This is a genomic window from Limnohabitans sp. WS1 (assembly GCF_003063265.1).
GTDB lineage: Bacteria > Pseudomonadota > Gammaproteobacteria > Burkholderiales > Burkholderiaceae_C > Limnohabitans_A.
The window spans coordinates 675947-732630 of sequence record NZ_NERU01000001.1; the positions used below are offsets into that span (position 1 = coordinate 675947).

General features: G+C 59.7%; 54 protein-coding genes (2 of these 54 running past the window's edge). 38 read left to right on the forward strand and 16 right to left on the reverse strand.

Annotated elements, in window-relative coordinates:
• Nucleotides 1-582 carry the 3' portion of an electron transfer flavoprotein subunit alpha/FixB family protein gene (locus tag B9Z48_RS03235; RefSeq protein ID WP_089961402.1) on the forward strand. 351 nt of this gene lie to the left of the window's left edge, so 582 of the gene's 933 nt are visible here — the last part of the coding sequence; its start codon lies off the left edge, out of view; it ends in the stop codon at nt 580-582.
• A 255-nt stretch (nt 583-837) separates the two neighbouring features.
• Here B9Z48_RS03235 and B9Z48_RS03240 read toward each other — a convergent pair whose 3' ends face one another.
• The 3 genes from B9Z48_RS03240 to B9Z48_RS03250 all read right to left on the reverse strand — a co-directional run bounded on the left by B9Z48_RS03240 (nt 838) and on the right by B9Z48_RS03250 (nt 5176).
• Nucleotides 838-1740: a YihY/virulence factor BrkB family protein gene (locus tag B9Z48_RS03240; protein WP_108377113.1), complete on the reverse strand. Its 903-nt coding sequence runs from the start codon at nt 1738-1740 to the stop codon at nt 838-840.
• Between the two features lie 388 nt (nt 1741-2128).
• A complete protein-coding gene (tkt, locus tag B9Z48_RS03245; RefSeq protein ID WP_089963896.1) occupies nt 2129-4111 on the reverse strand; it encodes a transketolase in 1983 nt (660 codons plus the stop codon).
• 183 nt (nt 4112-4294) lie between these two features.
• Entirely contained in the window at nt 4295-5176 is an 882-nt protein-coding gene (locus B9Z48_RS03250) for a LysR substrate-binding domain-containing protein (protein ID WP_089963897.1), read from the reverse strand.
• A 166-nt stretch (nt 5177-5342) separates the two neighbouring features.
• On the opposite strand from B9Z48_RS03250, the gene B9Z48_RS03255 reads away from it, so the two are divergent.
• The 11 genes from B9Z48_RS03255 (at nt 5343) to B9Z48_RS03305 (ending at nt 15511) form a co-directional block, all read left to right on the forward strand.
• The gene (locus B9Z48_RS03255; RefSeq protein WP_089963899.1) at nt 5343-6233 is read left to right on the forward strand and encodes a LysR substrate-binding domain-containing protein; all 891 of its coding nucleotides are present in this window, start codon (nt 5343-5345) and stop codon (nt 6231-6233) included.
• 328 nt (nt 6234-6561) lie between these two features.
• Complete coding sequence (locus B9Z48_RS03260; RefSeq protein WP_089963900.1) at nt 6562-7902, forward strand: NAD(P)H-dependent oxidoreductase; 1341 nt, start codon at nt 6562-6564, stop codon at nt 7900-7902.
• Nucleotides 7903-7925: 23 nt separating this feature from the next.
• On the forward strand, nt 7926-8264 hold the full coding sequence (locus B9Z48_RS03265; protein ID WP_089963902.1) for a putative quinol monooxygenase: 339 nt from the start codon (nt 7926-7928) through the stop codon (nt 8262-8264).
• A 9-nt stretch (nt 8265-8273) separates the two neighbouring features.
• On the forward strand, nt 8274-9173 hold the full coding sequence (locus tag B9Z48_RS03270; protein WP_089963903.1) for an NAD(P)-dependent oxidoreductase: 900 nt from the start codon (nt 8274-8276) through the stop codon (nt 9171-9173).
• Nucleotides 9173-9760: a gluconokinase gene (locus B9Z48_RS03275; protein ID WP_108377114.1), complete on the forward strand. Its 588-nt coding sequence runs from the start codon at nt 9173-9175 to the stop codon at nt 9758-9760. The genes B9Z48_RS03270 and B9Z48_RS03275 overlap by 1 nt, the downstream gene beginning before the upstream one ends.
• Before the next feature lie 137 nt (nt 9761-9897).
• Nucleotides 9898-10647, forward strand: a complete 750-nt coding sequence (locus B9Z48_RS03280) for an SDR family NAD(P)-dependent oxidoreductase (RefSeq protein ID WP_089963906.1) — start codon at nt 9898-9900, stop codon at nt 10645-10647.
• Between the two features lie 58 nt (nt 10648-10705).
• Nucleotides 10706-11695: a TRAP transporter substrate-binding protein gene (locus tag B9Z48_RS03285; RefSeq protein WP_089963907.1), complete on the forward strand. Its 990-nt coding sequence runs from the start codon at nt 10706-10708 to the stop codon at nt 11693-11695.
• 138 nt (nt 11696-11833) lie between these two features.
• Nucleotides 11834-12367, forward strand: a complete 534-nt coding sequence (locus B9Z48_RS03290; protein WP_089963909.1) for a TRAP transporter small permease — start codon at nt 11834-11836, stop codon at nt 12365-12367.
• 5 nt (nt 12368-12372) lie between these two features.
• Entirely contained in the window at nt 12373-13632 is a 1260-nt protein-coding gene (locus tag B9Z48_RS03295; protein WP_089963910.1) for a TRAP transporter large permease, read from the forward strand.
• Nucleotides 13633-13656: 24 nt separating this feature from the next.
• Nucleotides 13657-14496 carry a transketolase gene (locus tag B9Z48_RS03300; protein ID WP_089963912.1) on the forward strand — a complete coding sequence of 280 codons (840 nt, stop codon included), beginning with the start codon at nt 13657-13659 and terminating at the stop codon, nt 14494-14496.
• 10 nt (nt 14497-14506) lie between these two features.
• Entirely contained in the window at nt 14507-15511 is a 1005-nt protein-coding gene (locus tag B9Z48_RS03305; RefSeq protein WP_089963914.1) for a transketolase family protein, read from the forward strand.
• 153 nt (nt 15512-15664) lie between these two features.
• Here the strand turns inward: B9Z48_RS03305 and B9Z48_RS03310 are convergent, their stop codons facing one another.
• Both B9Z48_RS03310 and B9Z48_RS03315 read right to left on the reverse strand, forming a co-directional pair.
• Nucleotides 15665-16567 (reverse strand): YihY/virulence factor BrkB family protein, encoded by a 903-nt coding sequence (locus B9Z48_RS03310; protein WP_108377115.1) that lies wholly within the window; start codon nt 16565-16567, stop codon nt 15665-15667.
• 298 nt (nt 16568-16865) lie between these two features.
• Nucleotides 16866-17900 (reverse strand): AraC family transcriptional regulator, encoded by a 1035-nt coding sequence (locus tag B9Z48_RS03315; protein ID WP_089961396.1) that lies wholly within the window; start codon nt 17898-17900, stop codon nt 16866-16868.
• Between the two features lie 111 nt (nt 17901-18011).
• Here B9Z48_RS03315 and B9Z48_RS03320 point away from each other — a divergent pair, with 111 nt between their 5' ends.
• From B9Z48_RS03320 to B9Z48_RS03385, 14 genes are all read left to right on the forward strand, one after another.
• The gene (locus B9Z48_RS03320) at nt 18012-19202 is read left to right on the forward strand and encodes a lipid-transfer protein (protein WP_089961515.1); all 1191 of its coding nucleotides are present in this window, start codon (nt 18012-18014) and stop codon (nt 19200-19202) included.
• Complete coding sequence (locus B9Z48_RS03325) at nt 19199-19639, forward strand: MaoC family dehydratase N-terminal domain-containing protein (protein WP_089961393.1); 441 nt, start codon at nt 19199-19201, stop codon at nt 19637-19639. The genes B9Z48_RS03320 and B9Z48_RS03325 overlap by 4 nt, the downstream gene beginning before the upstream one ends.
• Nucleotides 19640-19656: 17 nt before the next feature.
• Nucleotides 19657-20064: a MaoC family dehydratase gene (locus B9Z48_RS03330; RefSeq protein WP_089961510.1), complete on the forward strand. Its 408-nt coding sequence runs from the start codon at nt 19657-19659 to the stop codon at nt 20062-20064.
• A gap of 23 nt (nt 20065-20087) precedes the next feature.
• A complete protein-coding gene (locus tag B9Z48_RS03335; protein ID WP_089961390.1) occupies nt 20088-20918 on the forward strand; it encodes an SDR family NAD(P)-dependent oxidoreductase in 831 nt (276 codons plus the stop codon).
• A 10-nt stretch (nt 20919-20928) separates the two neighbouring features.
• Nucleotides 20929-22080: an acyl-CoA dehydrogenase family protein gene (locus B9Z48_RS03340; RefSeq protein WP_089961507.1), complete on the forward strand. Its 1152-nt coding sequence runs from the start codon at nt 20929-20931 to the stop codon at nt 22078-22080.
• Nucleotides 22077-23132 carry a CaiB/BaiF CoA-transferase family protein gene (locus B9Z48_RS03345; protein ID WP_089961386.1) on the forward strand — a complete coding sequence of 352 codons (1056 nt, stop codon included), beginning with the start codon at nt 22077-22079 and terminating at the stop codon, nt 23130-23132. The genes B9Z48_RS03340 and B9Z48_RS03345 overlap by 4 nt, the downstream gene beginning before the upstream one ends.
• Nucleotides 23129-23914 carry an ABC transporter ATP-binding protein gene (locus B9Z48_RS03350; protein ID WP_228769320.1) on the forward strand — a complete coding sequence of 262 codons (786 nt, stop codon included), beginning with the start codon at nt 23129-23131 and terminating at the stop codon, nt 23912-23914. Before B9Z48_RS03345 ends, B9Z48_RS03350 begins: the two co-directional genes overlap by 4 nt.
• Nucleotides 23911-25863: a long-chain fatty acid--CoA ligase gene (locus B9Z48_RS03355; protein WP_089961385.1), complete on the forward strand. Its 1953-nt coding sequence runs from the start codon at nt 23911-23913 to the stop codon at nt 25861-25863. The genes B9Z48_RS03350 and B9Z48_RS03355 overlap by 4 nt, the downstream gene beginning before the upstream one ends.
• 4 nt (nt 25864-25867) lie before the next feature.
• Entirely contained in the window at nt 25868-26752 is an 885-nt protein-coding gene (locus B9Z48_RS03360) for a branched-chain amino acid ABC transporter permease (protein WP_089961380.1), read from the forward strand.
• Nucleotides 26752-27801 carry a branched-chain amino acid ABC transporter permease gene (locus tag B9Z48_RS03365; RefSeq protein ID WP_089961377.1) on the forward strand — a complete coding sequence of 350 codons (1050 nt, stop codon included), beginning with the start codon at nt 26752-26754 and terminating at the stop codon, nt 27799-27801. Before B9Z48_RS03360 ends, B9Z48_RS03365 begins: the two co-directional genes overlap by 1 nt.
• A 74-nt stretch (nt 27802-27875) precedes the next feature.
• A complete protein-coding gene (locus tag B9Z48_RS03370) occupies nt 27876-29075 on the forward strand; it encodes an ABC transporter substrate-binding protein (protein WP_146186227.1) in 1200 nt (399 codons plus the stop codon).
• 15 nt (nt 29076-29090) lie between these two features.
• Entirely contained in the window at nt 29091-29894 is an 804-nt protein-coding gene (locus tag B9Z48_RS03375) for an ABC transporter ATP-binding protein (RefSeq protein ID WP_233261005.1), read from the forward strand.
• Between the two features lie 4 nt (nt 29895-29898).
• Nucleotides 29899-30687, forward strand: a complete 789-nt coding sequence (locus B9Z48_RS03380; protein WP_089961373.1) for an enoyl-CoA hydratase/isomerase family protein — start codon at nt 29899-29901, stop codon at nt 30685-30687.
• Nucleotides 30688-30722: 35 nt separating this feature from the next.
• Nucleotides 30723-32216: an AMP-binding protein gene (locus B9Z48_RS03385; protein WP_108377117.1), complete on the forward strand. Its 1494-nt coding sequence runs from the start codon at nt 30723-30725 to the stop codon at nt 32214-32216.
• 294 nt (nt 32217-32510) lie between these two features.
• Here B9Z48_RS03385 and B9Z48_RS03390 read toward each other — a convergent pair whose 3' ends face one another.
• The gene (locus tag B9Z48_RS03390) at nt 32511-33845 is read right to left on the reverse strand and encodes a serine hydrolase (protein WP_228769318.1); all 1335 of its coding nucleotides are present in this window, start codon (nt 33843-33845) and stop codon (nt 32511-32513) included.
• A gap of 283 nt (nt 33846-34128) precedes the next feature.
• Between B9Z48_RS03390 and B9Z48_RS03395 the strand changes: the two genes are divergently transcribed.
• The 5 genes from B9Z48_RS03395 to B9Z48_RS03415 all read left to right on the forward strand — a co-directional run bounded on the left by B9Z48_RS03395 (nt 34129) and on the right by B9Z48_RS03415 (nt 40681).
• Entirely contained in the window at nt 34129-34986 is an 858-nt protein-coding gene (locus B9Z48_RS03395; protein ID WP_089961365.1) for a class I SAM-dependent methyltransferase, read from the forward strand.
• Nucleotides 34987-35003: 17 nt separating this feature from the next.
• Complete coding sequence (locus B9Z48_RS03400) at nt 35004-36131, forward strand: FAD-binding oxidoreductase (protein WP_089961361.1); 1128 nt, start codon at nt 35004-35006, stop codon at nt 36129-36131.
• 17 nt (nt 36132-36148) lie between these two features.
• Nucleotides 36149-39367 carry a 4Fe-4S double cluster binding domain-containing protein gene (locus B9Z48_RS03405; protein WP_108377199.1) on the forward strand — a complete coding sequence of 1073 codons (3219 nt, stop codon included), beginning with the start codon at nt 36149-36151 and terminating at the stop codon, nt 39365-39367.
• 80 nt (nt 39368-39447) lie between these two features.
• Complete coding sequence (locus tag B9Z48_RS03410) at nt 39448-40167, forward strand: SDR family NAD(P)-dependent oxidoreductase (RefSeq protein WP_089961356.1); 720 nt, start codon at nt 39448-39450, stop codon at nt 40165-40167.
• Between the two features lie 148 nt (nt 40168-40315).
• Nucleotides 40316-40681: a hypothetical protein gene (locus B9Z48_RS03415; protein WP_089961353.1), complete on the forward strand. Its 366-nt coding sequence runs from the start codon at nt 40316-40318 to the stop codon at nt 40679-40681.
• A gap of 133 nt (nt 40682-40814) precedes the next feature.
• Here B9Z48_RS03415 and B9Z48_RS03420 read toward each other — a convergent pair whose 3' ends face one another.
• On the reverse strand, nt 40815-41132 hold the full coding sequence (locus B9Z48_RS03420) for an NIPSNAP family protein (RefSeq protein WP_089961350.1): 318 nt from the start codon (nt 41130-41132) through the stop codon (nt 40815-40817).
• A gap of 209 nt (nt 41133-41341) precedes the next feature.
• On the opposite strand from B9Z48_RS03420, the gene argE reads away from it, so the two are divergent.
• Nucleotides 41342-42562, forward strand: coding sequence for an acetylornithine deacetylase (gene argE, locus B9Z48_RS03425; protein ID WP_089961491.1), 1221 nt, complete (start codon nt 41342-41344; stop codon nt 42560-42562).
• A gap of 36 nt (nt 42563-42598) precedes the next feature.
• Nucleotides 42599-43567, forward strand: coding sequence for a tripartite tricarboxylate transporter substrate binding protein (locus tag B9Z48_RS03430; protein ID WP_089961346.1), 969 nt, complete (start codon nt 42599-42601; stop codon nt 43565-43567).
• Nucleotides 43568-43636: 69 nt separating this feature from the next.
• On the opposite strand, the gene B9Z48_RS03435 is transcribed toward B9Z48_RS03430, so the two are convergent.
• Nucleotides 43637-44203 carry a TMEM165/GDT1 family protein gene (locus tag B9Z48_RS03435; RefSeq protein ID WP_108377118.1) on the reverse strand — a complete coding sequence of 189 codons (567 nt, stop codon included), beginning with the start codon at nt 44201-44203 and terminating at the stop codon, nt 43637-43639.
• Nucleotides 44204-44368: 165 nt separating this feature from the next.
• Between B9Z48_RS03435 and B9Z48_RS03440 the strand changes: the two genes are divergently transcribed.
• Together B9Z48_RS03440 and B9Z48_RS03445 are read left to right on the forward strand one after the other, a co-directional pair.
• On the forward strand, nt 44369-45571 hold the full coding sequence (locus B9Z48_RS03440) for an ammonium transporter (protein ID WP_089961339.1): 1203 nt from the start codon (nt 44369-44371) through the stop codon (nt 45569-45571).
• 228 nt (nt 45572-45799) lie between these two features.
• Entirely contained in the window at nt 45800-46381 is a 582-nt protein-coding gene (locus tag B9Z48_RS03445) for an RNA-binding protein (RefSeq protein WP_108377119.1), read from the forward strand.
• 603 nt (nt 46382-46984) lie between these two features.
• Here the strand turns inward: B9Z48_RS03445 and lptC are convergent.
• The 3 genes from lptC to B9Z48_RS03460 are packed head-to-tail and all read right to left on the reverse strand — an operon-like array spanning nt 46985 to nt 49165.
• The gene (gene lptC, locus B9Z48_RS03450) at nt 46985-47611 is read right to left on the reverse strand and encodes an LPS export ABC transporter periplasmic protein LptC (protein ID WP_089961332.1); all 627 of its coding nucleotides are present in this window, start codon (nt 47609-47611) and stop codon (nt 46985-46987) included.
• A complete protein-coding gene (locus tag B9Z48_RS03455; RefSeq protein WP_108377120.1) occupies nt 47608-48186 on the reverse strand; it encodes an HAD family hydrolase in 579 nt (192 codons plus the stop codon). Before B9Z48_RS03455 ends, lptC begins: the two co-directional genes overlap by 4 nt.
• Before the next feature lies 1 nt (nt 48187).
• On the reverse strand, nt 48188-49165 hold the full coding sequence (locus B9Z48_RS03460) for an SIS domain-containing protein (RefSeq protein WP_108377200.1): 978 nt from the start codon (nt 49163-49165) through the stop codon (nt 48188-48190).
• A gap of 90 nt (nt 49166-49255) precedes the next feature.
• Here B9Z48_RS03460 and B9Z48_RS03465 point away from each other — a divergent pair, with 90 nt between their 5' ends.
• The 3 genes from B9Z48_RS03465 (at nt 49256) to B9Z48_RS03475 (ending at nt 52423) form a co-directional block, all read left to right on the forward strand.
• Nucleotides 49256-51241, forward strand: a complete 1986-nt coding sequence (locus B9Z48_RS03465) for a monovalent cation:proton antiporter family protein (protein WP_108377121.1) — start codon at nt 49256-49258, stop codon at nt 51239-51241.
• Between the two features lie 5 nt (nt 51242-51246).
• The gene (locus B9Z48_RS03470; protein WP_089961325.1) at nt 51247-51801 is read left to right on the forward strand and encodes an adenine phosphoribosyltransferase; all 555 of its coding nucleotides are present in this window, start codon (nt 51247-51249) and stop codon (nt 51799-51801) included.
• An 85-nt stretch (nt 51802-51886) separates the two neighbouring features.
• Nucleotides 51887-52423 carry a 2,4'-dihydroxyacetophenone dioxygenase family protein gene (locus B9Z48_RS03475; protein WP_089961322.1) on the forward strand — a complete coding sequence of 179 codons (537 nt, stop codon included), beginning with the start codon at nt 51887-51889 and terminating at the stop codon, nt 52421-52423.
• Between the two features lie 88 nt (nt 52424-52511).
• Here the strand turns inward: B9Z48_RS03475 and B9Z48_RS03480 are convergent, their stop codons facing one another.
• The 5 genes in view from B9Z48_RS03480 to B9Z48_RS03500 are tightly spaced (each overlapping or abutting the next) and all read right to left on the reverse strand, a layout consistent with a single transcriptional unit that may run on beyond the window.
• Complete coding sequence (locus tag B9Z48_RS03480; protein WP_108377122.1) at nt 52512-53585, reverse strand: ABC transporter substrate-binding protein; 1074 nt, start codon at nt 53583-53585, stop codon at nt 52512-52514.
• Nucleotides 53582-54733: an FAD-binding oxidoreductase gene (locus B9Z48_RS03485; protein ID WP_089961316.1), complete on the reverse strand. Its 1152-nt coding sequence runs from the start codon at nt 54731-54733 to the stop codon at nt 53582-53584. The genes B9Z48_RS03480 and B9Z48_RS03485 overlap by 4 nt, the downstream gene beginning before the upstream one ends.
• Nucleotides 54730-56127, reverse strand: coding sequence for an FAD/NAD(P)-binding oxidoreductase (locus B9Z48_RS03490; RefSeq protein ID WP_108377123.1), 1398 nt, complete (start codon nt 56125-56127; stop codon nt 54730-54732). The genes B9Z48_RS03485 and B9Z48_RS03490 overlap by 4 nt, the downstream gene beginning before the upstream one ends.
• Nucleotides 56124-56426: a (2Fe-2S)-binding protein gene (locus B9Z48_RS03495; protein ID WP_089961310.1), complete on the reverse strand. Its 303-nt coding sequence runs from the start codon at nt 56424-56426 to the stop codon at nt 56124-56126. The genes B9Z48_RS03490 and B9Z48_RS03495 overlap by 4 nt, the downstream gene beginning before the upstream one ends.
• On the reverse strand, nt 56423-56684 hold the end of the coding sequence (locus B9Z48_RS03500) for an ABC transporter permease (protein WP_089961307.1). The gene runs 533 nt beyond the window's last position; the window shows 262 of its 795 coding nt (coding positions 534-795); its start codon lies beyond the right edge, outside the window; its stop codon occupies nt 56423-56425. The genes B9Z48_RS03495 and B9Z48_RS03500 overlap by 4 nt, the downstream gene beginning before the upstream one ends.

Sequence of the window (56684 nt, forward strand, 5' to 3'; positions counted from 1 at the left end):
ATCTCGGCCGACACCTTCGAGCGCCCCATCTACGCGGGCAACGCCATGGCCACCGTGCAAAGCACCGACGGCACCAAAGTCATCACCGTGCGCACCACCGGCTTTGACGCCGCAGTCGCCACGGGGGGCAGTGCCGCGGTGGAAAGCGCCGCAGCCCAAGCCGACAGCGGCAAGAGCAGCTTCACGCGCAGCGAGATTGCCAAGAATGACCGCCCAGAACTGACCGCAGCCAAGATCATTGTGTCCGGTGGCCGCGCTTTGGGCAGCTCGGAAAAGTTCAACGAAGTGATGACGCCCTTGGCCGACAAACTGGGCGCCGCCATCGGTGCCAGCCGCGCAGCGGTGGACGCTGGTTACGCTGCCAACGACCTGCAAGTGGGTCAGACCGGCAAGATCGTGGCGCCTCAGTTGTATGTTGCTTGCGGCATTTCGGGTGCGATCCAGCACTTGGCGGGCATGAAGGATTCCAAGGTGATCGTGGCGATCAACAAAGACCCCGAAGCGCCGATCTTCAGCGTGGCCGACTTTGGCCTCGAAGCCGATTTGTTTGCGGCTGTGCCTGAACTCGTACAGCAGGTCTAAATCACTGCGAAAGCGGTCATTGGTTATCTAACGACAAACTTCTACTGTGTGTCGGCAGTAGGCGTTCGCACCAACAAGAGCGGCCCTTCATCGCTTTGCTGCGATCATGAACTTTGACCATGTCAGTTTTTCCTGAAACCGGTCAGCGGTGATGCAGGGTGTCGTGTGTTCGACTGACTGCAATCGCTGCAAGTGGGTCATTCAACCCAAAGCCAAAGTAGGTGGATACAAAGTACAAGGCTCAATGCGCCACGCCTACAAGGTTGAATGATCGAGCTTCAGCAGTGGCTCGGGCGTTTTGTGAGAGCCGAACGCCCGGGCATAGGCGCAGCTGAACTCTGCACCCACCAACACGATCTGGGCTGAAAAGTAGACCCACAACAGCACCACCACGAGCGAGCCGGCCGCGCCAAAACCCGACGCCACACCGCTGCGGCCGATGTAGGCGCCCATCAGGAACTTGCCGCCCGTGAACAGCAAGGCCGCGATCAAAGCGCCGAGCCAGACATCGGAGACCCTTACACGCTGGCGAGGCATGACCTTGTAGATCAGGCCAAACATGGTGGCCACGAGCAGGAAGCCGCCGATCGCATTGCCCGCCTGCACAACACCTTGCCAGCCGCCGAAGAAGGGGTCGAGGCTTCGGCCCATGGCCGCGAACATGGCACTGGTGACCAGCGACACGATGAGCAAAAACCCCAAGGCGAGGATCATGCCGAATGCCATCAAACGGGCCTGAACGAGCGTGAGCCAGCCGCTCTTGCGCAAGCGTTCCGGCACACCCCAGATGCGGTCGAGCGCATCTTGCAGTTCGGCAAACACCGTGGTGGCACCGACGAACAGCAACACCAAGCCCACAGCGGTCGCAGTCAGGCCTTCAGCGGGTTCGCGCACGCTGCTCAACAGGCCCTGAACGGCATCCGCACCGACATCACCCATCAGGTCCTTCAGCTGCGCCTGGATCTCACCGCGAGCGGCGTCCTCACCGAACACCAGACCGGCCACCGACACCACGATCAGCAGCAGCGGTGCCAACGAAAACAGGGTGTAGTAGGCCAATGCAGCCCCCATGCTCGGCACATAGTCGTTAAGCCAGGCGTTGGCAACCTGTTTGAACAATCCCCACCACGCCTTGATTGGGATGTTCGTTTGGGACATTCACACTCCAATGAGCAAAGGGTGAGTCAAGTTAGCGCCCAAACTGCCCGCGGTCTGTTCGCTGTCCAACCCACGGGTTCGCGCGGGTGGTGGCACCGCCTGCACGCTGGATGTCATGGCTCTGGCGGATCGCGTAACCGGTTTGAGGAAGATGTGGGGTCATCTTGGGAGTGGGTCAACGACAGCTGCCGGCCTGAATCAGTTAGCCGTCCAAAATGGGGATGCCGTCAATTTTTTAGGGTCGGCTTGAAGCTGGTTCCAGGCACTCGCCATCAAGCAAACCAAGGGCCGCTTTCGACCCATAGCGGTCGACCGCACTTCAGACCCCATGGAATTCGTAGAGCGAGAGTTGCCTTTCAGTAAAGACAAATCCAATCCTAAGACCTGTTCAATTCTTCAGCAAAGAAATGGCTTTGGTTGCCACCGCTTCGGGGGTAATTTTGAATAGCTTGTAAAGGGATTCGGCCGACCCACTTGCTCCAAAGCCGGTCATGCCCACAAAGCCGCCATCGAGCCCAAGGTAAGCATCCCAGCCTTGGCGCACAGCGGCCTCAACGCCCACCCGTACACCACAGCCCAGTACGCTTTTGCGATAAGAATCATCTTGCGCGTTGAACAGTTCCCAACAGGGAAGAGAGACCACAGCAGTGGCAATCCCATCAGCTTCAAGCTGTTCGCGAGCAGCCACAGCCAGCGCTACTTCAGAGCCTGTAGCCAGCAGCGTGACCCGACGCGTGCCGCAGGCGCTTTCATGAAGCACATATCCCCCGCGACTTGCCAGGTTGGCAGGTGTGTGAATGGTGCGTACCAAGGGTAGCGACTGCCGTGCAAAGATCAGACTGACTGGACCCGTGCTGTGAGCCAATGCCGCTTCCCAGCACTCCGCTGCTTCAACTGCGTCGGCAGGGCGCATGACCAGCATGTTGGGCATGGCGCGTAGCGAAGACAGAATTTCTACCGGCTGATGTGTGGGACCGTTTTTGCCGATCCCTATCGAGTCGTGGCTGAACACGAATTTGACTGGAAGCCCCATGAGTGCCGCCATGCGCATGGCGGGTCGCTGGTAATCGGCAAAGGCCAGATAGGTCACCGATATCGGCAGCACACCGCCGTGCGCCGCCATGCCGTTGGCCATTGAGCCCATCACATGCTCACGCACGCCGCAATGCACATATGAGCCACTGCGATCGTCTGCGGTGAAAGCCGTTAGGCCTCGCTTGTGGCTGGTGGGTGCTTCCAAGTCGGCGCAGCCAACCATGCGCTCCGGGAAAACGGGGGTCAGCAGGTCATTGATTTCGGCTGAGATGAATATGCCGCTGGGTGATGGTGGTGCTTGCAGGGCATTTTTTTTGAAGTCCAGCAAGACTTGCTGCCAATTACTAGGTAGTTCACCGCGTATCACGCGTTCAAATTCAGCGCGCTTGTCTTCAGGCAATGCTGCCACACGCGCTTGCCATGCGACGTGTTCGTCGTTACTGCGTTGACCAGCAGCTCGCCAAGCCTGCTGAACATCACTGGGCACTTCAAACGGACCTTGCGTCCAGCCCAGCAAGTCGCGTGCGGCCTGGGCATCTTCTGCAAACAAGCGACCGCTGTGGCCGCCCCGTTGGCCCTGAAGGCGGGCAATACCCTTAGCGATGACAGTGCGACACGCTAGCATGGACGGTCGAGAATCCGCGCGTGCGGCATCCAGTCCTGCAGACACCGCCTCGATGTCATGGCCATCTACCTCAACCACATGCCAGCCCGCTACGCGAAAGCGCGCAGCCACGTTTTCGCTGATGGATAAGTCGGTGCTGCCGTCGTCAGTGATCTGGTTGTCGTCCCACAACAGCACCAGCTTGCTCAATTTCAGATGGCCTGCAAGCGAAATCATCTCTTGGCCCACGCCCTCTTGGAGGCAGCCGTCGCCCACAAACGCATAGGTGTGGTGATTGACCAAATCACGACCAAAGTGAGCGTTCAAATACGCCTCGGCAACGGCCATGCCGAAGGCGTTGGCAATGCCCTGACCCAGCGGGCCTGTGGTGACTTCGATGCCGATGGCCGTGTTACGTTCTGGATGACCTTCGCAGTGCGAACCCAGCTCGCGAAAGCGCTGGATTTCTTCAATCGGAAAGTCTGGATATCCCGTCAGGTGCAGCAGCGAATACAACAGCATCGAGCCATGTCCGTTGGAAAGCACCACGCGGTCGCGGTCAAACCAGTTGGGCTCAGAGGGATTGAATTTGAGGTGACGTGTGTAAAGCGCGGTGGCGATCTCTGCCATGCCCAGCGGTACACCCTGATGCCCTTCTTGTGCGCGTACGATGGCGTCGATCGAGAGAAAACGGATGGCGTGGGCCAGGGCATTTTGTGGGTGTGAGCTCATGGGCTGCGGCTGCCGTGCTGCAAAGCCAGGCGCCAGTCTCCGTTGGTTTCAATGTCGTGGCCGAGATTTTTACGGGCAGGCCACATCAACACAAGCGAAGAAAACTCACGCCTTCATGAAAGGTTTTCAACCATGATCGGGGCGGCCCTCAGGCAGGGCCAAAGTTTCAATTCAATAACTTTTTTACCGAGACGGTTGAACTTCGTCCCGTAGCCAGGCCATAAAGCTGCGTACTTCAGGCTTTGAGGCGTGGCGTTCCGGGTACACCACGAAGTGGGCTTGGACTTCCATGCACATTTGTTCTCCAAAGACAGGTTGCAATCGGCCACTGGCGATCAGGGGGCTGCCGATGCTGGTGCTCTCCAGAGCCACGCCTAGGCTTTGAACGGCGGCATCAAGACTCATCATTGCACGGTCAAAACGCAGGCCCATGCGTTCAGGTCGTTGGTCACCGGCAAAGCGTGCAAACCATTCGGGCCATTGCACTACGCTAACGCTGGATTGGATCAGCGGTACACGGAGCAGGTCGGAAGTCGTGTGCAAGCGATGGATGCGGATGAATTCTGGACTGGCCAGAGGCAGGATTTTTTCTGTAAAGATCGGTTCAACCTCCAGATTCGGCCAGTTCGGTAGCCCGTAGCGAATGTCGACGTCCATCTGACCGAGTTGGAAGTCCGAATGCACATGCGAGGCTGACAGCATCATCGAGATGTTCGGGTGCCGCTCGGTGAATTTGCCTATGCGTGGCATCAACCACAAGCTGGCAAAGCTGGGGCTGCTGTGCACATACAGGGTGTCCTGCACACCATGGCGTAAGTCTTCGGTCGCAGTGTTGATGGCGCCCAGAGCGCTCGCCACACGCTCCAGATATTGCCGACCTCTAGGGGTGAGCTCGACGCCCCGGGCCGAGCGCTCGAAAAGACGCACGCCCAGAATGCTCTCGAGTTTGGCGACCTGGTGACTGACGGCAGAAGGCGTCAGATGCAACTCCTCTGCGGCCAGCGAAAAGCTTTTACGCCGGGCAATGGCTTCAAAGGCCTGCAGGGCAGAAAGAGGCGGGATCATGGCAGTTGAATGAAGCGGGGCTGAATGAAACTGAAGGAAATCGGACTCGATTGCTGTATCGACATTGCGCTCTAAGGTTATCAGAGATGATCCTGCGTCTTTCTCGAATGTCAGATTTAAAGGTATATCCTTGATATTCACTGATGAAGTTAACCCACGGACGAAGATGACCTTACCTTTGCGAGCAATCGCCGTATTCGAAGTGGTGGCACGCAGTTGCAGCCTGACCAAGGCCGCTGCTGAGTTGTTTGTGACCACTTCGGCTGTGAGCCAGCAGATTCATGTGCTCGAATTGCACTTGGGCACGACTTTGCTTAAGAAAGCAGGTCGCGGCGTCGCACTGACCGAGGCCGGTGAGCGCTACTTTGAAATGATTGCGCCGGACGTGCAGCGTATTGGCGAGGCGACCCAAAGGATTCGCGGATTTCGGTCGCGAACGGCACTGACCGTGCGCACCACACCCACTTTGGGCAGCAAGTGGCTCTTGCCGCGGCTGGGTAGATTTCTTAACGCCAATCCTGATGTGGACTTTCGCCTGAACGCCACCACGGAACCGACCGACTTCAGCCGTGAAGCCGTCGATATCGAAATTCGTCACGGCGAGGGGCAGTGGCCGGGTGTCTTTGTCGAGGGCCTAGCCGAAGAAAACTTCATGCCGGTGTGTGCCCCAAGTTATGCAGCCGCCGGCACGCTGGAGTTGGCAGAACTCCCGCACCGCCGGCTGATTTTTTCGGTCAAGGCGCAATTGCAATGGTCTCAGTGGTTTGCCTCGTTGGGCGTGGAAACGAGTCTCAAGGGCGAGCGGCTACTTTTAGACCGCAGCCACATGGCGATCGACGCTGCGGTCGATGGCCTTGGCATCGCGCTCGAGAGTAATCTGATGATGTGGCGGGAACTGCGTGAGGGCACGCTGGTGTGCCCGATTAGCAAGCCTCCAGCGATTACCCTCACGACGCAATGGCTGGTATGCCCATATGACCACCTGCGGAAGGCCAAAGTCCAGTTGTTTCTCGACTGGCTGCGCCAGGAGCGGGCAACCTGGCAAGGTGCCGTTTAAGACACGGGCTGAGGTTTTGAGTCAGAGGCGGCAAGTCTCGACTGTTCATGTCCTTCAAGGGTATCCGGTGGAGCGCAAGCGCGTACGACAGGGCTGTACACAGTCGAACCGTTAAGTTTTTCTTAATGAATCGGGTTTTTATGTCAATGGACGTCGGCTTTGCAGAGACTTAGCATCACATCCACTAAATCGTTAACCGATTTATTTCTAATCTTCCGAGATTTTTAATAAATTCATCGATCTCGATTTATTCAAAGAATACGCGAACGCAGACTTTCGCTATTCAAAGATTTAAAACCCGTTTGAAATATCCGAAAAAGGAATAAATATGAATTTGGCGACACTGCTTCAAAAGCGCGTGGCAGAAAAAGGTCCTGTCCGGGTTGGCATTATTGGTGCCGGTAAGTTTGGCTCCATGATGCTCGCTCAAGCTAGGCATATTCCCGGCTACCACGTGGTTGGCGTCGCCGATCTAAACGTGGCCAAAGCCCGTGAGTCGCTTAAGCGCGTGGGCTGGGACGAGTCACAGTACAGCGCCAAGACTTTGGGCGAAGCCTATAAGTCGGGCCAAACTTGCATCGTGGATAACGGGGCGGCCCTAGCCGAGTTTGAAGGCATCGAGTGCATCATCGAGGCCACCGGCCACCCGATCGCCGGTGTGCGCAATGCCCTGGCAGCGATCGAGGGCGGCAAGCACGTTGTGATGGTCAATGTTGAAGCTGATGTGATGTGCGGCCCCCTGCTGGCTGCGCGGGCCAAAGCCAAAGGGGTGGTGTATTCCATGGCATACGGCGACCAGCCGGCCTTCATCTGCGAACTGATCGACTGGGTGCGCTCCTGCGGCTTTGAGCTGACCGCTGCTGGCAAGGGCATGAACTTCGAGCCGCGCTACCGCTATTCGACACCCGACACGGTCTGGGGGTTTTTTGGCTGGACGGAAGAAGAAGTCAAGGCGGGCGACTTCAACCCCCAGATGTACAACTCCTTTACCGACGGAACCAAGGCGGCCATCGAGATGGCTGCCGTTGCCAACGGAACTGGGCTCGACTGCCCAGACAACGGCCTGGCCTTCCCGCCCGCCGGTTTGCATGATCTTGCCAACGTTTTCAAGCCAGCCTCTGAAGGTGGTCGTCTGGCCCGCAGCGGCCTGATCGATATCGCAGCAAGCCAGGAGCCCGATGGGCGCGAGGTACTCAACAACATTCGCTTCGGCATGTTCGTAACTTTCAAGGCGCCGGACGAGTACACCCGTGCATGCTTCAAGCAGTACGGCTTGCTGACCGACAAGTCTGGCTGGTATGCCTCAATGTGGCGGCCCTTCCATTTGATCGGACTGGAAACCAGCGTGAGCGTTTTATCTGCGGTGCTCCGTGGTGAACCCACCGGCACCTCCAGGGAATTCCGCGCAGACGCAGTGGCCACCGCCAAGACCAATCTGAAAGCCGGCGACATGCTCGACGGCGAAGGTGGATTTGCCGTCTGGGCCAACGCGATCCCGGCCACGAAGAGCCTTGCGCTTGATGCCTTGCCCATTGGCCTTGCGCACAAGGTCAAGCTCATCAAGCCGGTGGCGAAAGACACGGCCGTGTGTTTTTCCGACGTCGAACTGGTCGACAACCTGGATGTCGTCGATTTCCGCCGGGAATACACACGCACGATGGGCCGCTAAGGCTTTATTTAGAAGGCCTCATCATGACGCAGCAAGCACACCTCCGACCGGCAATACCGGTCTTTGTGGTCCTCGCAGAGTTTGTGGTCAAAGAAGGAATGCTTGAGGTCTTCTTGGCCCATGCATTCGACGACGCGCAGAGCTCGCTCGCCAAAGAACCGGGTTGCCTTCAGTTCGACGTGCTTCGCTCGTCGGACCATCCCAACGGGGTTTTGTTCTATGAGGTCTACCAGTCACGGCAAGCCTTTGAAGAGCACCTGAAAACCCCGCATGTGGACAAGTTTCGGGCCATCTTGTCGGAGCACGTTCAAGTAGAACGGCCTGTGAGAACGCTTCAACGTTTGAGCCCGGTTCCAACTTAAGGATTAGCTGTGAACGAAGCGATCCGCACAGTCGGCTTTGTCGGAACGGGCATCATGGGCGCGCCCATGGCTCGACATCTCGCTGCTTCCGGGTTCCAGGTGACTGCCTACAACCGAAGCATGGAAAAGGCCATGCCGCTGGCCGAGCATGGTGTCCGTCTCGCTTCAAGTGCGGCCGAGGCCTGCACCGGTCAAGACGGGGTAGTGGTCATGTTGAACTCCGGGCATGTTTGCGAGGAGCTCTTGTTCGCGCCAAAGACTGGCGGCCTTTTTGCAATGAGGCCAGGCTGTCTCCTGATCGTCATGAGTTCCCTCACGGTCGAAACCGCCAAGGATCACGCGCGCCGTTCACGGGCGCTCGGAGTGGGCTATCTTGACGCGCCGGTTTCTGGGGGCGAGGTTGGTGCCAAGGCTGCCACGCTGTCCATCATGGTTGGCGGCGAAGCCGCTGATGTGGCGCGCGCACGGCCTTTGTTCGAAGCCATGGGGCGCCCTCTTCATATGGGTCCCACGGGTACGGGTCAATTAACCAAGCTCGCCAACCAGCTGACGGTGGCCAGCACCATCGTGGCCGTGGCAGAGGCCTTGCTCTTGGCCGAGCGTGGCGGTGCCGATCCGGCCAAGGTGCGCGAAGCACTCCTCGGCGGATTCGCCCAGTCCAAAATTCTGGAGCTGCATGGCCGCCGCATGATTTCAGGCGATTTTGTCCCTGGGGGAACCGCGATCAATCAAATCAAGGACACCCAGGCGGCGATCGAATTGGCCCAGGAACTGTCACTTGAACTACCCATGCTCGCGTTGACCGATTCGCTGTTCCGCGACCTCGTCGATCACGGGCACGGCGAACTCGACCACAGCGCCTTGATTCTTGAGCTCAGGCGCAGGAATTCAGCTGAGGAGAAGCAGTGATGTCGCAGTTTGAACGAGCCTTGGGTGAGCAGTTGTCATCGGCCACACAAAACCCACGGGCTGCATTAGAAAAGCCTGCTACACGGCTGATCGTGGTGATCGGCGTTTGCGGTTGCGGCAAGAGCACCTTGGGCACATCACTCGCCAAGCACTTGAGAAAACCTTTCCTTGATGCGGACGACTTTCATCCGGCTTCAAACAAGAACAAGATGGCCCGAGGCATTCCCTTGGGCGACGCCGACCGTTGGCCCTGGCTTGATGCCTTGGCTGACGCCTTGGCGGTCAAGGGCAAGAGAGCGGGCATGGCAGTGGCGGCATGTTCTGCCCTGCGCCGGTCTTACCGGGAGCGGCTGGTCTTGATGGCTGGGGAGCCCATCCTGTTCGTGATGCTCGAGGGCTCCCGGGAATTGATCGCCGAACGCCTGTCATTGCGAACGGGGCACTTCATGCCGGCGGCAATGCTCGACAGCCAGTTGGCCACGCTCGAGCCACCCTGTTGTGACGAGCAGGCCATCACGCTGGATATAGCCCAGCCTATTGAAGCCATGGTCAAGGAAGTTCATGACTACCTGTTTTCGCGGCGTTGACCAAGGCATCATTTTGCTGCAGTGCCGCATGAATTAAATTAAAGAATGAATGAACTTATGTCGTTTGCGTTCAGGATGGGGGATCTGCAAAATTGCACCACCCGCAAGCATTCAGCGGTTCATCACAGGAGACAAAAATGTTGTTAAAAGACAAAGTAGCAGTTATCACCGGCGGCGCCGGCCTCAATGGATTGGGATTTGCAACAGCACGAATGATGTCCAAGCAAGGTGCCCTAGTCGTGATCCTCGACCTTGAACAGGCCAACCCACAGCTTGCTGCAGCGCAACTCGGTGATCAGCATCTGGGCTTGGTTGCCGACGTTACGGACAAGGCTTCCTGTGAAGTGGCCGTGGCCCGTATCCAGGAGAAGTACGGGCGCATCGATATTCTGGTCAATAACGCCGGCATCACCCAGCCAGTGAAATTCCTGGACATCACTGGTGCGGATTACGACCGCATCCTCGACGTGAGCCTGCGCGGCACCCTTTACGCCTCGCAAGCTGTGCTGCCGGTCATGCAAGCGCAAAAAAGCGGCTCCATCGTCTGCATTTCGTCGGTGTCCGCGCAGCGCGGTGGCGGCATTCTGGGTGGCCCGCATTACTCGGCTGCCAAGGCCGGTGTGCTCGGCCTGGCCCGTGCGATGGCGCGCGAGTTTGGCGGCAGCAACATCCGCGTCAATTGTGTCACTCCCGGCCTTATCGCCACCGACATCAACAAGGGCAAGATTCCCGACGACAAGCGTCAGGCAATTCTGGATGGTATTCCTCTGGGCCACATTGGCGAGCCGGACGACGTCGCCGGTTGCGTCGTGTTTCTTGCCAGCGACCTGTCCAAGTACTGCACAGGCATCACGCTCGATGTGAACGGCGGCATGCTGATCCACTGATTCAGATTTCACCCACCATCACGGCATCGCCGTGGTTCATTTCAACCTAGGAGACATCATGAAAAAATTAAATACATTCCGCCGTACCCTGTTGCTGGCGTCATTGCTCGCTGCCACTTCAATGGCCCAGGCACAGGCCGTAAAACTGACGTTGGGCCATGGCACGGCGATCGACAACCCGCGCCATACGGCATCCTTGAAGTTTGCTGAGGTGGCCAAGGCTAAGAGCAATGGCCGCATCGAAGTGACTGTGGCCCCCGCCTCTCAGTTGGGTGATGACGCCGCCATGGTCACCGCCCTGCGCACTGGTGCGCTCGATATGTCGGCCAACTCACAGGGTGCATTGGCAAATGCCGTGCCCGAGTACGCTGCATTCGGCATGCCATTCCTGTTTTCTAGCCAAGCACAAGCTTGGAAGGTAATGGATGGCCCCACTGGCAAAGAGTTGGCTCAAAAATCGGCCGAAAAAGGCTTGGTTGTTTTGGGTTACTGGGACAACGGCATCCGCCACATGAGTAACAACAAACGCCCACTGCTGAAGCCCGAGGATTTGAAGGGCCTGAAAATGCGCACCCCACCGGATTCTGTGACTGTGGACATCATGCAAAGCGTGGGTGCCGAGGCACAACAGATCAAGTGGTCAGAACTGTACGTTGCACTGCAACAAGGGGTAGTGGATGGGCAGGAAAACCCACTGGTCAACGTTCAAGCAGGCAAGTTGTACGAAGTGCAAAAGTACATCTCGCTGACCGGGCACAAGTACGAGATGACGCCCTTCTTGATTGGCAAACGTGCTTGGGACAAGCTTTCTGATGGCGATAAAAAGATTGTTCAGGAAGCCGCCAATGAAGCGACTGCGCTTCAACGTAAATTGGCACAAGAAGCCGATGACAAGATGTTTGTAGAACTCAAGGCCAAAGGCGTACAAATCGACAAAGTGGACCAAGCCCCATTTGAAAAGGCCACTGCACCTGTAGTGGCTAAGTGGGAAGCGAGCCCTATCGGCCCGTTTGTGAAGAAAGTCGTGGCCGCTGCGCGCGCCAAATAAGCAGCATAAAAATAGTCGGCACTGAAAAATGCATTGACCACAAGTGCAGGATAAACGGCTGACTTCAACGCGCTATTGCCATGTTCACGACCCGCATCGGTGCTGGCCACCGCAGCGGGTCATTTTGGAGATTCATTCATGACCGCAGTCTTAGTCGAGCGCAACGCGCTTGAACGGGCGATCGTGGTCATCTGCAGCTTCGTGCTGTGGGTGACGATGGTTTCAATTTTCTTGATCTTGACGATCAACACCTTGCTTCGTTATGCATTCGGCACCAGTTTGCAATGGGCCAACGAGGTTCCCGAGTTGTTGTTTCCTTGGTTGGTCATGTCCGGTGTCGTTTTAGCCGCCGAAAAAGGCTCGCACATCGCAACGGTGTTCCTAGTGGAGTCAGTCAGGCCTACGGTAAAACGTGTGATTGATATCGTAGCTTGGAGCGCTGTCGCTGTGTTGTACGCGGTGCTGGTTCGCGCAACTTGGAACATGCTTGAAATCGTGCACGACGAGAAAACGCCTATTCTGCTCATCCCGACATCGGTGACTTACGGTTGTCTGATGGTAGGCATGGGGATGCTGGTGCTGCTTGCAATCCAATCCGTCTCTAGGGCTTGGCGTGGTGTGCGCGTGGTGCGGGACAGTTCAGAGCCAGGGGCGCAAGCTGCGCAAGGATAAGCACCATGACTTTATTGATTTTGATTGTATTTTTGGGTGCGGCAACATTGGCCATGCCCATTGCACACGCCATTTTGTTAGCGGCAATGGCCGCTGCGGTCAGCAGTGACCGGGTTCCGTTTGACCTGCTGGTCCAGCAAATGGTGGCGCAGGTGCAGAGCTTTCCATTGATCGCCATTCCATTTTTCATGCTCACGGGTTCGCTCATGATGGGGGGCAAACTCGGCCAGGCCATCGTGGGCACTTTGACGGTTTTGGTCGGACGTTGGCACGGTGGACCTGCTCAGGTCAGCGTGTTGTCGTCGACTTTGTTTGGTGGCGTGTCAGGTTCAGCGGTGGCCGATGCATCGGCCATTGGATCCTTGGTCATGCCCTGGCACCGCAGGCTGGGTTATCCCATGCCTTTTTCGGCGGCCTCGCTGGCGTCGGCGGCCACCATAGACATCATCATCCCACCGTCGATCCCCATGATTTTGTATGCAATGAGTGCGAACGCGTCGATCGGGGCCTTGTTTTACGCAGGTATCTTGCCTGGCCTGATCTTATGCGGCGGATTCATGGCGGCTTGCTGGTATGTGGGCAAGCGTGACAACTTACCGCGCGAGACTGCACCGACTGACCGTGCAGAGTTTCGGCGCAACTTGGTGTATTCGATTCCAGCCATCGCATTGCCGATATTGATCATCGTATTTTTGCGTTTCGGCATCGCCACGCCAACCGAGGTGTCGGTGTTGTCCACTCTCTTTGCCGGCTTGGTGTCCCTGGTGATTTATCGCGACATGACGATTCGGCGTTTGCACCACGCCATCCTCGAGGCCGGTTTGGCGACGGGTGTGGTGCTGATGGTCATCATGGCCTCAGCGGCCATTGGCTGGTTGCTGACCTTTGACCAGATGCCGCAACACATCGTGCAGTGGGTGCAGGCAAACGTGAACGAAAAGTGGGTCGTTATCGCGCTGATGAACGCCATGATGCTGTTCTTGGGTATGTTCATTGACCTGCCTGCCGCCGTCCTGCTGCTGACCCCCGTTTTCCTACCCTTGGCGCAAGCGATTGGCATGGACACGGTGCAACTGGGCATCATGATGGTGGTCAACTTAGCCATTGGACTTTACACCCCACCTGTGGGCACCACCTTGTTCATCGCCAGTTCTCTGGCCAGGGTCAAAGTGGGCGAAACTGTGCGCGCCATGGTGCCGTTTTATGTGGTGGCCTTTGGTGTCTTGATTCTGGTTTCATACGTTCCCGCAGTCATTTTGAAATGACCGCATTGACCCTCCGGAGACATCATGTCAGTGAGCAATGATCGTTTGCTAGAAGTGGCGCGCTGCGCTTACCGTATTCGCCGATTCGCATTGCGAATGGGCGAGGTCCAAGGTCAGGGCTATGTTGGTCAGGCTTTGGGTTATGCCGACGTACTGGCGGTGGCCTATGGTCATGCCATGAAGTTCCGCGCCCAAGACCCCGATTGGTCTGATCGTGATCGATTTTTGCTCTCTCATGGCCATTACGCCATTGCAAACTATGCAGCCATGATTGAGGCTGGGATCATTCCCGAATCCGAACTGGAAACGTACGGCAGCGACGACAGCCGCTTGCCCATGTCCGGAATGGCCACTTACACACCTGGCATGGAAATCTCGGGGGGGTCACTTGGGCAGGGGCTTCCAATTGCGGTGGGCATCGCACTCGGACTGCGTCACCAAAAGAGCCCTGCATTTGTCTACAACTCCATGTCAGATGGTGAGCTGGATGAAGGCTCGGTCTGGGAGGCGGCCATGTCTGCTGCACACCACGGCTTAGGCAATCTGATCTGCATGGTTGACATCAACAACCAACAGGCAGATGGTCCATCCACTGCGGTGTTGGGTTTCGAGCCACTGGCAGACAAATGGGCAGCTTTTGGTTGGCACGTTCAGCGTGTGGATGGCAATCATCTGCCCTCGGTGTTGCGCGCCTTTGACACGGCGCGTGCACTGCCCGATGCCAAGCCCCGGGTGATCCTGTGCGACACATTGATGGGCAAGGGCGTGCCCTTCCTGGAGTCACGCGAAAAAAATCACTTTATTCGTGTGGATCCGCCCGAGTGGAAATTGGCGCTGGACATCTTGGATGCAAATCAACCCTAAGGCCCTTGAGATGAATACTGTGACCGACAAAAAGCCCCGACTGACCACCTCGGCCATGATCGCTTCGATCGCGAGTGATGGTCAGCGGGTGCAGGCAGCCCCCTTTGGCAAGGCACTGGTTGCCTATGCAGTTGATCATCCTGAAGTGGTCGGGATGACGGCAGACTTGGCCAAATACACCGACCTGCACTTGTTTGCACAGGCCTACCCTGAACGCTTTTTTCAGATGGGCATGGCCGAGCAGCTGCTCATGGGCGCTGCGGGTGGCATGGCCAAGACGGGATTGGTGCCATTTGCCACGACTTATGCAGTGTTTGGCACGCGCCGCGCATATGACTTTATTCACCAAGTGATTGCCGAAGAAAACCTGAATGTGAAGATTTGCTGCGCCTTGCCCGGACTGACCACCGGCTATGGCCCCAGCCATCAAGCCACGGAGGATCTCGCCATGATGCGTGCCATTCCTGGCATGACCATCGTGGACCCTTGCGATGCGCTGGACATTGAACAGGCTGTGCCGCAAATTGCCGAGCACCAAGGACCGGTCTACATGCGTCTGTTGCGTGGCAATGTGCCGATGGTTCTGGACGAATACAACTACAAGTTTGAATTGGGCAAAGCCAAGATGCTACGCGAGGGCTCGGATGTCTTGGTGATCTCCAGCGGCTTCATGACGATGCGCACACTCGAAGTTGCCAAGCAACTCGAGGCGGAAAAGGTGAATGTGGCAGTCATGCATTGCCCGACTATCAAGCCCTTGGATGAAGCTGCCATCATTGGCGAAGTGCGCAAGCCGGGTCGTCTTGTGGTGGTGGCCGAGAACCACTCCATCGTGGGAGGCTTGGGCGAGGCGGTGGCCAGTTTGCTGATGCGTGAAAGAGTGATACCTGCCAAATTTCGAATCTTGGCTCTGCCCGACGCTTTCTTGGATGCAGGCGCTTTGCCAACCTTGCATGACCGGTATGGTATTTCGGCTGAAAAAATGAACAGCAGAATCAAGGCGTGGTTAGCCTGATCGTCTCGGTCTCATGATCGAAAACATTTGCTGCTTTTAGCCCATAGCTGAAGTTCAGCTTGCGACGATCGATGACTGCAATCGCTGCAAGTGGGTCATTCAGCCCAAAGCCAAAGTAGGTGGATAAAAAGTACAAGGCTCAATGCGCCACGCCTACAAGGTTGAATGATCGAGCTTCAGCAGTGGCTCGGGCGTCTTGTGAGAACCGAACGTCCGGGCATAGGCGCAGCTGAACTCTGCACCCACCAACAAGATCTGGGCTGAAAAGTAGACCCACAACAGCACCACCACGAGCGAGCCGGCCGCGCCGAAACCCGACGCCACACCGCTGCGGCCGATGTAGGCGCCCATCAGGAACTTGCCGCCCGTGAACAGCAAGGCCGCGATCAAAGCGCCGAGCCAGACATCGGAGACCCGCACACGCTGGCGAGGCATGACCTTGTAGATCAGGCCGAACATGGTGGCCACGAGCAGGAAGCCACCGATCGCATTGCCCGCCTGCACAACACCCTGCCAGCCGCCGAAGAAGGGGTCGAGGCTTCGGCCCATGGCCGCGAACATGGCACTGGTGACCAGCGACACGATGAGCAAAAACCCCAAGGCGAGGATCATGCCGAATGCCATCAAACGGGCCTGAACGAGCGTGAGCCAGCCGCTCTTGCGCAAGCGTTCCGGCACACCCCAGATGCGGTCGAGCGCATCTTGCAGTTCGGCAAACACCGTGGTGGCACCGACGAACAGCAACACCAAGCCCACAGCGGTCGCCGTCAGGCCCTCGGTGGGTTCGCGCACGCTGCTCAACAGGCCCTGAACGGCATCCGCACCGACATCACCCATGAGGTCCTTCAGCTGCGCCTGGATCTCACCGCGAGCGGCGTCCTCACCGAACACCAGACCGGCCACCGACACCACGATCAGCAGCAGCGGTGCCAACGAAAACAGGGTGTAGTAGGCCAATGCAGCCCCCATGCTCGGCACATAGTCGTTAAGCCAGGCGTTGGCAACCTGTTTGAACAATCCCCACCACGCCTTGATTGGGATGTTCGTTTGGGACATTCACACTCCAATGAGCAAAGGGTGAGTCAAGTTAGCGCCCAAACTGCCCGCGGTCTGTTCGCTGTCCAACCCACGGGTTCGCGCGGGTGGTGGCACCGCCTGCACGCTGGATGTCATGGCTCTGGCGGATCGCGTAACCGGTTTGAGGAAGATGTGAAGATGTGGGGTCATCTTGGGAATAGGTCAACGGCGGCTGCAGGCCTGAATCAGTTAGCCACCCTAATTGGGGTGCCGTCAATTTTTTAGGGTCGGCTTGAGGCTGGTAGCGGTCATTCACAGGTCGAAGCCAATGAAACGCTCAATTGCGCCTGTAAACACTGCAAGGCTGACCCGTCCAGCGTTTGAATGCTCGCTGAAAAGTGGGACTGTCACTGAAACCCAGCTCGCTGGCCAGTTGCACCAGGGACACGTTGGATGACGACAACCTTGAGATCGCCAAGTCGCGTCGCAGATCATCCTTGAGCCATTGCAGGGAAGTGTGCTCCGCCGTCAGGTGGCGCTGGAGGCTGGAGGAAGAGGTGTGCAGTTTGTCGGCCACTTCTTCCAGAGTCAGCCATCGGGGGTAACTGCTCATCAGGCAGTTGCGCACTTTCTGCCCGGTGTGGCCAAAATGGCGGGGGGGCGAAATGATTTGGGTGTAGGCATCGGTGAGGAAGGTGCGCAGCGCAGGCTCGTCCCTGCTCACAGGGGTCTGCAGTTCCGTTATTCCAAACCAGAAACCGAAAGCGTCTTGCTGATAACGCCGAGTGGCTGGAAAAATGAACTGGTACATCTCGTGGTGACCGGGGTCGGCGTAGGCGAAATCGAAGTGCCGGATCGGCAAGGGCGAATTCAAAAGCCATGCTGACAGACGCCAAAGGACACGCACCATGGTCTCTTGCGCAAAAACTGGGATGTCTCGGGCCGGGTTGGCTGGTGCCATGTGCAAGCCCGCTTCTTGATGGTTCACTTGCAAGGAGAAAACAATGTCGTCTTGCAGTAGGTTAAGCGCCGAGCTCATGCGTTTGAGCGCACGCCGAAGGTCTGGCGCAGACAGGCCCTCGCGCGCGGTCAACGCGAAGCTGCCCGGCTTGAAAGGCCGGGAGAACAGGCCCAGGCATTCGTCTTTCAAGTCGTGCATCAATGCATAAAAAAGCGCTGCGTACTGGATGGGGGTAACCCCACGGTCGCCGGGGGTCCGTAGGGCTTTGGGGTCAATCCCGACCTGACGTAAATAGCCATCCAGATCGACATCCTTGCCTTCGAGGCCTGAAAGCAAGCCGAACACAAAGACAGGGGCAATATAGGCCCCCGGGTTTTCCCGGGGTTGTGTGAAGTTGAGGTCTTTTGCCATTGTCTTGAGGTGACAAGCTATCGCGATGAGGTACTGCTGAGTCTAGCATTTGAGCCATGCGAGCGGGCAGAAAAAGTCGGCTTGAAATCCATCAAGTGCAAAGGACTGGGCATGAAAAATGTGGTGTGCGTAGCAGGGGTCGGCATGGTGCCGTTCACCAAGCCCGGGGCCAGTGAGCCCTACCCCCAAATGGCCTCCAAGGCTGTCAAAGCCGCTCTGGCCGATGCGGGTCTGGACTACGCCAAAGTCCAGCAAGCTTATGTGGGCTATGTGTATGGCGACTCCACCGCCGGGCAGCGCGCCCTGTACGAAGTGGGCATGACGGGCATCCCCGTCGTCAACGTGAACAACAACTGCTCCACCGGTTCCACTGCGCTGTTTCTGGCGCGTCAGGCGGTGATGAGTGGCGCGGCCGACTGCGTGCTGGCGCTGGGTTTTGAGCAAATGAACCCAGGTGCCTTGGGTACGGTCTTTGCTGACCGGCCCAGCCCCTTCGAACACTTTGACGATGCCACGCAGATCCTGGTTGGCCGTAGCGAAATTCCTCTGGCGCTGCGTTATTTCGGCGGCGCAGGTCTGGCCCACATGGAAGAGTTTGGCACGCCCATGAGCACATTCGCCAAGATCCGCGCCAAGGCCAGCCGCCATGCGTCCAACAATCCCCTGGCGCTGTTTCGCACAGTGGTCACCGAAGAAGAGGTGATGAACGCCCCGGTGATGTGGCCCGGTGTCATGACGCGACTGATGGCCTGCCCGCCCACCTGTGGCGCAGCAGCTGCCATCGTGTGTTCGGAAACCTTTGCCCGCCAGCATGGCCTGAGCACGGCCGTGCGCATTCGGGCTCAGGCCATGACCACCGACACGCCCGTCACTTTCGAGGCCCGCGACATGCGGGAAGTGGTGGGCTCCAGCATGGCCAAGGCCTGTGCCGATCAGGTCTATGCAGAAGCGGGCATCGGCCCTCAGGATATTCAAGTGGTCGAGCTGCATGACTGCTTTGCCCACAACGAATTGCTCAGCTATGAGGCGCTGGGCTTGTGCGAGCGCGGTGGTGCCCAGAAGTTCGTCGAAGACGGAGACAACACCTACGGCGGCAAGTTCGTGACCAACCCTTCTGGTGGCTTGCTGTCCAAAGGCCACCCGCTGGGGGCCACGGGGCTGGCGCAATGCACGGAACTGGTTCAGCAACTGCGCGGCCATGCCGACAAACGGCAGGTCGAAGGCGCTCGCATCGCCCTGCAACACAACCTGGGTTTGGGGGGCGCCTGTGTGGTCACCCTTTATGAAAGGACTTCCGCATGATCGACAAGAAATTCATCGGCTACCAGCTCAAGCCGTCCAGCCTGTACATGGACCGCACACGCCTGCAGTTCTTTGCCAAAGCGATTGGCGAACAAGACCCGGTGTACACCGATCCGGCTGCGGCCCAGGCGGCAGGTTACCCCGATCTGCCCGCACCGCCCACCTTCATGTTTGCAGCCGAGCTCGACAGCGGCGCGAACGACCAGCTTTTGATGGATCTGGACATTCCCCTGACCAAGCTGCTGCACGGTGAGCAATCGTTTCGTTACTTCAAGCCGGTGTGTGCGGGCGACACGGTGAATGTCCAGTCGACCATCACCGACATTTACGACAAAAAAGGCGGGAAGCTGGAGTTTGTTGTCAAGGATTCGCGTGCAACCAACCAGAAGGACGAACTCGTGGCCCAGATGCGAACGGTTTTGGTCGTGCGTCATTGAAACAAGAGGGAAAAAACATGCCATCCAACATTCGCGTGGGCGACCAGCTGCCCGCATTGCAACTCGGACCGGTCAACCGCACCACATTGGCGCTGTTTGGCGGGGCCTCGGGCGACCACAACCCCATCCACATCGACATCGACTTTGCCCGTCGTGCGGGCATGCCCGATGTGTTTGCGCAAGGCATGCTGGGCATGGCCTGGCTGGGGCGGCTGATCACGCAGTGGATTCCCCAAGGGCAGTTGCGCCAATACGACGCAAGGTTCGCGGGCATCACCCATTTGGGCAACACCATCACCTGCACGGGAGAAGTGGTGGAACTGATGGAGCTCGATGGCGAGGCCTGTGCCCGCATCGCATTGACTTCGTCCAACCAGTTTGGACAAAACAAGATCATGGGCGAGGCCATTGTGGCCCTGGCCTGAAGAAAACAAAAGGAATATCAGTCATGACCAAAAAACTCGAAGGCAAAGTTGCGCTCATCACCGGTTCGGGGCGTGGCATCGGCCGCTCGATTGCACTCAAGCTGGCCGCTGAAGGCGCGCGCGTTGTCATCAATGATCTGGACGCAGCACCTGCTCAGGAAGTGGTGGATGAAATCCGCAAAGCTGGCGGTCAGGCCGTCGCCTGCGTGGGCAGCGTGACCGCACCTGATTTCGCCGAACGCTTTGTGGGCACTGCGGTCAGTGAATTCAAAGGCTTGGACATCATCGTCAACAACGCGGGCTACACCTGGGACAACGTGGTGCAGAAGATGACCGACGAGCAGTGGTACGCCATGATGGACGTGCATCTGACCGCGCCGTTTCGCATTCTGCGCGCCGCGCAACCGGTGATCCGTGCACTGTCCAAGCAAGAAAAAGACGCTGGTCAGACCGTGGTGCGCAAAGTGGTGAACATTTCTTCGGTCGCCGGTTTGTTTGGCAATGCCGGGCAAACCAATTATTCGACGGCCAAAGCCGGTATCACGGGCATGACGATGACGCTGGCCAAGGAGTGGGGCCGCATGAATGTCACGGTCAACTGCGTGGCCTACGGCTTCATCAAGACCCGCCTGACCGTGAGCGCCGAAAGCGACTCGACCGCCAACATCGATGGCCGCGACATCAAGGTGGGGGTCAACCCCGACCTCATGGCCGCCATGGAGCGCATGATTCCGCTGGGGCGTGGGGGGTCGCCCGACGAAGCTGCTGGCGCGGTGTACCTGCTGTGCATTCCCGAGTCCGACTACATCAGCGGCCAGACACTGATGTGCAGCGGTGGATTGACGGGGATCTGAGGCCATGAACATGCTGCCCCAGTTGCACCGCCACGCCTGGATGGATGCCGACATCGAGGCTTTCCGGGATCAGGCACGGCGCTACATCGAGCGCGAATTGGTGCCGCACATGGACGAGTGGCGTCGCCAGGGCTTCATCCCGCGCGAGGTCTGGCGGCCCTTTGCCGAACTGGGTTTCCTGCTCCCCGAGCTGCCCGAGATCTACGGTGGTGCCGGGGCCAACCTGGCCTACCAATTGGTGGTACAGGACGAGCTGGCCCGCGCTGAGGTGCCTGCCAACACGGCGGTGCACTCCATTGCCGTGCATTACATCCTGGACTACGGGACCGAGGCACAAAAGCAGCGCTGGCTGCCCAAGCTGGTCAGTGGCGAGCTGTTCGCTGGCATCGCCTTGACCGAGCCGGGCTGTGGTTCCGACCTGAAAGCGTTGCGCACCAAGGCGGTCAAGCAGGGCGATCAGTACGTGATCGACGGCGCCAAGACCTTCATCACGAACGGCTACATCGCCAACTTGCTGGTGGTGGCGGTGCGCACCGGAGGTGCGGGCAGTGGTGGTGTGTCTTTGATGGTTCTTGAGACCGAAAATTTGCCAGGCTTTCGGGTGGGCCGACGTCTGGAAAAACTGGGTCAACATGCCTCGGACACGGCCGAGCTGTTCTTTGATGGCGTTCGTGTCGATGCCGACCAACTGTTGGGCGAGCAAGAGGGCCTGGGCTTTCGCCAACTGATGAGCCAGCTGCCTTATGAACGCCTGTTGCTGGCCGTGCCTGCCGCTGCCGTGATTGAAAAAGCGCTGGAACTGACGGTGGACTACACGCGCAACCGCAAGGCTTTTGGGCAGAGCGTCTTTGACTTCCAAAACACGCGTTTCAAGCTGGCCGAGTGCGCCACGCTGGCCCACGTTGTGCGCAGCTTTGTGAACGACTGCGTGCAGCGCATGCTGGATGGCACCTTGGACAACGAAGCGGCCTACATGGCCAAGTGGTGGTGCACCGAGCAACAGGGCAAGGTGACGGACGAGTGCCTGCAGCTGTTTGGCGGCTACGGTTACATGGCCGAATACCCCATAGCCCGCCTGTACGCGGATGCACGCATCCAGCGCATTTACGGCGGCACCACCGAGATCATGAAAGACCTGATCGCCCGGAGGCTGGGTACATGAGCGCGCAGTTGAATGCCCCGCTGGTCGGTGTGCGCATCGTCGAGTTTGAAGGCATTGGGCCAGGCCCGCTGGCTGGACGCATGTTGGCTGGCCTGGGTGCCGAAGTTACCGTCATTGCCCGGCCACAGCAGGGGGTGGTCGCCGCGCAGTTGGCGGGCGGTGGCGACAACCCCATGCATGACGGCAAGACGGTCGTTCGCATGGACCTGAAACAAGAGGCATCTCGCCTCGATGCGCTGGCCATGGTGGCACAGGCCGATGCGCTGATTGAGGGCAATCGCCCGGGCGTGATGGAGCGCTTGGGATTGGGGCCTGCCGAGTGCGCCCGCGTCAACCCACGCATTGTGTATGGCCGCATCACTGGATGGGGGCAAAGCGGACCTTTGTCGCAAGCGGCCGGACACGATTTGAACTATGTGGCGCTGACGGGTTTGTTGGCCTTGTCAGCGCACCGCGGTGAGCGGCCTGTGGTGCCGCCCACGGTGGTGGGTGATGCCAGTGGTGCGCTGGGCCTGGCGTTTGGCCTGGTCAGCGCGGTGCTGGCGGCCCGCACCACCGGTCAGGGCAGCGTGGTGGATGCCGCCATTGTGGACATCGTGGCCATGCTGGGCGGCCTTGCGCACTGGATCCATGACAGCGGCCAGCTCGGCACAGAAAAGCCCAGCGCTTTTCACGATTCACCGTTTTACGATGTGTACCGCTGCGCCGATGGTGGCCACATCACTCTGGGGGCACTGGAGCCGCAGTTCTACGCACTGCTGATGAACAAGCTCGGTTTGTCGGACGTTCCGCTGGACAAGCAATACGACGTCAAGGACTGGCCCGTTTTGAAAGCCCGCATGACGGCCTTGTTTCTGACGCAGTCGCGACAGCACTGGTGTGCGTTTTTGGAGGGCACCGACGCTTGCTTTGCTCCTGTCTTGTCTCTCGATGAAGCAGCCCTTCATCCGCACAACGTCGCTCGCAGCACACTGACCCGGACCCCCTCGGGTGCGACACGCAGCCATGCCGCACCCCGGTTCACACCTTTGCCAGGAGTCACAAGCCCATGACTGATGCGCAGCGCCATTCGCCCATGCTGGAGGCTCGGGATATCACGCTCAAGTTTGGCGGTGTGACCGCGCTGGCCAACATCTCGATCGACATTGGCCATCAAGAGCTGGTGGCGCTCATTGGTCCCAATGGGGCTGGCAAGAGTTCTTTGCTGAATGTGCTGTCCGGCTTTTACCGCCCCAGCCAAGGTTCTGTGCGTTTTGAGGGCCAGGACATCGGGCGCTGGCCGGTGCACAGTGTGGCGCAAGCAGGCCTGGCCCGTACTTTCCAGGGCACACACTTGCTGCCTCACATGAGCGTGCTCGACAACATCCTGGTGGGTCGTTACATGCACATGAAAAGCTCACTGACCACCGCTTTTTTCTATTACCCGTTTGCGCACCGGGAAGAGCTGGCGCACCGCGCCGTGGCCGAAGAAATCCTGGATTTTTTGGAGCTCGAACACCTGCGGCACCACCCGGTGGGGACCTTGGGTTATGGCATGCGCAAGCGGGTGGATCTGGGACGGGCGCTGGCCATGGAGCCGCGCATGCTGCTGCTGGATGAACCCATGGCCGGTATGAACGTGGAAGAAAAAGAAGACCTCGCCCGTTTCATTCTGGACATCCGAGAGTCGCGTCAGATTCCGGTGGTGTTGGTGGAACACGACATGGGCGTGGTGATGGACATTGCCGACAGGGTGATCGTGCTCAATTTCGGCCGCAAGATTGCCGACGCCAGTCCAGCTGATGTGCAGCAAGACGAGCAAGTGATTGCCGCTTATCTGGGGGTGCACGCATGAGCGCAGACAAGCTATTCCCGCAGACCTTGCCGCAATGGTTGCTGCACAACGCCGCCACCCGCCCCGACGAGGTGGCGCAAAGGCACAAGCGCGATGGCATCTGGAAAGAATTCAGCTGGGCCGATGTGCGCGACGAGGTGCGCGAATTGGCCCTGGGTCTGCGTGCACGCGGCGTGCAGCGCGGCCAGACCGTGGTGTTGATGAGTGAAAACCGCCCCGAACTGTATTGGGCGGAATGGGCGGCTCAGGCCATAGGAGCCAAGGTCGTTGCCTTGTACCCGGACGCGACCGAAACCGAAGTGGACTATGTGGTGCAGGACGCGCAGGCGGTGTGCGTGTTTGCAGAAGACCAGGAGCAGGTCGACAAGGTACTGCCTTTGATGTCACGCTACACCGGCCTGCACACCGTGGTGTGGTGGGAGTCGGGCGGGCTCTGGTCCTATCGGCAAGATGGCCTTTTGGGGTGGGATGCTTTCAAGGCCCCGGCCCGACCCGCCAAGTCGGAAGATGCAGCCTGGTTTGAGCAGGTCATCGCTCAGGGACAAAGCAAGGATATTGCTTTGTTGTTGTACACCTCGGGCACGACCGGAGCGCCCAAAGGGGTGATCACGACACACGCATCGATGCTGCACAACGCCGACCTCATTGGTCAGTCGGTTCAGTTGCCTCAAGGCTGTGAATACCTGTCTTACATCCCGCTGTCCTGGGCCACGGAGCAGTGGGTGGGGGTCACCCTCGGCCTGATTCGCCCGATGCGGGTGAGCTTTGCCGAGCGGCCGGACCAGATTCAGGAAGCGATTCGTGAGCTGGCCTGCGAGATGGTGTTTTTTGGTCCACGGCAGTGGGAAAGCCTGGCAGCACGGGTGCATACCCGCATGCTGGATGCTCCGCCCTGGCGGCAAAGTGTGGTGGACTGGGGCCTGCGCATCGGTCGCTTGGCGCGTGCCGAGCAGATGGACACCACCCAACGCCCGTGGTGGGTGCGGGCGCTGTTGCCACTGGCCGATGCCCTGGTGCTGCGGCCACTGCGTGATCAGCTGGGGCTTCAGCGTGCCAAGATCGCTTTCACCGGCGGCGCGGCCGTCGCGCCCGACATCTTTCGTTTGTTTGCCGCCATGGGCGTGATGCTGCGCAACGTCTACGGTTGCAGTGAATTCGGCCTGGTCACGGTGCACCAAGGCAATCAGGCCAATCCCGAAACCATTGGCCAGTTGGTGCTCCTGCCCAGCGCCTGGGGCGAGCCCATGCAGTGGCGTCTGGCCCCCACCGGTGGGCTGGAGTTGCGTGGCGGTGCTGGGTTTGCGGGTTATTGGGGAAAGCCCGAAAAGAGCGCCGAAAAGATGAACGGTGAATGGTTTCAGACCGGTGATGCCGTGGGGCAGGGGCCGACACAGACCGAGCTGATCTATTACGACCGTGTCGAGCACATGAGCAGCCTCAAGGGCGGGCACACCTTTTCCAAGCAGTTCATCGAGGTGCGCTTGCGCTTTTCACCCTACATCCGGGAAGTGATGGTGGTGGGTGATGTCACCCGCGATAGCGTCACGGCACTGGTCAACATCGACGGCGATGTCTTTGGCCGTTGGGCCGAGCGCAAGGGGGTGTCTTTCACCACTTTCACCGACCTCTCGCAGCGTCCCGAGGTGTTGGCTCAGGTCGCGTCGGAAATCGCGCAGGTCAATCGAACCTTGCCAGAGGCGGCTCGCATCACCCATTTTGTGAACTTGCCCAAGGAGCTTGATGCCGACGAAGGTGAACTCACACGCACCCGAAAACTCAAACGCGATTTCATCGAGCAGCGCTATGGCCGCTTGATCGATGCCATGTACGCAGACCAGACCCAGGCCGCCATCGAGATTCCGATCCGCTATCAAGACGGACGAACGGGTGTGCTGCGTGCGGATGTCACCGTCGGGCGCATCGCCGCACAGCGGATTTCGGAGAACTGAACCCATGATCGACTTCTTCAACTACATCATCAACGGGTTCCTGCAAGGCCAGATCTACGCCTTGCTGGCGCTGGGCTTCATGGTCATTTACAGGGCCAGCAAGGTCTTCAACTTTGCGCAGGGTGAACTCATGATGCTGGGTGCCTACGCGGTCTGGACACTCACCATCGGTGCAGACCTGTCGCCCTGGCTGGCAATTCCATTGGCCTTCGTGTGCGCCATTGTTTATGGCTGGCTGATCGAGCGGCTGTTTTTTGAACGGCTGGTGGGGGAGTCGGTCTTTTCCATGGTGATGGTCACCATTGGTCTGGTGATCCTGATTCGCGGCATCGTGCTGGTGGTTTGGGGGCCTGCAGACCGTTCTTTTCCAGTGCTCTTGCCACCGGCTCCCCTGATCGTGGGGGACATGATCTTCCCCTCCAATCTGGTGATCGGTGCCTGTCTGACCTTGGTGGTGACTTTGGGCATGTCGTGGTTCTTCAACCGCACCCGTGCGGGGCTGACCCTGACGGCTGTGGCCGAAGAGCCCACCACAGCGATCTCGCTGGGCATCTCGGTCAAGCGTGCTGTCACCTTGGCCTGGATGATGGGCTCGGTCATTGCCACGGCGGGCGCCATCGTCTTGCTCACGGGCCGCTCCATCACCGTCCAAACGGCGGATGTGGCACTGGCTGCACTGCCTGTGGCCTTGCTGGCAGGCCTGGAATCCATTGGTGGGCTGATCTTGGCCGGTGCCATTGTGGGCATTGTTCAGGCTTTGGTGGCTGCTTATATTGATCCTGCGATCGGTGGCGCTGCGTCATCCATCGTGCCTTTTGTATTCATGCTGCTGATCTTGCTGGTGCGTCCCACCGGCTTGTTCGGTTGGCGCCATGTGGAGCGTGTGTGATGGACCCGTCTGGCGTTTTTTTTACCAACTATGCGGGCGACCGCTCCCTGATTCGTACGCGCGCGCAATGGGCCAGTCTTGTGCTTGTGGTGCTGGCCTTGGCGACTGCGCCATGGTGGGCATCCGACCGCTGGGTCAGCATCGGCTACACCACCTTCATCACGGCGGTGGCCGTGATCGGTCTGCAAATCTGCACCGGCTATGCGGGGCAGATCAACTTAGGGCAATCGGCGTTCATGGGGGTGGGTGCCTACGGCGCGGCTGTGGCCATGGGGGCCGGATGGGACGCGGCCGCGGCGCTGGTGATCGGGGGCGCTGGTGCGGCCCTGTTTGGCGTGATGTTTGGTTTGACGGCGGCGCGCATCAAAGGCTTTTACTTGGCACTCACGACCATCGCAGCGCAAGCCTTGTTCCACTTTCTGGTGCTGAATTTGCCTCAGTCCTGGCTGGGCGGTGCCGGTGGCTTGCATGTGGAATCCATTTCAGTGTTCGGCCTGTCCCTCGAAAACGACCGCGCCATTTACTGGTTTTCATTCGCTGTGCTGCTGATCATGACGGCGGGGGCCTTTGGCATCGTGCGCTCACGCCATGGCCGCAGCTTTGAAGCCGTGCGGGACGATGATGTGGCCGCCGGCATGATGGGCATACCCGTTGCCGCAACCAAGGCCCGGGCATTTCTGGTGAGCGCGTTTTTTGCCGGTGTGGCGGGCGGTCTGTGGGTGGTGGCCTTGCGCCATGTGTCCATCGAGCAGTTCACGCTCTTCAATGCCATCTGGATGATCGCCATGATGATTGTGGGCGGATTGGGCTCCATCGTCGGTGCGCTGATTGGCACCGTCATGATCCAGCTGGCCCGCGAGGGGGTAACCAGTCTGGGCCCGAGCTTCATGCAATGGGTGCCCTCATTGGGGCAAGACTTTGTCTTTGCCGCCATGAACGTCTTGTTGGGCACCGTCATCATTCTTTTCCTGCTTTTCGAGCCCAAGGGCGTGATGCACCGCATCCAGATCACCAAAAAGGCCTATCGACTCTGGCCCTTTCCGTACTGACCGTCATGGGGCGGCTTCTTTCACCACCACAGGAGACACACATGAGAAAACTGATGAATTGAACGGCACGCGCCGTGACGGCTGCAGGCATGGCTGCTGCAGCCATGGCCCCGGTTTCCGCGCAAACGGTTTACCAGGTGCCTGCCTTGTCGGATTACTCCGGCCCATTTGCCGCGATCATGCCGATGGTCGGACCCGGGCGCGAGGGCGTGGTGAACTGGTGGAATGCCGAAGTGGGCGCCAAGCTCGGCGTGAAGCTGGACATGAAAACCTATGACACGCGCTACGACACGGCCCAGACGGCCAGCCTCTGGCCCGGTGTGCTGGCCACCAAACCCCTGATTGGCTTGTCTTTGGGTGGGCCGGACGTAGCGGCTGTTCAGCAGCGCCTGCCGACCGACAAGGTGCCCATGATCTTGGGCTCTGCCGCCACAGGTTTCAGCTGGCGACCTAACCAGTGGGTCATGTCCACGCGGCCCACATTTGTGCATGAGTTCACCGGCTTCGTCGAGTGGTTCCAAAAGACCAAAGCCGGTGGCTCGCGCCCCGTCAAGGTGGCGATGTTCACCACCGAAGCTTCCCCCACTTTTGCCGATTTGGGCAAGGGCATCAACGCCTATGCCAAGGCCAACCCCACCAAAATCAATCTGGTGGAAATGGTCTATGTGGAGCCGCAGCCTGCGGACGTGACCCTGCAACTGCGCCGTGTTCTCAATGCCGGCGCTGAACTGATTTTGGTGCCCACCAATATCCAGCAGGCGGTGGCCGTCAAGCGGGCGATGCAGGCTTTGGGAAAGAACGTGCCCATGGCCTACAGCATTCACAACTCGCCAGCCATGCTGCAAAAACTGGTCGGTGGCATGGCCGCCATGGAGGGAGACTATGAGGTCCATTCCGGCGTGATCGCCACAGAGGAAGACAACGAGACCAAAAGGTTTTATGACATGTTGGTGGCCAAGTACGGCATGAAAGCACCCTGGCATTCGCTGACCACCGTGGGCATGAGCCAAGCCTTGGTCATGGTGCGCGCCGTCGAGACGGCTGCACGCAAGCATGGTGGTGACAAGCTGACCGGTGAGTTGCTTTACAAAACCCTGATTGATACCAACTTCTCAGGCAAAGACTTTTTTGGATACAGCGGTGGCGACATCGATTACTCGGTCGAAGCGCCGTTTCCAACCCGTGATCCACGCGTCAACATTGGCCAAGTGGTGGGGGGCAAGCTGACCACGTCGGCCACGCAGGTGCCCGTGCCCAAGCTTGCCAAGTGGTAAAGCAAGGCAGCTGCTGTGACTGAACCACTGATTGCACTCAACAACGTTGAGGTCCTGTACGCCGACGTGATCCTTTCACTGAAAGGCATCACGCTGGAGGTGGCGGCTGGCGGCTGTACGGTGCTGCTGGGCCCCAATGGCGCTGGCAAGAGCAGCACGCTCAAAACCATTTCCGGCATGCTGGATGTGGAGGAAGGGCGTGTGGCCTCCGGCAACGTGCGCATGTTGGGCCAAGAGGTCACCGGGCGCTCTGCCGAGCAGATGGTGGCCGATGGCGTGGTCCATGTGGTCGAGGGGCGCAAGGTGCTGCGCCACATGACGGTGGAGCAAAACCTCGTCGTGGGCGGGCATCGCCTGACACGCATGGCCGACGTGAAGCAGGGGCTGGAGCGGGTCTACGGCCTGATTCCCCGACTGGCTGAACTGAGAACCCGCACCGCGGGCTACCTTTCAGGTGGGGAGGAACAGTTGTTGCTGATCGGGCGCGCCATGATGGCGCAACCCCGACTGCTGATGATCGATGAACCTTCACTGGGCCTGGCGCCCATGATGGTCAGTGAAATTTTTGCGTTGCTTGCCAAACTGCGCCAGGAAGGTGTTTCTCTGCTCATTGTGGAGCAGCACGCCCAAGCCGCGCTGGACATTGCCGACCACGGCTACATCCTGGAAAACGGTCGCGTGGTGCTGGAGGGCACGGCCGCCGAACTGCGCGCCAATGAGGACATTCAGGAGTTCTATTTGGGCAAGCAGGCCAGCGGAGAACGGCGCAATTATCGCGAGGTCAAGCACTACCGTCGCCGCAAGCGTTGGTTGGGTTGAAGGCATGCCGACGCTTCACGGCATTGACTGGACGGCCGAGCCACGGGTGGGCAGCATCGTCCTCGATCGCGCAACACACCACAACGCTTTGGGATTCGACACCGCGTCCGCTTTGGCGCAGGCGATCGCTGAGGTGCTGGCCGCGCAACCGCGTGTGGTGGTCATCAAGGCACGAGGCCCCATTTTTTGCGCAGGGGGCGATATCCAGGAGTTCGCCAGCGCGGGTGATCAGTTGCCGCAGCTTGTCAATGACATCCTGGATCAACTCCTTCCGGCTTATTTGCAGCTGGCACAGGCGGCTTGCCCCGTTGTGTCCGTGGTGGGTGGACCTGTAGGCGGTGCGGGCATCGGTTTGGCCTTGTGTGGCGATTTCGTGCTGGCCAGTGACACCATGAAACTGCGCACAGGGTATTCAGCCATAGGCTTGTCCCCAGATGTCGGGGCGTCCTATTTTTTGGCGAGGCGCATCGGAGCTGTTCGAGCGCAGCAATGGTTGATGCTCAGTCAGGCCGTGGATGCACAGCGTTGCCTGGCCGCCGGTGCCGTCGATCAAGTCTTTCCTGCCCAAGAGCTGGAAGCTGCGGCTCAAGGGTTGGTCGGACAGTTGTGCCACTCTGCGCCTGCCTCATTGGCCGCCATCAAAAAACTGGCGACACAAGGGCCAGGCGTGTCCTTGCAGGACCACTTGCTGCTGGAGCAGCAATTGCTGAAAGCCTGTGCATCCACCTCGGATGCACGCGAGGGGATAGCCGCTTTCGTACAAAAAAGACCCGCTCTATTTAAGGGGCAGTGAGCGCCCGATTCTGAAGACGCCATTGAGATTCACAGATGACAACCATGCCAAACAGCCACAACACCATCATTGACCTGCTGGAGCGCAATGCCCGATCGCAGCCAGACAGCCCTGCGCTGATTTTCGAAGGCCACAGTTTCTCGCATGCCACTTTGCATCAAGCCGTGCAAAAACAGGCTGCAGCTTTGCATGCTGCCGGTGTCAGACGTGGCGATCGCGTGTTGGTGGTCAGCGGCAACCGCCCCGAGGTCTTGGTGTTGTTGGGCGCTGTGGCTTGGCTTGGAGCCATGCTGGTGCCGCTCAATCTTCGTCTGTCATCGGCTGAAATGGCCCAGCAAGCGCGTGATGCCAGTCCCTCCCTGCTCATTGTTGACGCAGGGTGTGCCTCGTTGTGGACAGCGGCATGGCCCGATGGCATGGCTGGTGTACCCCTTGAAACCCTGACCGAAGGCGTCAATGGGGCATTGGCCTGTGTGGGTCAATCCCAGGGTCATGTACCGCGTCAAGATGCACCCGATCTGGGGGTCATCATGCTTTACACGGCGGCGGTGGAAGGTCATGCGCGAGGCGCGGTTTTGTCCCAGGCGCAAATGCGCGCATCCGCCATTCAAACGGGTGGCGTGTGGTCACTGGGTGTTCATGACCGTTGGTTGGGCGTGCTGCCGTTGTTCCATGCGGCCGGTATGGGACTGGCTCTTGCGCTGCTCGAAGCGGGCGGTGCTAGTGTGATCTTGCCGCGTTTCGATCCCGTGGCAGCCGTCGCAGCTGTAGAGCGCCACGACATCACGGTGTGCGCCACCTTTGCCCCGATGCTGGGTGCCTTGCTGGATACGGCAACGCAAAACCTTGACGGTGCGGCGTCACTGGCCAGTTTGCGCGTGTGCATGGGGTTAGAGCCCCCTGACGTGATTGGCCGATTGGCCGCGCTGTGCCCTGCTGCCAAATTCTGGTCGGCCTACGGTCAGGCCGAGGTGTCCAGCATGGTTTGTCTGGGTTTGCAAAGTGAGCGCCCGGGCGCCGCCGGTCGACCCATGGCGCCGACCGAAGTGCGGGTGCAAGATGCGGCAGGTTGTGCCTTGGCCACAGGACTCGAAGGCGAGATTGCCGTTCGAGGTCCGACCGTGTTTCTGGGGTATTGGGAGCCTGAAACCCAGCGGCCGTTCAAACCGACTGACCCTTGGCACCGCACAGGAGATCTTGGACGCATCGATGAGGACGGTTGGCTGTGGTTTACCGGTCGCACGGCCCATAAACAACTCATCAAGACGGGTGGGGAAAATGTTTATCCGGCCGAGGTGGAGCAAGTCTTACTCGAACATACTGCCGTGGCCGAAGCCTTTGTCTTCGGCAAGCCAGACGACAAATGGGGTGAGGCCGTACACGCAGTTTGTTCCCTGAAAACCGGGTCAAACGTTGCGGCGGCAGAACTGCTGAATTTCCTCGATACGCGCATTGCCCGTTACAAGAAACCGCAAAGCTTGGCCTTTCTCCCTGCGCCGTTGCACCGTAGCACCCATGTGTCAACATGAACTCCCGATACGGTTGCCCTTGCATTAAAGAACATCTGCAATAGCCAATACAGGACAGGGATCGCCTTGGCCGACAAGAGTCGGCGAGTGGATTGCTTCAAGTGTCTGCTCCCGCTGCAAAGCACGCTCAGCTTTCGCTGGCCTCCAAGCCCGAAGGCGTGAGCCCGATAGCTGAAACGTCATCGAGCGTCAACAACGCGCGTCATGCCCATCAAGTCATCACATCGCTCACGCCCAAGCGGATTGACAGGCCCCCAAAAGCCAAGCCCAACTTGACGCTGGGCTTGGCTTGTCTCAATTGACAATGGCTTGAGAAACCAGGTTCTTCATCAGTCTGCGGTAGCTGGCACGCAATGGACTGGGGGACTGTGTCATGTAGACGGCGCACAATTTTTCTTTGGGTTCAGCCCAGAAAAAAGTCCCCGCAAAGCCAGCCCACATGAACTCGCCCGCCGAGCCGTGCACCGGGGCAATGCCGTCTTGTGATCGAACCAGAAAACCCAGTCCAAACGTGTAACCGTTGGTCCCCAACAAGAGTTGACCCGGGTTGGTGGTCGTGTTGATGGCGGTGCCAAGGTGGTCGGCCGTCATCAGCCGCACGGTAGAGGGCGACAGAATCCGGGCACCGTCCAGTGATCCGCCATTCAACATGGCTTGGCAATACCGCAAGTAGTCGCCCGCTGTGCCCACACCGCCAGCACCGCCCGAGTCATTGCCGGGTACTTTGGAAACGTCGATCAAAACGTTGGGCGCACCCGTCAAGGGGTCTTTGGCAAACGCCTCAGCCAAACGCGAGGCATTGGCCGCAGGAACATGAAAACCTGTGTCCTTCATTTTGAGGGGCCCAAACATGCGCTCGTTCATGAAGTCATTCAGGCGTTTGCCACTGACGGCTTCAACAACACGACCCTGAATATCCACAGACAAGGAGTATTCCCAGGTCGTTCCGGGTTGCTGAGCCAGAGGCGCTTTGCCGACACCCTCCGACATTTCATTGGGTGTCACACCCCGTGCATCAAACGGGACACTGGGAAGAAAAACTTTGGCTTTGGTGTACGCGTCTTTGACGGGCGTATTGGCGGTGAGTTCGCCATACGCAATGCCCGAGGTGTGCCTCAACAAGTCTTGAATCGTGGGCTCACTGTTGGCAGGCACCATTTTGAAGGTCACCGCACCCGATACGGGATGGATGGACGGAACACTGACTTGGGGGTTTTTGAAAGCAGGCAGAAATTTGGAGACGGGATCTGTGAGTTGAACTTTCCCGTCTTCCACCAGCATCATGAGTGCCGTGGACACCAGCGGTTTGGTCATCGAATAGATTCTGAAGATCGAATCTTCTTTCATGTCACCGCCACCCGCTTGGCCTGTTTTGCCAAACGCCTCCGAATAGACCAGCTTGCCATTGCGAGCAATCATCACCACTGCGCCGGGCAACCGATTGCTGGAAACCTCTTGCTTCATGGTCGCAGACAGCACTGCCAAGCGTTCTTTGGACATTCCTACAGATTCCGGTGAAGCTTTGGGCAAGGCTTGCGCCAGTGCAGATTGCGCGAGAAACAAAGCAGCGCCAGCCATGAGCAAACTGGGTTTGAATGAAATCTGTTTTTTCTTCAACGTGACGGTCATGTGTGTCTCCAAAAAATGTGTGTGATGAGGTTTGTGAATCCAGTTCAAAATCCTGAAAAAACACCAATGCACTGAACTCGCCATCATCTTGTTGGGTGAATACGCATCAATATGTCGCTTTCGTTACATGGGTTTTTTGCGATCAATCTTGCTGGATCGAACCTTGGCAACTGACCGGTGTGGATCGACACAGCCGGTCCTGTCACCCCCACAGCTGCCCTTGCTCTGAAATCCGGTTACCCTCCAAAACCTCACAACAACCTTGCTCAGTCTGGTTCTGCCCATGCCCAAGTTCACCCGTCTTTGGCCCCTTGTGGCCCTGTTGTTGTTGCAAGCTTGCAGCAGCCTGCCCCCTGAAACCTACACGCCCAAACTGGGGCAAATGGGCAAGGACGTGATGTGGTTGCCCACCCGGGACGAGCTGGTCACGCAGATGCTGGCGGCCGCACGCGTCGGCCCCAATGACGAGGTGGTGGACCTGGGCGCGGGCGACGGCAAGATTCCGATCGCGGCGGCGCGGCAGTTCGGGGCGCGGGCCTGGGGCATTGAATACAACAAAGACCTGGCCGCACTGGCCCAGCGCAACGCACAAAGGGCAGGGGTGGCCGAACGTGTGCGCATCGTGCACGGTGACATCTTCAAAGAAGACTTTTCCAAAGCCACGGTGGTCACCATGTACCTGCTGGAAGAGCTGAACGCGCAATTGCGGCCCACGATATTGGCCATGAAACCGGGCACGCGGGTGTTGTCCAACACGTTTTCCATGGGCGACTGGGAACCCGATCAGGTGATCCGCGCGGGCACCAACACAGGCTATTTCTGGACCGTGCCCGCCAACGCAGCGGGCCAGTGGACGGTGCAAGGCCTGGATCGCCGAGGCCCTGTGCGCTTGCAGCTGACGCAGCGGCACCAGCGCGTGGGCGGAACGCTGACCTTGGGCACACAAGTGCAGCCTTTGTTGGGGGCTCGCATCGAGGGGGATCAGTTGCATCTGAGCTTCATCAATGCCGACGGCCAACTCCAGGCGGCCAAGCTGCAAGTGCAGGGCCAGACCCTGGCCGGGGAGCTGGTCGGTCCTTATGGCATGGTCGAGGTGCAGCCAGAGGTGGTCAAGCTGTCGGGCCAACGTGTGGCCGACTGAGCCACCGAAAGTCATCCATGAACACCACTGCAGACTTTCTCATCATTGGCGGCGGCGTGGCCGCAGCCTCGGTTGGCCATTGGCTGGCCCCTCACGGCCGGGTGGTTTTGCTCGAACGTGAATCGCAGCCGGGCTACCACGCCACGGGGCGCTCGGCGGCCTTGTTCATGGAGAACTACGGCACACCGCAGGTGCGGGCGCTGACGCGGGCCAGTCGGGCGTTTTTGCAGTCACCGCCACCGGGCTTCAGCGACCACCCCGTCTTGTCACCCCGTGGGGCCGTGATGGTGGCCACACCGGGTCAAGATCAGCTGTTGGCCGATGACTGGGCCGCCTCGTCTCAGGCCACGCCCCATGTCCGCTTGCTGGACATGGCCCAAGCCTGTGCCTTGGTGCCGGTGCTGCGCCCCGAAAAAATCATCGGTGCGGTGTTCGAACCCGACGCCATGGACATGGATGTGCACAGCATCCACCAAGGCTATTTGCGCGGCATTCGACGCCACGGCGGACAGCTGATGTGCGACGCGCAAGTCACGGCCTTGCAGCACAGCCACGGAGTGTGGCGCGTGCAGGCGGCGGGGCAGACCTTTGAAGCGCCAGTGGTGCTCAATGCCGCCGGGGCTTGGGCTGACGAAGTGGCCCGGCTGGCGGGCGTGCGCCCCGTGGGCTTGCAGCCCAAGCGCCGCTCGGCCTTGACCTTTGCGCCGCCCCCCGGTCTGCTGTGCAGCCATTGGCCCATGGTGGCCAGTCTGGACGAAAGTTGGTACATGAAACCCGATGCGGGCATGTTGCTGGCCTCGCCCGCCAACGTGGACCCGGTGCCGCCGCACGACGTGCAGCCCGAAGAGATGGACATTGCCCTCGCCATCCACCGCATTGAAGAGATGACCACCTTGCAGATTCGCCGCCCGACGCGCACCTGGGCCGGTTTGCGCTCCTTTGTGGCCGATGGCGATTTGGTCGGCGGTTTTGACCCGCAGGCCCCAGGCTTTTTTTGGGTGGCGGCGCAGGGCGGCTACGGCATCCAGACTTCGGCGGCCATGGGGCAGACCTGTGCGGCGCTGGCCATGGGCCAAGGCGTGCCTGAGGCGGTGGCGGCGTTTGGCCTGACGGCTGACATGCTCTCGCCAGCGCGTTGGGGCTGAACCCAGGGGGCTTGCACATGCGCTTGTTTTCTTACCGCGACCGCCCCGTGCACTTGGGGCCCTACCCACTGGAGCGCCTGCGCCGCACGGCGGCCACGCCCGACGACAGCGTCGTGCCGCCCATGCAAGCGCTGCGTTTTGAACACGATGACCCCGAATCGATGGCCCACGCCATGGCGCGTTACATGGCCATGTTTGATCTGGTGCGCGATGGGGCCGTGAACCCGCAAATAGGGGAGATTCCGGCCGAGCCCGACGAACGCGCCCGGCACCTGAAGGCCGCGGGTTATTACTTTGACGCGTCGATGATGGGCATTTGTGCCCTGCCCGCCAGCGCCTGGCTCGCCGATCCGATCCGCAACCCCGCTGTGCCTGCCTTGGGCGAAGAGTTGGCACAAAGCCAGCCCGCCAGTTTTGCGGCGGGCATGGACATGATCTTGGCCGATGTGCTGGAGTCCGCCCGCACTGTGCATGGGCCGATTGCGCACCACAGGCACGCCATCGTGATCCTGGTGGAGTTTGCGCGAGACCCCAAACCGGGTGAGCCCGGCTGCGACTGGCTGGACGGCACACAAGAGCCCCGTGCCGCCGTGCTGGCGGCGCAAACAGCCGTGCTGCTGTCGAGTTATTTGCGCATGCTGGGTCACGAGGCCCGCGCCCACAGCGCCAGCTGCAGCGATGTGGACTTGGCCCGCCTGGCCCTGGCCGCAGGCCTGACGCTGCCCGATGGCGGCAACCCCTATGTGGGCCAGCGCTATGCCTTGGCCGCTGTCAGCACCACGCTGGCCATCGCCCCCGATCAGGCGCTCGACCCTCAACAAAACCGCTGGCAAAGCCACGGCCCGGCCTGGTGGCTAGGCCAAGGCACCTTCAAAGGGGCATTCCACCGCGACGCTTATGCCCGGCGCGAGTTTCGCCAAGGGGCGCACCCGTTTGAAACGCTCAAGCGTCAAGACACGCCCACCACCTTCATCGACCACGACCGGGTGCCTCGATTCCCGAAGCGGGCCGACTTTTTTGCCCGGGCCTTGTTTGGCGACTTGGGCAAGTCGGTGCAAGACGACGCCAAGAACGCGCACTACGTGATGAAAAGCCCCATCGGGGCCTGTGCACGTCGGGCGCTGGGCGCATTGCTGCTCTTGCAGTTTGGCCCGGCGCGTGGCCCGGTGGCCGCCAGCACGCTCGACCCCCAACGCAATGCCGACAAGCTGAAAGCCGCTTCTTACTATTTGGGGGTGGACGCGGTGGGCCTGTGCGCCGTGCCCGAGTGGGCCTATTACTCGCACGACGCGGGTGGCAACCCCATGCCCGCTTACCACGCCAACGCGCTGAATTTGTTGATCGACCAAGGCCACGAAACCATGGAAGGCGCGAGTGGTGACGACTGGATTTCGGTGGCGCAAAGCATGCGGGCGTATTTGCGCTTTTCGCTGATGGGCGGCATCTTGGCCGAGCAGATTCGGCGGCTGGGCTATTCGGCCCGGGTGCATTCGGTGCTCGACGGTGATGTGCTGCAGCCGCCTTTGTTGTTGCTCTCGGGCCTGGGCGAAGTCAGCCGCATTGGCGAGGTGATCCTCAACCCGTTTTTGGGCCCGCGCCTGAAAAGCGGCAGCGTGACCACCGACATGCCCATGACGCCCGACCGGCCCATCGACTTTGGCTTGCAAAGCTTTTGCGAAAGCTGCAACAAGTGCGCCCGCGAATGCCCGTCCGGGGCCATCACCGCTGGCCCCAAGCTGATGTACAACGGCTACGAAATCTGGAAAAGCGACGCCGAAAAATGTGCCCGCTACCGCATCACCAACGCGGCAGGCGGCATGTGCGGGCGCTGCATGAAAACCTGCCCATGGAATCTGGAAGGCCTGCTGGCCGACAGCCTGTGGCGCCAAGTCGCCATGAAGCTGCCCGCCGCTGCACCGGCGCTGGCGCGGCTCGATGACCTGCTCGATCGCGGCAGCATCAACCCGGTCAAAAAATGGTGGTGGGACATCGAGCTGGACAAGCGCACGGGCCGCTATGTGCAGGCTGCGCAAACCCACCAGCGCACCCTGCAAAAAGACCTGGACCTGCGCTATGAAGACCAGACTCTGGCCGTGTACCCGGCCGACAAAATGCCGCAACCTTACCCGGTGACTTACCCGGTCAACCGCGAAGAGGGCATTGCCCGCTACCAGGCCTTGCTCACGCCTGCGCAATACCAAGCCCGTTTGGCGGCAGGCCAGACCGAAGGCCTGGCCCCAGGGCCGCAGCCCTTGCCTGCCGAGCCGCCGGTGTTCCCGGTGGTGCTGCACAAACGTGAAGAGATGGCCGAGGGCCTGGCGCGTTACGAGTTCAAAGCACCCGATGGCCGCGAGCTGCCACCGTTTGAGGCAGGCGGGCACATCGACGTGGTGATCGCGCCCGAATACCAGCGCCCCTACAGCCTGGCGGGCGATCCGGCGGACCGCAGCAAATATGTGCTGGGCGTGTTGCGCGAGCCGCCCGAATCCGGCGGGCGCGGCGGCTCGGCGCTGATGCACCGGGCTTTTCGCGAAGGGCGTAAGGTGTTTGTGTCGCGCCCGGTCAACCACTTCGCGCTGCACGAAGACGCCACCCACAGTTGGCTGATGGCCGGGGGCATTGGTGTGACGCCCATGATCGCCATGGCGCACCGCTTGCATGCTTTGGGCAAACCGTTTGACTTTCACTACAGCGCCGCCAGCCGCACCACAGCGGGCTTTTTGAAAGACCTGGCCCAGGCCCCCTGGGGCCATCAGGTGCAATACCACTTCAAAGACGAAGGTCAACGGGCCGACCTCATGGAACTCTTGCCCGACTTTGAGCCAGGCCAGCATGTGTACACATGCGGTGCACCGCGCTTCATGGAAGGTGTGTTTGAAGCGGCTGCTGCGCATGGCTGGCCACAAGACGCGTTACACCGCGAATACTTCAGCGTGCCCGAGGCCGACGCTTGGGTGAATCAGCCCTTTGAGCTGCTGATGCAAAAGTCGGGCCGCCGCTTGAGCGTGCCCGCCGAGCGCAGCGCCACCGAGGTGCTGGCCGAGGCGGGCGTGGGCGTCAGCGTGAAATGCAGCGACGGCCTGTGCGGCGTGTGCGCCCTGCCTTACGATGCACAAGCCTCTGATGCGGTGGAGCACCGCGACTTTGTGCTGAGCCACAAAGAGCGGCAGCACAAAATCATCTTGTGCTGCTCACGCGCCCAGCATCCTCAGGGTTTAATCGTCCTTGACATGTGAAGAGGGGATCGCTTGAATCCGGTCGAGGCCGAGGCGATCTGCACCGTGTCTGCAATACATCAACAACAGGGAGAAATCATATGGACAAAGAACGCCAAGTCTTCATCACCGGCGGCACCAGCGGCATTGGCGCAGCCATTGCACGGGCTTTTGCGGCCACGGGGGCCAGTGTCACCGCCACGGGGGCCACCAAGGCCGAAGTGGAAGCTGCACAGGCTTTGCCCGCCAACCGCCTGATCGCTTTCCATGTGATGGACGTGCGTCACGCAGAGCATGTGCGGGCACATCTGGGTGAATACACCGCGCTCGATGTGTTGGTCAACTGCGCCGGCATCATCCAGCGCAACGCCGAGCACGACCCTGAGGTGTTTGCCCAAACCGTCGACATCAACCTCAACGGCACCATGCGGGTGTGCGCTGCGGCGCGTGCAGGCCTCAAGGCACGCCAAGGCTGCATCGTCAACACCGCTTCCATGCTGAGTTTTTTTGGGGGTGGCCTCACGCCCGGCTACAGCGCCAGCAAGGGCGGTGTGGCGCAACTGACCAAGTCGCTCGCCATTGCCTATGCGGCCGACGGCATCCGGGTGAACGCCGTGGCCCCGGGCTGGATCGCGACGCCCTTGACCCAAGCCTTGCAGGACGACCCGGCACGCAACGCCCAAATTGTGGGCCGCACGCCCATGGGCCGTTGGGGCCAGCCCGAAGACGTGGCCGATCCGGTGCTGTTTTTGGCCAGCCCGGCCGCACGTTTTGTCACGGGCGTGGTCTTGCCTGTGGACGGTGGTTACCTGATTCAATGAACCGTTGGGCGGGGGTGCTGACTGGGCGCCCGGGTGCCGAGTCAGGCTACAAGTTTTAACAAAATTTACTTTTTAATCACTCGTGTGATTGTTTTGTTGGCATGAATTGATAAATAAAATAGAGCACTTTGGATTTATCTGACCACCCATGCGTTTGTTGTTGACTGTGTCCACCCTCTTGGGTTTGTTCTTGGCGGGCTGCGCCACAGGGTCCGCCCCGATGGCGGGCGCCGAAATCCAGTCCATCACCGACATCATGGTGTGTGACCAAGACCCGGCCCCTGTTCGAGGGGCTCGCGGCGAATACCAGGGCTTGCAACTGGGCTGCGCTTTGAATCAGCGGCCAGGCCAAATGCTCATCGTTCAGGAGAGCCCGTCCAGACGGGTCAAACTCCAAAACGATGCGCACAAGAACGGTTTTTTCAAGGTGGGCGACCGGGTCATTTACCCGGCTGAGAGCATCTGGTCACGTCACGCAGCAGACTTGCCCTGGATCAAACTGGCCCCGCCTTGAGCGCGGGGCATGCAAGCTTGCAGGACCCGCCACCCGTAGGAGCGGTGCCCCCGCCGCGATCAAGCCTCGCAGACCACTGCCCATCGCCGCGAGGGCGAGGCACCCACACCTACAAGGCCCAGTCCCCGGGCGTTCAGGGCTGTGGTCCCCAAGGCGCGGACAGCATGAGCTTGTTTTCCTGCTCGCGGATCAGCGGGCGGATTTTGGCCGCAAAGGCCATGAATTGCGCATCGCCATACACCCCGGCCCAAAAAGCGCGGCGGTCGTTGTCGTCGTCGAACTTCCAGACGTGGATGAGTTGGTTCAGCGCACCCACGTCACCGGTGAAATAACCCACCAATTTTTGCGGGTGCTTGGACAGCACCGGCCAGCCTTCGTTGGTGTAGAGCGAGACCAGCTCAGACATTTTTCCCACAATCGCGTGGTAGGTGCGCAGTTCATAAATGGCCATGAAAACTCCAAGTGTTCGGGGTGAAAGGAACACAAACTTTAGGCGCAGATGACGCCTGCGCATGTCGGCAAGGTGACGCCGGGCAGGCCGGGCTTGGCGCATCCACCAGCCATGCCCTGTAAGATCAAAAACTGTTCCGGCTGAACAGTCCTGGCTGAACTGTCCCGGGTTTGAGCCCCCGCTTTGCCCCCGTCTTGATGGAGACCCCCATGAACGCACCGCTTCCTCACGCCGCCCTGAGCCCTGTGCAAGCCGCCGACCTGGCCGCCTTGCCCCTCATCGAAAAATGGATCGCCTTTGCCACCGTCTCCCGCGACAGCAACCTGGCCTTGCTGGACTGGACCGAGGCTTACCTGAACGATCTGGGCATCAGCTGCAGCCGCACCTACGACGACAGCGGGCAAAAAGCCAACCTCTGGGCCACCCTGCCCGCGCACGACGGCGAAACCAAAGTGGGCGGCCTGGTGTTGTCGGGCCACACCGACGTGGTGCCGGTGGACGGCCAGCCCTGGGACACCGACCCGTTCAAAGTCGTGATCCAAGGCGACAAGATGTACGGCCGGGGCGTGACCGACATGAAGAGTTTTGGGGCCATCTGCCTGATGATGGTGCCCGAGCTGCTGAAAAGAAAACTCAAGCGCCCGATCCACCTGGCTTTCAGCTACGACGAAGAAGTGGGCTGCATTGGCGTGCGCCGCATGATTGCCGACATGGTGGCCCAGGGCTTCAAGCCTGCAGGCTGCATCGTGGGCGAGCCCACCGGCATGCAGGTGGTGATTGCGCACAAGGGCAAGCATTCGTACAAAACCACGGTGCACGGTTTTGAGGCCCATTCTTCGCTCACGCCGCTGGGTGTGAACGCGGTCGAGATCGCTTGCGAGTTTGTGGCGAACCTGAAAACCATGCACCGCGAGCTGGTTCAAAACGGCCCGTTCGACCCGATCTACGACGTGCCGCACACCACCATCCACACGGGCGTGATCGCAGGCGGCACCGCGCTCAACATCATCCCGCGCCAGTGCGAGGTGACTTGGGAAATCCGCCACCACCACATGAACACGCCCGAAGACCTGTTTGCCCAGGCCAAAGCCTTTGGCGAGAGCTTGGTGCCCGCCATGCAAGCGGTCGCACCCGACACCGGCATCACGCATGAACTCAAATCGGTGTTGCCCGGTTTTGCCACGGCGGCCGACAGTGAGATCGCGCAGCTGTGTTTTGACTGCGCCGAAGTCGACCCGGCCAGTGGCGCGGGCAAGGTGTCCTTTGGCACGGAAGCTGCTCTGTTTCACCAGGCGGGTGTGCCCACCATCGTGTGCGGCCCCGGCCACATCGCGCAGGCGCACCAGCCCAACGAGTGGGTCACGCTGGAGCAACTGGCCTGGTGCGAGCGCTTCATGCGCCGCCTGGCCGACCGGGTGTGCGTGGCCTGACTTTGAATGTTTTGAACCCATCACAAGGAAACTCTCATGATGCAACGGCGTGAAATTTTGACGGCCACTTTGGGCACAGCTTTGCTGTCGGCCGTGGGCCTGGCGCAAGCGCAATCCACCAAAACGGTGCGCATCGTGGTGCCTTTTGCAGCCGGTGGTGTGCAAGACACGCTGGCCCGTGCGCTGTCCCAAGAGATGGCAGCGGCCTTGGGCCAGACGGTCATTGTGGAAAACCGCGCAGGCGCAGGCGGCACCGTGGGCACCGGTTATGTGGCCCGCGCCGAGGCCGATGGCACGGTGATGGTGGCCGCAGCGGCCAGCCACAACATTGCCGGATCGCTCTACACCAAGCTGGCTTATGACCCGCAAAAAGACTTTGCACCCCTGGCCCACATTGGCAGCGCCAGCTACGTGCTCATGGTGCACCCCGATGTGCCCGCCAAAAACGCGGCCGAATTCATCCGTTATGCCAAGGCCAACCCCGGCAAGATGAACTACGCCAGCGCCGGTGTGGGCAGTGCCACCCACTTGGCCATGGCCTATTTCACGGGTCTGTCGGGCACGGACGTGGTGCACATCCCGCTCAAGGCCACGGGCGAAGCCATCAACGAAGTGCTCTCGGGCCGCGCCCAAGCGGTGATTGCGGCCAGCATTGGCGCACTGTCTTTTGTCAAGGACAACCGCATCCGCTTGCTCGGGGTGACCTCGCCCCAGCGCAGCAAATACCTGCCCGACTTGCCCACCATTGCCGAGAGCGGTTTGCCGGGTTACCAGTTTGATTCGTGGTTCGGCTTCTTGGGCCCTGCCGCTGTGCCGGCCGCCGAAGCCAACCGCATCAACGCGGCTGTGAGCAAATTGCTCAAAGACCCGGCCGTGTTGGCCCGCCTGGACAAGCAAGGCATTGAGCCCCGCGACATGAGCAACGCCGATTTCGGCAAGCTTTTGGCCGCCGACTATGTGCGCATGGCGCAGGTGGTCAAGGCTTCGGGGGCCAAGATCGATTGATCCTCCCCAGGGTCAGGCGGCGGGGGCCTGTTCGGCCAAAGGCGCTGTTCAGGCAACCATGAAGGCTGTTCACGCGCCCCAGCCGGACAAAGCGATCACGCCCAGCACCGCAAAAATGCCTGCCGACACCAAGTGAACAAGGCGCAGGGGCACGCGCCGGGTGATGGCGTCACCCAGCCAGACCACCGGGGCGTTGGCCAGTATCATGCCCAAGGTGGTGCCTGCGACCACCATCAACCAAGCGTTGTACTGCGCGGCCAACATGACCGTGGCAATTTGGGTTTTGTCGCCCATTTCTGCCAAAAAGAAGGCCACGACGGTCGTTAGAAAGACGCCCATGCGGGGGGCGCTGTTGCCCTCATCGTCGTCCAGTTTGTCGGGAATGAGCATCCACACGGCCATGGCAATGAACGATGCACCCAAGACCCAGCGCAACACATCGGGCCCCATCACCGTGGTGACCCAACTGCCCACAGCACCGGCCAGTCCATGGTTGGCCAGTGTGGCCACTAAGATGCCCAGCACAATGGGCCAGGGTTTGCGAAAACGGGCGGCGAGGACCAGCGACAAGAGTTGGGTTTTGTCGCCCATTTCGGCCAGGGCCACGATGCCGGTCGAGACGAGGAAAGCTTCCATAGGGTGGATTCACAGAGTCAAAGATGGCGCATCTTACGTGAGCGATCTGGGCCTGTTGTGCAGGTGTGCATCAATTTGGGCCTATTTCTTGCTTTCGTTTGGTGCGCCAAGGGGCATGAAACCCTTTATGCACCAATTTAGTTCAAAAAACCTTGAGAGACGGTCATGGAAGCACTGAAACAGGGCGCAGATGCGCTATTTATTTTGTTGGGCGGCATCATGGTCTTGGCCATGCATGCTGGTTTTGCATTTTTAGAGCTGGGCACGGTACGCAAAAAGAACCAGGTCAATGCGCTGGTCAAGATCTTGGTGGACTTTTCCGTGTCTACGGTGGTTTATTTTGTGGTGGGCTACAGCGTGGCTTATGGCACCACCTTCTTTGTTGGGGCCGAACAACTGGCCGCCAAAAATGGCTATGACTTGGTCAAGTTCTTCTTTTTGCTGACCTTTGCGGCGGCCATTCCCGCGATCATCTCGGGTGGCATTGCCGAGCGTGCCAAGTTTTGGCCTCAGCTCATTGCCACGGCGGTGATTGTGGGTTTTGTGTATCCCTTTTTTGAGGGCATTGTCTGGAACCAGCACTTCGGGGTGCAAGCCTGGATCAAGGCGGTCACGGGCGATGAGTTCCATGACTTTGCCGGCTCGGTGGTGGTGCACGCCATGGGCGGCTGGATTGCTTTGCCTGCCGTGGTGCTGTTGGGTGCACGTTACAACCGTTACCGCAAAGATGGTCAAGTCTCGGCGCACCCTCCATCGAGCATCCCTTTTTTGGCATTGGGCTCGTGGATTTTGATCGTGGGCTGGTTTGGCTTCAATGTGATGAGCGCTCAAACGCTCGACAAAATTTCGGGCCTGGTGGCCGTCAACTCTTTGATGGCCATGGTGGGCGGGACCTTGGCGGCTTTGCTCTTGGGCAAAAATGACCCCGGTTTTGTGCACAACGGCCCCTTGGCCGGTTTGGTGGCGGTGTGTGCGGGCTCCGATTTGATGCACCCATTTGGTGCATTGGTGACGGGTGCTGTGGCAGGTGGTTTGTTTGTGGTCATGTTCACACTGACCCAAAACAAATGGAAGATTGACGATGTGCTGGGTGTTTGGCCACTGCATGGTCTGTGTGGCGCTTGGGGCGGTTTGGCCGCAGGACTTTTTGGCACGCAAGCCTTGGGTGGCTTGGGTGGGGTCAATTTCACAGCCCAATTGATCGGCACAGGTTTGGGTGTTGTTTGGGCTTTGTTGGGTGGCGTGTTGGTTTACGGTGTTTTAAAGCTCACCTTGGGTCTGAAAATGAGCCAAGAGGAAGAATACGATGGGGCAGATCTGAGCGTTCACAAAATCAGTGCGACACCGGACCGAGAGGTCAGTTGGTAAAACCACAAAATATCGCCTCAAAGCCCCTGAATACGGGCTATGAGGCGATTTTCATTGCACAGTTTTTGGATTTATGACGCATAATTATTGTGCTTTTCTGAAAAAAACAGTGAGGCAATGTTTGCGGTGACCAGATCAGTTTCGCTTTCCTTCCGTGGTTTTCAGGCTTGTTGAATGCGCTTTCGGAACTCCATCGCTTTTATTTCTGTGTTTTGAGGAGTCCCTTTTATGGGCAATAAACTTTACGTTGGCAACCTGCCATATTCGGTTCGAGACGCTGATCTGGAACAAGCTTTTGGTGAGTTTGGCATGGTGACCAGCGCCAAAGTCATGATGGAACGTGACACGGGCCGTTCCAAGGGTTTTGGTTTTGTGGAAATGGGCAGCGACAACGAAGCCCAAGCGGCCATCAATGGCATGAACGGCCAAGCCCTCGGCGGTCGCAATGTGGTCGTCAACGAAGCTCGCCCCATGGAAGCACGTCCTCCACGCACAGGTGGCGGCGGTTTTGGTGGTGGCGGTGGTTACGGCGGCGGTCGCCGTGAAGGCGGCGGCGGCTTCGGTGGCGGCCGTGAAGGCGGCGGCGGTTACGGCGGTGGCCGTGAAGGCGGTGGCGGTTACGGCGGCGGCCGTGAAGGTGGCGGCGGTTACGGCGGTGGCCGTGATGGCGGCGGCGGTTACGGCGGTGGTCGCGAAGGTGGCGGCCGTGAAGGTGGTGGCGGATTCCGCAGCCCCTATGGTGCCGGTCCTCGCGGCGGTTCAGGTGGCGGTCGCCGTGAAGGCGGTGGCGGCTACGGCGGCGGTTACTGAGCCCGTGCCAGGCTTGAACCCATCAAGGTTCATCCCAAGTCAAAAAAAGCCCTGCCCTGCAGGGCTTTTTCAATTGCACAGAGCAGCACGCTCAGTCATCTGTTGGTGGGAGCCCAGCACAGGGTGCTGCCTGCCTTTTGTAGGAGCCCCGCCCCCGGGGCGATGGAGGGGGGTGGTCTGCGAGGCTTATCGCGACGAGGGCGTCGCTCCTACAAGGGGAATGTCTGCATTTTGTAGGAGCCCCGCCCCCGGGGCGATGGAGGGGGGTGGTCTGCGAGGCTCATCGCGACGAGGGCGTCGCTCCTACAAGGGGAATGTCTGCATTTTGTGGGAGCCCCGCCCCCGGGGCGATGGGGGTGGTGGTCTGCGAGGCTTATCGCGACGAGGGCGTCGCTCCTACAAGGGGAATGTCTGCATTTTGTGGGAGACCCGCCCCCGGGGCGATGGGGGTGGTGGTCTGCGAGGCTTATCGCGACGAGGGCGTCGCTCCTACAAGGGGAATGTCAGCATTTTGTAGGAGCCCCGCCCCCGGGGCGATGGGGGTGGTCTGCGAGGCTTATCGCGACGAGGGCGTCGCTCCTGCACAAAACATCATGGGCCGGATCAATTTTTGGAGATGGCGGGCTTTTCAGTGGTGGGCATGAGTGTGGCTTTGACCCGGCCTTGCATCAGGTATTGACCCGAGCGGGTGTTGAAGTCCAGCGTTTGCGAAGTGAAAACATCGCGTTGGCGGGTGATCACAACGGGCAGTGAGGACACCAGCCGGTCCTCGTTCAAAATGGCCGTCAAGCGTTCACCTTGTAGCCGTGTCAAAGGGGTGCGTGCATCGGCTTGTCGAACGGCCCGCACATTGCCGATCAAGGTGAACTGGTTGTCGTTGTCGCTGGAGATGCCCTGATCGGCTTCAGCGGTCAATTGGCTGCCCAGCTCGTTTTGGGCAAATATGCGAATGCGCTGGATGTGCAACTCATTGGGTTGCGGCAAATGCGTGGCGGCTGCTCCGCTGATTTGCCGCGTCAATTGGCCTGTGGCATCAAAATTTTTGACCGTGAAATTTTGCAATTGGTAATCTGGCTCGGTGCGCACAGGCCGGTCAAGGTCGGTGGGCAGCAACTCGGGCAAACTGCGCACCAACCACCAACTGACCAAGGCCAAGGTGGCCATGATGATCAAGGGAACGTAGAGTGTCAGTCGGTCCAGGCTGCGACGAAAACGCACCCAAGCATTCATGCCGAGGCCCCGGGGTGGTCATGGTGCCCGACTTGGGCCAGCAAACCGGCGTAGTGCCCACCCGCAACCAGCAGCAGATCACAAAACGCGCGAGCAGCACCTTCACCCCCGCGTTCGGTGGTGACGTGGTGGGCCAGGGCCTTGGCTTGCGCATGGGCATTGGCCGGGGCGCAGGCGAAGCCCGCCCGCTGCATCACCGGCAAATCGGGCCAGTCATCCCCCATGGCCGCTGCTTGTGACCAAGTCAGGCCCAACTCGGCCAGAAAAGCTTCGGCGGCAGGTCGTTTGTCTTCGGTGCCAAACCGGGCATGTTGAACGCCCAGCGCTTTCAGTCGCAGTCGAAGAGGGGCCGAATCGCGGCCCGTGATGACCACTGGTGTGATGCCCGCTTTTTGCAAAAGCTTGATGCCTTGGCCGTCGAGGACGTTGAAGCGCTTGAGGGTTTCACCGCTTTTAGAAAAATACAAACCCCCATCGGTCAGCACGCCGTCGATGTCAAAAAAAGCCACCCGCACACCTTGGGCTTGTAACAGCAGCTCGGGCGGGTAGTTCAAGGCTGGGGCAATGGTTTGCATGTCAGATCACCTTGGCCCGCATCAGGTCGTTGGAGTTGATGGCTCCGCACAAGCGGCCATGGTCATCGACCACCAAAATGCTGGTGATGCGGTGCAGCTCCATCAATTCTGCGGCCTCAACGGCCAGTGCACTTTGCGCAATGGTGTGGGGGTTGGCATGCATCACATCGCTGGCCTTGAGGGCTCGCAGGTCAACACCTTTTTCAATCAGGCGGCGCAAGTCGCCATCGGTGAAAACGCCCAAGACCCGTCCATCGGCATCGGTGATCGAGGTGGCACCCAGGCCTTTGCTGCTCATTTCACGCATGAGCGTGGTGAATTCGGCATCGGGGCTGACCTGGGGCACATCCTGGCCTTTGCGCATGACATCGCTCAAATGGGTCAGCAGCCTGCGCCCCAAGGACCCACCCGGATGGCTGCGAGCAAAGTCTTCTGGCTTGAAGCCGCGGGCATCCAGCAGGGCCACGGCCAGTGCATCGCCCATGGCCAGCTGAGCCGTGGTGCTGGCGGTTGGGGCCAGGTTCAAAGGGCAAGCTTCTTTGTCCACAGAGCAATCGAGCACCACATCGGCGTGCCGGGCCAAAGCAGAGGTCAAGCCGCCCGTCATGGCGATCAGTGGGACGCCTTGGCGTTTGAGCACCGGCAAGATCGCCACCAGTTCATCGCTTTCGCCGCTGTTGGAAATGGCCAGCACCACATCCACCACTTTGATCATGCCCAGGTCGCCGTGGCTGGCCTCGGCCGGGTGGACAAACATGGCCGGTGTGCCTGTCGAGGCCAAAGTGGCCGCAATTTTGCGGCCAATGTGACCGCTCTTGCCCATGCCCGTGACCACCACACGGCCTTGCACGACGAGCAACATGTCAACGGCCGCAACAAAACGATGGTCCAGCCGCTCCTTGAGTTTGAGCAGGGCGTTGGCCTCGATGTCGAGGGTTTCGCGGGCCAATTGGAGGGTTTGGTGTGGGTGTGCAGGCATGAGGATCATTTTATCGGTCTGATGGCACGGGGGGAGTGGCTGCACTCACAACGCCGTCGGATGTTCACAAGGCCTTGTTAATATCTGATCATGAATGCTTTGGAGTTGACGCTGTTGTATTTGCTGGCCGCCGTGTTGGGTGTGGTCGGATGCCGCATGCTCAAATTGCCGCCCATGCTCGGCTATTTGGCCGTGGGGGTGGTGATTGGTCCCAATGCGCTGGCGTTGGCGCAAAACTCTGAAGGGGTCAAGCACTTGGCCGAGTTCGGCGTGGTGTTTTTGATGTTTGTCATCGGGCTGGAGTTCAACCTGCCCAAACTGCGCTCCATGCGCAAACATGTCTTTGGCCTGGGTTTGCTGCAGGTGGTGCTGACCTTGGTGATCGTGACGGTGTTTTCCTTGTTTGTCGCCGCCCTGGCCCCCACCCTGTGGAAGATGGAATGGCAAACCGCATTGGCTTTGTCCAGCGCCATGGCCATGAGCAGCACGGCCATCGTGATCAAGCTGGTCGCTGACCGTCTGGAGCTGGAGTCCGAGCACGGCAAGCGGGTGGTTGGGGTGTTGTTGTTTCAAGACTTGGCCGTGGTGCCCTTGATCGTGATGATCCCGGCCCTGAGCGCCCCAGCTGACGAGATGCTCACCGCCTTGTTGATGGCCGCGCTCAAAGCCACGGTCTTGATCACCGTGCTGATGACCGGAGGCCAGCGGGTCATGCGCTGGTGGTTGACGCTGGTGGCGCGGCGCAAAAGCGAAGAGTTGTTTGTGCTGAATTTGTTGCTGGTCACGCTGGGGCTGGCCTGGATCACCGAGCTGGCCGGCCTGAGCTTGGCTTTGGGGGCTTTTGTGGCCGGCATGCTGATTTCAGAGACCGAATACAAGCACCAGGTGGAGCTGGACATACGGCCCTTTCACGACGTCTTGTTGGGCCTGTTTTTCATCACCATCGGCATGATGCTGGACTGGCACATTGTGGTGGAACGCTGGCCACTGGTGCTGGTGCTGACCACGCTGCCCGTGTTGTTCAAACTGGTGTTGGTGGCTGCTTTGGCCAAGATGACCGGGGCGACCCACGGGGTGGCTTTGCGCACCGGCTTGTACCTGGCGCAAGCCGGTGAGTTTGGCTTTGTGTTGCTCACTTTGGGGGCGCAAAGCCAAATCATTCCACCGGCCTTGCTCAACCCGGTGCTGGCCAGCATGGTGCTGTCGATGATGGCCACACCCTTCATCATCATGCACAGCAACAGCATTGTCATGAAGGTGGTGGCCAGCGAGTGGTTGCAGCAATCACTGCAAATGACCACCATTGCCCGCAAGTCGATCAACACCAGCAAACACGTCATCATTTGTGGCTACGGACGTTGCGGGCAAAACCTGGCCCGCATGCTCGAAAAGGAAAACATCCCCTACATGGCGCTCGACCTCGATCCGGACCGGGTGCGCCAGGCCGCAGCGGCGGGCGATTCGGTGGTGTTTGGTGATGCCGGGCGTTTGCAATCGCTGATGGCCGCCGGTTTGGCCCGCGCCAGTGCAGTGGTCATCACCTACCTCGATGTGCCAGCCGCCATGAAGGTGCTGGACCACAGCCACAGCCACGCACCTCAGGTGCCAGTGATTGTGCGCACCAAGGACGATTTGGACCTTGAAAAGCTGCAACTCGCCGGGGCCACCGAGGTGGTGCCCGAGGCCCTGGAAGGCTCGCTCATGCTGGCCAGCCATGCGCTGGCGCTGGTGGGTGTGCCCATGCGGCGCGTGATCCGCATCGTGCAAGACCAGCGCGATGCCCGCTACAACTTGTTGCGTGGTTATTTCCATGGCGCGGACGACGACACCCTGAGCGAAATTGACCACGAAAGGTTGACCACCGTGGGCCTGCCTTTGGCGTCGCACTGGTTGGGCAAGCAGGTCAAAGACTTGGCGTTTCACGCCATGGGCGTGCGTGTGGTCAACCTGCGCCGCGCCAACGGTCAATCTGAACAAGTCAGCGACAACACCGAGCTGTTTTCGGGCGACACACTGGTGTTGTCCGGCAAATCCCAAACCCTGGCTGTGGCCGAAGAAAAACTCCTGCGAGGCTGAAAGACATGGACGATTTGAACGTCAACGACTATTTGAAAAGCCATATCCGCACCGTGCCCGACTGGCCTGCGCCGGGCGTGCAGTTCCGTGACATCACGCCGCTCTTGCAAGACCCGCGCGTGTTCCGTGTCTTGATCGATGCCTTTGTACACCGCTACATGCACCCGGCTTTGCGCCCCGATGTGGTGGCCGGTCTGGATGCGCGGGGCTTCATTTTGGGTTCGGTTGTGGCCTATGAATTGGGCCTGGGTTTTGTGCCCATCCGCAAAAAAGGCAAGCTGCCTTTCACCACGGTGGAAGAAACCTACGAGCTGGAATACGGCAGCGCCACGGTGGAGTTGCACACCGACGCCGTCAAACCCGGCCAGCGCGTGCTGTTGATCGACGACTTGATCGCCACGGGTGGCACCATGATGGCGGGCAAAAAGTTGCTTGAAAAGCTGGGGGCCACCGTGATCGAGGGCGCGGCCATTGTCGATTTGCCGGAGCTGGGTGGCTCGCAGCGCATCCAAGACAGCGGTCTGAAATTGTTCACCTTGGTGTCGTTCGAGGGGCATTGAGCGCTGGCGCAGCTGTCGCGCAAGACGCTGACAGCGGGGTCAGCACGTTTTAAGCTGGTCTTTTCAGCTCTTTGCACCCACTGCCATGAACGCACCCCACACCCCGCCAGCGGTCGCCGACGACCGCCTGCCTTACGCCAAACCTCAACCCTGGGGCATGGCCCCCGACATGGTGGTGCACGATGTGCAAACCGAGGACGAGCGCCTGTGGGCGCCGGTGGGCGAGGGCATTTGGTCGCGCCCGCTGCACCTGAACGTGTCCGGCGGCTTTTATGTGCACCTGCTCAAAGTCAAGCGCTCGGGCCTGTTGCAGCGCCACCGCCATTCGGGCATGGTGCATGCCCATGTGCTGCGCGGCAAATGGTTGTATCTGGAGCACGACTGGGTGGCCGAAGAAGGCAGCTACGTGTTCGAGCCGCCGGGCGAGACCCACACCCTGGTGGTGCCCGACGACTGCCAGGACATGGTGACCCTGTTCACCGTGCATGGCGCTTTGATGTACGTGGACACCCAAGGCAACGCCACGGGCTACGACGATGTCTTCACCCGCATCGAGAAGTACCGCGCCCACTTTGAAGCCGTGGGCCTGGGGGCGGATTACGTCAAGCAATTCATGCGATAAACACGGCCCTTGCCAGGAAAAAACCCCCGCCCCTTGTACAAAAGGCAGGGTTTGGGGGGGTTAAAGTCAGGCCAGTGCTGTCCAGGCTTTATCGCTCGATGGTGCGGTTCCAGCGGGCATTCCAGGTGGGACGGTTTTCATTGATGACCGACCAATCGAGCACCACCGCTGTTTTCATGTAATCGGCAAATTGCCGGAGTTTCAATTTGGCATCGTCGCCCACGGCGGGTGCTTTGGGGTTGGATGGAATTTGATTGCCATGCTCCAGCCCAGCCGCTTGGGCAGACGCTGACAACAGGTGCTCGGCCAGCTTTTGTGCCAAAACCGGCTCAGAGTTGTTGGCGATCACACACTGGGCCACCATGAGCACCACCGAGCCTTCTTTGGGCTGAGCGTATTCCACGGCAATGCCTTTTTCCTGCAAGGTGGCCACGCTCGTGGGGGTCAGGGGGGCGATGGCCGCTTCGCCGTTCTGGATCATTTCAGCCAATTTGGCCGAGCTGGGGATGTACTCCAGCACATTGGGGCCAATCGATGATTTCCACGCCGCAAAGCCGGGCTCCACATTGGCCTCGGTGCCGCCTTTGATGCGGTTGAACATCAAGAAACCATGCAGACCAAAGGACGATGAGGGCATGGACTGGAACACCACCTTGCCCTTGAACTTGGGATCGGCCATGTCCAGCCAAGAGGTGGGGGCGGCCCAGCCTTTTTCAGCAAACATCTTCTTGTTGTAAGCCAGCCCGGTCATGCCCATGGTCACGCCCGCTGCAATGTCATCCTTGAAACGAGCGGTGGGAAAAATCTCATTCAAGGCCGGGCTGGGTTTGAGTTTTTCACACAGGCCCATGCCGGCCGCACGGATCATCACACCATCGTCCAGGAACATCACATGCATCTGAGGCTTGTCTTTGTTGGCCTGCGCCTTGGCCAAGATTTCGGAAGAAGTGCCAGGCACCACCACCACCTTCACGTTGTTGGCCTTTTCAAAAGCGGGAAAGACATGGCTGGTCCAGGTTTTCTCCATCACGCCGCCATTCATGCCGATGTACAAAGTTTTGGTTTGGGCCTGCGACAAGCTTGGCGTCAAGGCCGCGAGTGCAACAGTGAGGGCACAAAGCGGCGTTTTTACAGAAAGAGTGGATCGCAACAAGGGGGTCATGGTAAGTCTCCTGGGGTTGATGTGACGGACGAAGAAAGGGCAGAAAAACGGGCAATCGAAAAAGCCTCGATGGGCGTGGACGAATGGCCGTGGCAAACCAGTTCGGTCAACACCTCTCCCACAGCGGGGCCGGTTTGAAAACCAGCGCCTGCGAAGCCAAAAGCGTGAATCAGGCCGGGCGTGGTCTGGCTCCAGCCAATCACCGGCTCGTGGTCTGGCAAGTAGCCTTCTGTGCCACTCCAGGTGCGGATCACATGGGCATGCCGCAAGCGGGGGAGCAATTCAACCGATCGGGCCAGCACCAGGCCAATGGCTTCGCGTGAGGGACTGGCTCGCAGATCATCGAGCGCAAAACCACGCGAGCCACCGATCACGCAATTGCCTCTGGGTGCTTGTCTGGCGTAGATGCCACCGCCTTCGACCCCCAGGCTCAGGTTCATGAATGTGGGCAAGGGTTCGGTCACGGCCATGACCGGGTGTGCCGAGACCATGGGCACGGATTCGTTGAATTGGGCGGCCACTTGCCCTGCCCAGGCCCCTGCACAATTGAGCAAATGGGTGCTGCCGATGCGAACCCCCGTGTCCGTGTCCAACTCGAAACCACTCGGTGCATGAACCAGGCGCACACAAGAAGTTCTCTCCATGATCACCGCCCCTGCATCTTGCGCGGCCTTGGCAAAAGCAGGTGACACCAGCCGGGGGTTGGCGTGACCATCTTCAGCACACAAAGAACCGCCCACGATGCGTTCGCCCAGCCAGGGGTAGGTTTTGCGCAAAGCATCGCCCCCGATGATCTGCAAATCCAGGCCATGGCTTTGGCATTGATCTCGGTACGCTTGCAGCGAGGCCATGTCCGCTTCTGTTCGGGCGATCTTCAGATGTCCTGAGCGAATGTATTCGCCTTCGATCCCGATCACAGCGGGCAAGCGCCCCCAGATTTCGTGGGCTCGCTGAGACAGGGGCAGCTGCACCAGCGAGCGACCTTGGCGGCGCACGCCACCGTAGTTCACCCCGCTTGAGCGTGATCCGCACACATCCCGCTCAAGGAGCACAACCGATTTGCCGTGTCGCCTCAAAGCCAAGGCAGCAGAGGCCCCGACAATGCCGCCGCCCACAATGGCCACATCAAAGTCTTGTCGGCGGCTCATGCAGGCCCCTCGGTTTGGGCGCTGAAGGTGTTTTCAAAAGGAATGGGTTTGATGGGCGCTTGCCCACGCAAACGGCCCACCTGCGAGGGCGATTGCTGCGTGCAATGCGCCAGCAACTCGGCTGCGGCGCACCCACACATCCGCCCCTGGCAGCGCCCCATGCCCACACGCGAAAAAGCCTTCAAACGGTTCAACTCAAGCGCCCCTGATGCTTTGGCCGCGTTGCGAATGTCTCCGGCGGTGATCTCTTCGCAGCGGCAGATCACCACCGCATCCGAGGTCAACGCGGGCCATTGGCGCGGCTCGGGAAAGGCCTTGGTCAAGCCCGCGCCAAAAATTCTGCGTCGGGCCATCATTTTGTCCAGCGCATCGATGCGGGCTTTTTCATCTTCGCTCAGTGTCAGTCCTTGATCGCTGAGCAAGGCCCAAGCCGCCCGTTCACCAGACCATTGCGCGGCATCGGCACCCTGAATGCCCGCCCCATCACCGGCCAAGTAAACCCCTGGCACTGAGGCGCGGCCCGCGCTGTCTTTGGCAGGCAACCAGGCCCTGTCGGCCTCGTCATACGCCCATTCGCAACCCAACAAATCGGCCAACTGCGTTTCGGAGCGCAAACCGTAACCCGTGGCCACGGCATCACAAACAAGGCGGTGTTCGCCTTGTTTGTCGCGCCAGATCAACTGCTCTACCGATGCCTTGCCCAGCGCTTGCACCGGCAAGGCACCTCGGTGAATCGGCACGCCATGCGCCATCAGCCAAGCCACGTAATACACGCCTTTGGACAGCATCGATGCCTGGGCCGTCAGCTCAGGCAAAGCGCGAAGTTGATCGCTCCACTGGGCACTGTCCAAAATGGCCGCCACCTGCCCGCCCGCTTTGGCGTATTGGTAAGCCACCAAATACAGCAACGGTCCCGTGCCCGCAAAAACCACTTGGCGGCCAATGGCGCAGCCCTGAAATTTGAGCGCCACTTGGGCGCCGCCCAAGCTGAAGACGCCCGGCAGTGTCCAGCCCAGAAAGGGCAAGATCCGGTCGGTGGCTCCGGTGGCCACCAGCAAGGCCCCATAGGGCAAGACCGATGTCTTGCCCTCGTGCAGCAAATCCAGGCAAGCCGCTTGTGCATTCCACACCAAGGTGTTGGGTCGGTAATCAATGTGCGGCAACAAGTCCTGCATGGCCTGGAGCACAGCCTCGGCTTTGCCCGACTCAAACCCGTAAAGGGCCTTTGGGCTGCGCTGAAAATGTGCAGGCGGTTGGCGGTAAATCTGACCGCCGTGGCGAGCGTTTTCGTCCAGCACCACCGGGCGCAAACCTTTGCGCACCAGGGTTTGCGCAGCCAGCATGCCGGCCGGTCCTGCGCCCACGATCACAGGGGGTGACTGAAGCTTGTTCATGTTTTCACCACCAAGCGCATCCCTGACTCAATCAGGCGCAGACAACTGCGCAGCCGGGCACCGTCTTCTGTGGTGACCCAGCAATCCTGGCAAGCCCCCATGACACAAAACCCCGCCCGCAGGGTGCCCGATGGATCGCTTTGGCCCAGAGCGCGATTTTGAGTCAGCAAGGCGGTCATGATGGTGTCACCCACCAACGCCTCGCACGCTTGGCCATTGAGAAAAAACCCCAGCGTCTCACGCTCGGTCTCGGCCAGTCTGACCCACAAACCTGAGCCTGCGCAAGGTTCTTGTTTCATTTGCCACCCAACAGTATTTTGTCCAGACCATACAGTCGGTCCAAGATGACCATCACCCCTGCGGTCAAAGCCACCATCAAAGCCGACACGGCCGCCATCAAGGGGTCGACCGACTCTGTGGCGTACATGTACATGCGCACGGGCAAAGTCACCGTGGCCGGAGAAGTCACAAAAATGGACATGGTCACCTCATCAAAGCTGTTGATGAAAGCCAGCAACCACCCACCCGTCACGCCGGGCAAGATCATGGGCAATGTC

Bases quoted from the DNA above. Each gene is read 5' to 3' on its own strand.
- B9Z48_RS03240 (WP_108377113.1), bottom strand. From the start codon at position 1,740: ATGTCCCAAACGAACATCCCAATCAAGGCGTGGTGGGGATTGTTCAAA.
- B9Z48_RS03310 (WP_108377115.1), bottom strand. From the start codon at position 16,567: ATGTCCCAAACGAACATCCCAATCAAGGCGTGGTGGGGATTGTTCAAA.
- B9Z48_RS03350 (WP_228769320.1), top strand. From the start codon at position 23,129: ATGACTGATGCGCAGCGCCATTCGCCCATGCTGGAGGCTCGGGATATC.
- B9Z48_RS03360 (WP_089961380.1), top strand. From the start codon at position 25,868: ATGATCGACTTCTTCAACTACATCATCAACGGGTTCCTGCAAGGCCAG.
- lptC (WP_089961332.1), bottom strand. From the start codon at position 47,611: ATGAATGCTTGGGTGCGTTTTCGTCGCAGCCTGGACCGACTGACACTC.
- B9Z48_RS03490 (WP_108377123.1), bottom strand. From the start codon at position 56,127: ATGAACAAGCTTCAGTCACCCCCTGTGATCGTGGGCGCAGGACCGGCC.
- B9Z48_RS03390 (WP_228769318.1), bottom strand. From the start codon at position 33,845: ATGACCGTCACGTTGAAGAAAAAACAGATTTCATTCAAACCCAGTTTG.
- argE (WP_089961491.1), top strand. From the start codon at position 41,342: ATGAACGCACCGCTTCCTCACGCCGCCCTGAGCCCTGTGCAAGCCGCC.
- B9Z48_RS03300 (WP_089963912.1), top strand. From the start codon at position 13,657: ATGTCAGTGAGCAATGATCGTTTGCTAGAAGTGGCGCGCTGCGCTTAC.
- B9Z48_RS03440 (WP_089961339.1), top strand. From the start codon at position 44,369: ATGGAAGCACTGAAACAGGGCGCAGATGCGCTATTTATTTTGTTGGGC.
- B9Z48_RS03340 (WP_089961507.1), top strand. From the start codon at position 20,929: ATGCTGCCCCAGTTGCACCGCCACGCCTGGATGGATGCCGACATCGAG.
- B9Z48_RS03470 (WP_089961325.1), top strand. From the start codon at position 51,247: ATGGACGATTTGAACGTCAACGACTATTTGAAAAGCCATATCCGCACC.
- B9Z48_RS03445 (WP_108377119.1), top strand. From the start codon at position 45,800: ATGGGCAATAAACTTTACGTTGGCAACCTGCCATATTCGGTTCGAGAC.
- B9Z48_RS03345 (WP_089961386.1), top strand. From the start codon at position 22,077: ATGAGCGCGCAGTTGAATGCCCCGCTGGTCGGTGTGCGCATCGTCGAG.
- B9Z48_RS03385 (WP_108377117.1), top strand. From the start codon at position 30,723: ATGACAACCATGCCAAACAGCCACAACACCATCATTGACCTGCTGGAG.
- B9Z48_RS03435 (WP_108377118.1), bottom strand. From the start codon at position 44,203: ATGGAAGCTTTCCTCGTCTCGACCGGCATCGTGGCCCTGGCCGAAATG.
- B9Z48_RS03255 (WP_089963899.1), top strand. From the start codon at position 5,343: ATGACCTTACCTTTGCGAGCAATCGCCGTATTCGAAGTGGTGGCACGC.
- B9Z48_RS03405 (WP_108377199.1), top strand. From the start codon at position 36,149: ATGCGCTTGTTTTCTTACCGCGACCGCCCCGTGCACTTGGGGCCCTAC.
- B9Z48_RS03410 (WP_089961356.1), top strand. From the start codon at position 39,448: ATGGACAAAGAACGCCAAGTCTTCATCACCGGCGGCACCAGCGGCATT.
- B9Z48_RS03475 (WP_089961322.1), top strand. From the start codon at position 51,887: ATGAACGCACCCCACACCCCGCCAGCGGTCGCCGACGACCGCCTGCCT.
- B9Z48_RS03285 (WP_089963907.1), top strand. From the start codon at position 10,706: ATGAAAAAATTAAATACATTCCGCCGTACCCTGTTGCTGGCGTCATTG.
- B9Z48_RS03295 (WP_089963910.1), top strand. From the start codon at position 12,373: ATGACTTTATTGATTTTGATTGTATTTTTGGGTGCGGCAACATTGGCC.
- B9Z48_RS03330 (WP_089961510.1), top strand. From the start codon at position 19,657: ATGCCATCCAACATTCGCGTGGGCGACCAGCTGCCCGCATTGCAACTC.
- B9Z48_RS03275 (WP_108377114.1), top strand. From the start codon at position 9,173: ATGTCGCAGTTTGAACGAGCCTTGGGTGAGCAGTTGTCATCGGCCACA.
- B9Z48_RS03380 (WP_089961373.1), top strand. From the start codon at position 29,899: ATGCCGACGCTTCACGGCATTGACTGGACGGCCGAGCCACGGGTGGGC.
- B9Z48_RS03485 (WP_089961316.1), bottom strand. From the start codon at position 54,733: ATGAGCCGCCGACAAGACTTTGATGTGGCCATTGTGGGCGGCGGCATT.
- B9Z48_RS03315 (WP_089961396.1), bottom strand. From the start codon at position 17,900: ATGGCAAAAGACCTCAACTTCACACAACCCCGGGAAAACCCGGGGGCC.
- B9Z48_RS03400 (WP_089961361.1), top strand. From the start codon at position 35,004: ATGAACACCACTGCAGACTTTCTCATCATTGGCGGCGGCGTGGCCGCA.
- B9Z48_RS03260 (WP_089963900.1), top strand. From the start codon at position 6,562: ATGAATTTGGCGACACTGCTTCAAAAGCGCGTGGCAGAAAAAGGTCCT.
- B9Z48_RS03280 (WP_089963906.1), top strand. From the start codon at position 9,898: ATGTTGTTAAAAGACAAAGTAGCAGTTATCACCGGCGGCGCCGGCCTC.
- B9Z48_RS03355 (WP_089961385.1), top strand. From the start codon at position 23,911: ATGAGCGCAGACAAGCTATTCCCGCAGACCTTGCCGCAATGGTTGCTG.
- B9Z48_RS03420 (WP_089961350.1), bottom strand. From the start codon at position 41,132: ATGGCCATTTATGAACTGCGCACCTACCACGCGATTGTGGGAAAAATG.
- B9Z48_RS03465 (WP_108377121.1), top strand. From the start codon at position 49,256: ATGAATGCTTTGGAGTTGACGCTGTTGTATTTGCTGGCCGCCGTGTTG.
- B9Z48_RS03335 (WP_089961390.1), top strand. From the start codon at position 20,088: ATGACCAAAAAACTCGAAGGCAAAGTTGCGCTCATCACCGGTTCGGGG.
- B9Z48_RS03305 (WP_089963914.1), top strand. From the start codon at position 14,507: ATGAATACTGTGACCGACAAAAAGCCCCGACTGACCACCTCGGCCATG.
- B9Z48_RS03460 (WP_108377200.1), bottom strand. From the start codon at position 49,165: ATGCCTGCACACCCACACCAAACCCTCCAATTGGCCCGCGAAACCCTC.
- B9Z48_RS03250 (WP_089963897.1), bottom strand. From the start codon at position 5,176: ATGATCCCGCCTCTTTCTGCCCTGCAGGCCTTTGAAGCCATTGCCCGG.
- B9Z48_RS03365 (WP_089961377.1), top strand. From the start codon at position 26,752: ATGGACCCGTCTGGCGTTTTTTTTACCAACTATGCGGGCGACCGCTCC.
- B9Z48_RS03290 (WP_089963909.1), top strand. From the start codon at position 11,834: ATGACCGCAGTCTTAGTCGAGCGCAACGCGCTTGAACGGGCGATCGTG.
- B9Z48_RS03495 (WP_089961310.1), bottom strand. From the start codon at position 56,426: ATGAAACAAGAACCTTGCGCAGGCTCAGGTTTGTGGGTCAGACTGGCC.
- B9Z48_RS03325 (WP_089961393.1), top strand. From the start codon at position 19,199: ATGATCGACAAGAAATTCATCGGCTACCAGCTCAAGCCGTCCAGCCTG.
- B9Z48_RS03455 (WP_108377120.1), bottom strand. From the start codon at position 48,186: ATGCAAACCATTGCCCCAGCCTTGAACTACCCGCCCGAGCTGCTGTTA.
- B9Z48_RS03430 (WP_089961346.1), top strand. From the start codon at position 42,599: ATGATGCAACGGCGTGAAATTTTGACGGCCACTTTGGGCACAGCTTTG.
- tkt (WP_089963896.1), bottom strand. From the start codon at position 4,111: ATGAGCTCACACCCACAAAATGCCCTGGCCCACGCCATCCGTTTTCTC.
- B9Z48_RS03395 (WP_089961365.1), top strand. From the start codon at position 34,129: ATGCCCAAGTTCACCCGTCTTTGGCCCCTTGTGGCCCTGTTGTTGTTG.
- B9Z48_RS03480 (WP_108377122.1), bottom strand. From the start codon at position 53,585: ATGACCCCCTTGTTGCGATCCACTCTTTCTGTAAAAACGCCGCTTTGT.
- B9Z48_RS03320 (WP_089961515.1), top strand. From the start codon at position 18,012: ATGAAAAATGTGGTGTGCGTAGCAGGGGTCGGCATGGTGCCGTTCACC.
- B9Z48_RS03415 (WP_089961353.1), top strand. From the start codon at position 40,316: ATGCGTTTGTTGTTGACTGTGTCCACCCTCTTGGGTTTGTTCTTGGCG.
- B9Z48_RS03265 (WP_089963902.1), top strand. From the start codon at position 7,926: ATGACGCAGCAAGCACACCTCCGACCGGCAATACCGGTCTTTGTGGTC.